We start from the raw sequence: 57,215 nt of genomic DNA on the forward strand, positions 1-57,215 counted from the left end.
CGCCCCGGCGGGGTCCGCCGGTGCGGCGTCGAGCCCGCCGGTGCCCGCGCGGCTCGCGGCGGCGGCGCCCGCGGCGGCGCAGGCGAAGGCGGACGAGCTGGGCCAGATCCCGGTGCTCATGTACCACCGGATCATGGTCAAGCCGCAGCAGTCGCTGGACCGCTCGACCAAGGAGCTGTACGACGAGCTGACGCGGCTCGCCAAGAGCGGGTACGTGCCGATCACCGCGGCGCAGTTCGTCAAGGGCTGGATCGACGTGCCGGCCGGGAAGCATCCGGTGGTGCTGACCTTCGACGACAGCACGCCGGGGCACTTCGGGCTGGACCCGCAGGGCAACCCGAAGCCCGACACCGCGGTGGGGATCATCGAGCGGGTCGCCCGGGAGAACCCGGGGTTCCGTCCGGTGGCGACGTTCTACCTGAACAAGGACCTGTTCGGGATGAGCGGCGTGCAGGCCGGGACGGGACTGAAGTGGCTCACCCAGCACGGGTACGAGATCGCCAACCACACCATGTCGCACCCCGACCTCTCGCACCTGTCCAAGGACGAGGTGTACAAGGAGATCGGCGGCATGGAGGACGAGATCGTCAAGGCGACCGGGACGCACACGACGACGTTCGCCTACCCGTTCGGGGTCGCCCCGCACAAGGCGGCGTGGGCGGAGAAGAAGGACGGCTCGTACGCCTTCCAGGGGATCTTCCTGGCCGGGTGGCGGCCGTCGATGTCGCCGTTCGACGCCAAGTTCGACCGGTGGGCGATCGACCGGGTGCGGTCCGAGGGCAAGATCAAAGAGGACGACTGCAAGCAGTACTGCTCGACGGCCTGGCTGGACTACCTGGACAAGCACCCCGATGAGCGGTACACATCTGACGGAGACCCGAACACGGTGACGTTTCCCAATATGCTCGAGGACCGGCTGGGCAAGCCGTACCGGGCCTGGGCGCGGGTCTACTGAGTGCGCTCCGGCCGCTGGCGCCCGCGCCGGATTGACCAGGCGCGCCGCGTCCCATATCCTGATCGCTGCGCTGTGGGCCTGCGCGCGCTTCGGACGGAGCAGGCTCGCGCTCGGTCAGGTCGGCGACATCGGTTCGGTTCACTGACGCGGTCAGCACCGCGTTCCTTCCGGTTCTCGGCAGGGCGGACGGCCCTCCGCGCACAACCCATACGACTTCCATGTCCGTACCGGAGCCAGCCGACACATGACGAGCAGCACCGAGGCCACCTCGACCACCCCGCAGGTAGCGGTCAACGACATCGGGTCCGAGGAAGCCTTCCTCGCAGCGATCGACGAGACCATCAAGTACTTCAACGACGGCGACATTGTCGAGGGCACTGTCGTCAAGGTCGATCGTGACGAGGTCCTCCTCGACATCGGCTACAAGACCGAGGGCGTCATCCCCTCGCGCGAGCTCTCCATCAAGCACGACGTCGACCCCAACGAGGTCGTCACCGTCGGAGACCACGTCGAGGCCCTCGTCCTCCAGAAGGAGGACAAGGAAGGCCGTCTGATCCTGTCCAAGAAGCGCGCCCAGTACGAGCGCGCCTGGGGCACGATCGAGAAGATCAAGGACGAGGACGGCATCGTCACCGGCACGGTCATCGAGGTCGTCAAGGGCGGCCTCATCCTCGACATCGGCCTGCGCGGCTTCCTGCCCGCCTCGCTGGTGGAGATGCGCCGCGTGCGCGACCTGCAGCCCTACGTCGGCCGCGAGCTCGAGGCCAAGATCATCGAGCTGGACAAGAACCGCAACAACGTGGTCCTGTCCCGCCGCGCCTGGCTGGAGCAGACGCAGAGCGAGGTCCGCCAGACCTTCCTCAACACCCTGCAGAAGGGCCAGGTCCGCAAGGGCGTCGTCTCCTCGATCGTCAACTTCGGCGCGTTCGTCGACCTCGGCGGCGTCGACGGCCTGGTGCACGTCTCCGAGCTGTCCTGGAAGCACATCGACCACCCCTCCGAGGTCGTCGAGGTGGGCCAGGAGGTCACGGTCGAGGTCCTGGACGTCGACATGGAGCGCGAGCGCGTCTCCCTGTCGCTCAAGGCGACCCAGGAAGACCCGTGGCAGCAGTTCGCCCGCACCCACCAGATCGGGCAGGTCGTGCCGGGCCGCGTCACCAAGCTGGTGCCGTTCGGCGCGTTCGTCCGCGTCGAGGAGGGCATCGAGGGCCTGGTGCACATCTCCGAGCTGGCCGAGCGCCACGTGGAGATCCCCGAGCAGGTCGTCCAGGTCGGCGACGAGATCTTCGTGAAGATCATCGACATCGACCTCGACCGGCGCCGGATCAGCCTGTCGCTCAAGCAGGCGAACGAGGGCGCCGCCAGCATGGAGGAAGAGGACTTCGACCCCACGCTGTACGGCATGCCGGCGGAGTACGACGAGCAGGGCAACTACAAGTACCCCGAGGGCTTCGACGCCGACACGGGCGAGTGGCTGCCGGGCTTCGACGAGCAGCGCGAGACCTGGGAGCGGCAGTACGCCGAGGCGCGCACCCGCTTCGACGCGCACCGCAAGCAGATCGAGGAGGCCCGCAAGGCCGAGGCGGAGGCGGAGACCGGCGGTCCCGCGGCCACCACCGCCACCGGCGGCGGCGGGGAGACCTCCTACTCCGGCGGCGGCGAGAGCGAGTCCGGCGGTGGCGCCCTGGCCACCGACGAGGCGCTCGCCGCGCTGCGGGAGAAGCTGTCCGGCGGTCAGTGACCCGTCACTGACCGGCGCGCACGCCCTGGCGTGAGCGCGGCGGCCGGCCGCTCGCCGACCACGCCCGTCCGGGCGGTGGCCGGGGGGTCCGGACCCGCCCTGAGAGGTTGTACTGGCCACGGCCGGAGCGCGATCTGCGGATCGCCTCCGGCCGTGACCGGTTTCACCCGCCGATGTGACCGGTTCCGCTCGTGTCCGGTTCCGCCCGCACGGCGCCCGCCGGGGCCGTAGAGTCCCCTGGGGCCCCAGAACCGGCCGCCGCACCCCCCGTAGGTCCGCTCGTCCCCCGGGAGCACTCGTTCAATTGGCCAGCACAGAGGTAGGCACCAAGACCGGCGGCCCGGCAGCGCCGGGACCGTCGATCGTCCCGCAGGGCCCGGCACGGCTGACGCTCATCGCCACCACCGTCGCGGTGCTGGCGCAGACCCTGCGCTTCTCGCTTCCCCAGATCGACCACTTCGCCGACGGGACGGGCACCGGCCTCGCCGCCGCCGTCGTGGCGGTGGTGTACCTCGCCGGGTTCGCCGCCCCGCTGATCCGGCGCGCCGCCGGCGCGCGGGGGCTGCTGCTCGCGGGGATCGGCGGGCTGTTCGCGGTCCGGCTGCTGGCGCAGGCCGTCGCGCCGCAGGCCTGGCTCGCGTTCGCCGCCACCGCCATCGGCATGATCGCGGTGGCGGCGCTGTACGAGGGCGCCCGCGGCCTGTCCGGCGTCGGGTTCGCCACCGCCACCGTCGCCGGGCTGGCCGCCGACGCGGCCGTGCGGATGTGCTTCGCCACCTGGGACCCGGTCTGGCGGGCCGGGGTCTGGCCGTGGCTGGTCTGCCTGGTGTTCGTCGGCCTCGGCGGTGCGGCGCTCTACCGCGAGCTCGCGTCCGGGGCCGTCGCCGCGCCGGGCATCACCTGGCGGGACGCCCTGGGCGCCGCGGCGTTCGGGCCGTTCCTGGCGCTGCAGGTGCTGGTGCTGTCCAGCCCCGCGTTCGTCGCGTCGTCCGGCTGGATGTCGCTGACCGCCGCGCACGCCACGATCGTCGTCGGGCAGGGCCTCGCGCTGGCGTTCCTGGCCTCCGGCCTCGCCGTGCGGGCGGTACCGGGCGGGGTGTGCGTGTTCGGCGGCACCCTCCTCGGGGTCGGCGCGGGCGCCGTCGCCGGCACCTACGCGGTCTCCGGCGTCGAGGTCGTGCCGATCGTGATCGCCGGGCAGGTGCTGGCGGCGTGGCTGCTGGCGGTGGCCTGCCGGGCGCCGCTGCGCCGCGCCGGGACCGGCGGCCCGGTCTGGCGGATCGACGCCGCCGCGGCCCTCGGCGGCCTGCTGGTCGCGGTGGTCCTCGTCCCGTACCAGGTCAGCGCGGTGACGCCGCTGCCGTTCCCGAACAACCTGCTGCCCGGTCTCGCCGGGATCCTGCTCGGCGCGCTCGCCGCGATCGCGGCGGCCCGGGGCGGGCCGCTGCCCGCGCGGGCCCCGCTGCGGGCCCTCATCGCCGGTGGCGCATCGCTGGTGCTGTTCGCCGGCACCCTGGTGTTCACCGTCGCCGCCCCCGACGGGACGGCGCGGGCGGGGACGCCCGGCCAGGTGCGGCTGCTCACCTACAACGTCCACGACGCCGTCGACCAGGACGGCCGGCTCGACCCCGAGGGGATCGCCCGGACGATCGAGGCGCAGCGCGCGCAGGTCGTCCTGCTGCAGGAGACCGGCCGCGGGTCGCTGCTGTCGGGCACCACCGACGTCGGCGTGTGGCTGTCGCGCCGCCTCGGCATGAAGCTGATCTGGGGCCCGGCCGCCGACGGCCAGTTCGGCAACGCGATCCTCACCTCGCTGCCGGTGAAGGGCTCCGGCACCGGCCGGATGGCGAAGGACGACTGGTCGCAGATCCGCGGCTACGTGTGGGCGCGGCTCGGCGTCGGCGGCACCACCATGGACGTGTGGTCGACGCACCTGGAGGTCGGCAAGGACAAGTCGGAGGAGCGCTCCCGGGAGGTCGCCGCGCTGCTGAGGGCGTGGGCCGGCGCGCCCCGCACCGTCATCGGCGGCGACTTCAACGCCGGGCCCGACAGCCCCGAACTGGCCGACATGAGCACCGGCACCGACCTGCGCAGCGCCGCCCTCGGCGGCGACGCCTCGCCCACCACCGCCGACGGCGAGCGGATCGACTGGATCTTCGGGTCCGACGGGGTCGTCTTCTCCGACCACGAGGTGGTGCGCTCGGACGCCTCCGACCACTATCCCGTCGCGGTCACCGTCCGGGTCGGGAAGTGACGGCGCCCGCGGGCGCCGGGCCCGCTAGGGTCGGGCGCATGAGCGAGCCGACGGTCACGGTCGAGCCGGCGGCCCCGGCCGACGCCGGAGAGGTACTGACGCTGCAGCGCGCCGCCTACGTCACCGAGGCGCAGCTGTACGGCGACCCGTTCATCCCGCCGCTGGTCGAGTCGCTCGAGCAGATGCGCAAGGTGCTGGAGGGGGACGCGGTGGTGCTGAAGGCGGTGCTGGACGGCCGGCTCGTCGGCGCCGTCCGCGCCCAGTTCAGCGACCACACCTGCCTGGTCGGGCGGCTCGTCGTCGCGCCCGACATGCAGGGCGGCGGCATCGGCGGACGGCTGATGCGGGCGCTGGAGGAGGCCGTCGCCGGCCGCGCCGACGCCTGCGTGCTGTTCACCGGGCACCTCAGCGAGGGCAACCTGCGCCTGTACCGGCGGCTCGGCTACGCCGAGACGCACCGCGAGCGGGTCGCCGCGCACCTGACGTTCGTGCACATGCGCAAGACCCTCGTTCCCGCCGAAACCCCCTGAAACCCGCGCCCGCTAGGGTGGGCGCGTGCTGAAAGTGGGACTCACCGGCGGAATCGGGTCGGGCAAGAGCGAGGTGTCCGCGCGGCTGGCCGAGCGCGGCGCGGTGGTCATCGACGCCGACAAGATCGCCCGCGAGGTGGTCGAGCCGGGCACCCCGGGCCTCGCCGCGGTCGTCGCCGAGTTCGGCGAGGACGTGCTGCTGCCGTCCGGCGCCCTCGACCGGGAGAAGGTCGGCAGGATCGTGTTCGCCGACGCTGGCCGGCTCGCCGCGCTGAACGCGATCGTGCACCCGCTGGTGGGGGAGCGGATGCAGGAGCTGATGGACGCCGCCCCCGCCGACGCGATCGTCGTCTACGACGTCCCGCTGCTGGCGGAGAACGGCCTGGCCGGCATGTACGACGCCGTCGTGGTCGTGGACGCGCCCGAGGAGACCCAGCTGGACCGGCTGACGTCCCGCCGCGGCATGACCGAGGAGGACGCCCGTGCCCGCATGGCGAACCAGGCCACCCGCGAGCAGCGCCGCGCCGTCGCCACCCACGTCCTCGACAACTCCGGCACCCTCGACGACCTGAAGTCCCAGATCGACACCCTCTGGCAAACCCTCACCCACCAGGCCACCACCCGCTGAGGGCCTCCACCGGGAGCCTGGACCGCTCGGGGAGGAGATGTGCTCCGCCGTCAGCCGGATCGTGGGTGAGATCCGCAAGATCACCGCTCGCTATGAGGAGATGACGGAGCAGTTGGCCCGCTTGGCGGCCGCGGCCGAAGAGGTAACGCAACAGCGCTCTGCTGCACGACCCTCCCCGAAACCTGAGCCGTCACGCGAGCGCGTTATCTGACCGGTGGGGGCGAAGCCGAAGGCGAGCCCCCACCGGGAAGCTCGCGAAGCGAGGTCGCGCTCGCACAAAGCACGGTCAGGGGCCGAGCCGCCAGGCGAGGCCCCTGGGCCGGGGTTGCTAGAACACAGCGTCCATGGGGAGTTGGCGGACTTCGCGGAGGTAGGTGTCGAGTTCGCCGGGTTCGAAGCGGCACATGCCGACGGCGTACCAGAACTCGGCGGTGGCGTTGCCCTCCCACTTGTAGCGGCCGTCGGGGGCGAGCGCGGCCCAGCCCTCGGCGAGGCCGAGGAGGGTCGCGCGGCGCGCGGGGGCGGACGGGTCGGTGACGTCCCACAGGATGATCGCGCCGTCGTCGCCCGCGGAGGCGAGCTGGGTGCCGTCCGGGCTGAACGCCACCGACCACACGCGGCGGGTGTGGCCGGTGAGGGTGTGCAGCAGGTTCCCCGTTGACGGGTCCCAGAGGCGGACGACGAGGTCGTCGCCGGCGCTGGCGAGCATGGTGCCGGACGGGTGGAACGCGGTGGTCCACAGGCGTCCGGCGTGGCCGCGCAGCTCGTGCAGGGCGTCGCCGGAGGCCGGGTCCCATAGCCGTACCGTGCCGTCGTTTCCCGCGCTGGCGAGGACCTCCCCGGACGGCGCGAACGCCACCTGGTAGACGCGGTCGGTGTGGCCGCGGAACGCCCGGACGAGCTCGCCGTCGCGGGGGTCCCACAGCCGGACGACGCCGTCGTCGCAGCCGGTCGCGACCACGTCGCCGGCGGGGTGGAAGGCGATCGAGCGGACCCGGCCGCGGTGGTCGGCGAGGTTGACGACCTCCCTGCCGCTCGTCCAGTACCAGAGCCGGACGCTGTCGTCGTCGTTGGCGGTGGCGAGGACGTCGCCGCCGGGCGCGAAGGCCTGCGCCCACACGTGGTCGGTCTCGACGTTCAGCTCGCGTTCGAAGGCGCCGGTGCCGGCCTGCCAGAGGTGGACGCCGCCGTCGTTGGTGGCGGTGGCGAGCTGGGAGTCGCGGTCGTTGAACGCGGCGGAGGTGAGGTTGTCGGCGACGCCGCGCAGCTCGCGGATCAGGCGGCCGGTGCGCGGGTCCCAGAGCCGGACGAGGCCGTCGTTGCCGCTGGAGGCCAGCAGCCCGCCGTCCGGGCTGAACGCGACGCCGGTGACGCGGCGGCCGTGGCCGCGCAGCACCACCCGGCACTGGCCGGTCTCGGCGTCCCACAGCCGCGCGGTGCCGTCGTTGCTGCTGGTGGCGAGCTGGTGGCCGTCCGGGCGGAAGGCGAACGGCCAGACGGCGCCGCGGTGCCCGGCGAGTTCGAGGCGCTGCCGGCCGGTCTCGGCGTCCCACAGCCGGACGGACCCGGCGCTGTCGGCGGTGGCGAGGCGGCCGCCGTCCGGGCTGAACGTCGCCTGGTAGATGCCGCCGGCGTGGCCGGAGAGGGTGGCGCGGTGCCGGCCGTCCTCCCACAGCCGGACCGACCCGTCGGTGTCGCCGGTGACCAGCAGGTCGCCGCCGGGGTGGAACGCGATGGCGTAGACGCGGCCGGTGTGGCCGAGCAGCTCCTGCCGGATCTCGCCGGTGCGGATGTCCCAGAGCCGGACGACGCCGGCCTCGTCGCCCGCCGCGAGCACCGAGCCGCCGGGGTGGAACACGGCGCGGAACACCGCGCCGCGGTGCCCGGTCAGCTCGCGCCGCAGCACGCCGGTGGCGAGGTCCCAGACCCGCAGCGTGCCGCCCGCGTCGCCGGTGACCATGAGGGATCCGGCGGGGTCGAACACGGCGGTGTAGACGGGCGCGGTGTGCCCGGCGAGGTCGAGCAGGTGCTCGCCGGTGTCGGCGTCCCACACCCGGATGGTCCCGTCGGCCGCGCCGGCGGCGACGAGGACGCCCCCGGCGGGCGCGCGGCCGCCGACGACGACCGGCCAGACCCCGTCGGGGTGGACGGTGAGGGTGTGCGCGCACCGCCCGGTCGCGAGGTCCCAGAGGCGGACGGTCCCGTCCGCGGACCCGCTGGCGAGGAGGTTCCCGGCGCGGTCGAACGCGACCGCGTAGGCGCGGTCGCGGTGGCCCTGCAGGGTGCGCAGCGGGGTGCCGGTGACGGCGTCGCAGACCAGCACGCCGCCGTCCTCGCTGCCGACGGCGAGGACGGACCCGCCGGGGCTGTAGGCGAGCGGCTGCGGCAGCCGGCTGGTCTGGAAGTGGAAGCCGTAGGGGACGCCGACGGCGGCGGGCGCGACCTGGATGTCGATGGGGCGGCCGGGGGCGATGGCGGCCTCCCGGAGTTCGGGGGCGGCGGCGAACCGGTCGCGCAGGTCGGCGTCGACGAGCGCGGCGCGCGTCCAGCGGCTGCCCTCGACGGCGGCGTCGCGCAGGTCGGCGCGGGCGAGCCGGGCCCGCGACAGGTCGGCGCCGCGCAGGTCCGCGCCGGTCAGCTTCGCCTCGTCCAGCCGCGCGCCGGCGAGCGTGGCGTCGCGCAGCACCGCGCGCGACAGGTTCGCGCCGACGAGCTGCGCGTCGGTGAGGTCGGCGCCGGTGAGGTCGACCTCCTGCAGGTCGCGGTAGGACAGGTCCTCGCCCTGCAGGCGGGCGCCGCGCAGGTCGGTGCTCGCCGGGGTGCGCAGCCGGGTGGTGACGCGGATGGCGTTGGCGCGGGCGATGTCGTCGGCGCCGGGGTCGGCGAGCACGCCCGCGGCCCAGTCCTGGCAGGCGCGGGTGTCGGCGAGGTCGCACAGGAAGTCGACGGTGAGCTGCGACAGCGCCCGCCGGCTCAGCGCCGCCGGGGCGGCGCCGCGCGCGAACTCGCCCGCGATGTGCCGGGCGACGAGCCACTCCATCACCGAGCCGTGGATGAACCCGAACAGGCCCTCGTCGGTGCGGACGAGGAGGCTGCCCGCGCCGACCGCGTGCGTCACCTGGTGCGGCGACAGCCGTCCCTCGGCGAGGCCGGTGAGGGTGTCGGCGACGTCGGCGAGCTCGGCCAGCCGCAGGAACTGCTCGTTGCCCTCCCACAGCCGCAGCGCCAGCGTCCCGACCGCCTCCCACATGTCGTCGGTGCCGAGCCCGGACGGCCCGCCGCCGCCGCGGACCCGCTCGGCCTCGTACGCCAGCCACGACGACAGGATCTCGTGGTAGAGGTCGGCGGGGCTGACCGTCGCGCGGGCCTGCGCGACGGCGCGCAGCCGGTCCTCGGGCAGGTCGGCGATGAAGCTCAGCATGCGCGGGTTGGACGTCAGCGCGAGCAGCTCCTCGATGCCCGACAGCAGGCCGAGGCGGTCCTCGGCGGCGTCCTCGTCGCCGTACCGGTTCACCAGGTAGGAGCGGACCTGCCGGGGCGTGAACTCCTCCAGCCCGAGCACCCGCCGGTGCGGCAGCACCCCGACCTTCTCGCCGAGCGCGGTCAGCACCTGCGCCTGCGACTTGAAGTGCTGCGTGCGGCTCGCCACCACGATCTTGGCCTTGTCCTGCGCGGCCTGCAGCAGCGTGTCGAGGTGGTCGGCGGCCTGGTCGTAGGTCACCCGCGTGACCAGCTCGTCGAACCCGTCGAACAGCAGCACGATGCGGCCCTGCCGCAGCATGTAGTGGAACGCCTTGAGGTCGATCAGCTCCTCACCGTGGTTGGCCAGGTGTGCGGCGACGAGGCCGTCCACCGAGTGCGCCTTGTCGAGCGCGCGCAGCTCGATGAGGATCGGGACGACGTGCGGCAGCTCCTCGGGGATGCGGCGGGCCAGTTCGCGCAGCGCGAACGTCTTGCCGCGGCCGAAGTCGCCCAGCAGCAGCAGGAACCGGCCGTGGTCGGCGGCCAGCAGCCGCAGCATCTCGCCGACGACGTCCTCCTCGACGCCGACCCCCTCCGCGGGCTCCTCGCTCGGCGGGGGCTCCGCCCGGAACCGGTCCAGCTCGCGGAAGCGCTGCGGGACGTACAGCGACGGCGGGTACAGCCCGCCCGCCGACAGCCGACCGGTCTGCGCCGACACGTACTCCGACAGGTCCAGCAGGCCCTGGAACTCGGTGAGGCTGCGGACGCGGATGCCGCGGCGCAGCGCGTCCGCGCGCAGCGAGCGCGGCGGCGCCGGCCCGAGGTACACCAGTTCGGAACCGTGGTCGGCGCCGTCGGCGTGCACGTGCCGCACGAACGCGTCCACGTCCGCCCCGGTCACCTGCCCGACGTGCGCGCCGATCCGGTACTGCCGGACGAACCCGTCCTCCATGTGGGTGAGCAGCAGGTGGGGCGGGTCGGCGCGGCCGTCCTCGCCGGCGTTTCCAGAGAGCCGCGGCGGGACGACGCGCCGGATCGTCGCGCGCTCGAACCGGGTCTCGCACGCCTCGGTGAGCCGGTCGAGCAGCCGGGCCGTCGGGTCGGGCGCGGGATCGGCAGGGCCGTCGGCGAGCCCGCCGCCGCCCAGTTCCGGTACGGGACCGGAGGGCCCGGGAGGCGTCGCCCGCGCGCGCGGCGGGAACGTTCCCTCGATCTGAGACCAGGGGATCTCCAGGCGCTCGGGGCCGCGCCGTGCGGCCTCCTCGGGGATCCACCGTTCGAGCCCGTCCGGCCGCAGGACGACGGTCTGGTGCCGCCCGGGGCCGAGCGCCGGAACCGAGGGGACGCCGGAGCCCAGCAGGGGCACGGCGCCGAAATCGGACTCGGTGCCCTGGAAGAACAGGTTGAGGTGGCCGCCCAGGAGCGTCTCCACCGTGTCGGGATCGCGCAGCGCCCCCGCCTCGCCGGCGATGGGCGTGTGCTCGACCGCCCCCAGGCGCAGCCAGCCCTCGCCCTCGAAATGGCGGAGCCGCTCGTTGAACCAGGCGGCCTGCGCCTGCCCGACCCGCCCGTACCGGTCCTCCTCGCGGTGCGACTGCGGCAGCGTCGAGTTGAGCCCGGCCACCACCACCTTCAGGTCGGGGACCGGGAACAGCGTCCACGGCTGCGCGCTGTCGAAGATCAGCGAGTCCAGGCCCTGGTAGAACTCCTTGAACAGGTTCGCGAAGTGCCGCCATTTCGGCCAGTACGGCGGCTGCGGCTCGATGTCGTCGGCCTCGCAGCTGGAGAAGTAGGCCTGGCAGGCCGCCTTCGTCACGTCGTGCGTGCCCGGGACCAGCACCACGCGCTGCGCCTCCAGGCCGAGCAGCGCGCGCAGGCTGGTCAGGAACGACAGCGCCTCGGCGAACTCCTTGCGGCTGCCGGAGTGGGTGAGGTTGCCGGTGACGACCAGCAGGTCGGGGCGCGGCACGTCCGCGTCGGCCAGCCGCGTCACATCGCTCCAGATGCGGTCCTGCAGCTCGGCCGCCGACGTCGGTTCGCCCGGCTCGGCGAGCGTCCGGCCGAACCGCGGGCCCGACACGTGCAGCACGCTCAGGTGCTCGCGGGGCTCGTGGCCGCCGCGCGCGGACGGGAACGCCGGCGCCGCCACGGGCGCGCGCCGCGCCGGCCGCTCGCCCGCCGGATCCGGCCCGCCCTGCGCCCCCTCGCCCGATCCGGCGTTCTCGACGCGGCCCACGATCGCCGTACGGCCGCCGCCGGCGCCCGGCCCGACCCCCGGGAAGCCCGGGCCGTCCGAAGGGCGCGCGTGGCCGACCAGCGCCTCCTGGATGCGCCGCATCAGCAGCCCCCGCGCCTCGTCCGGGTCCTCGACGCCGACGAGGTCCACGTACGTGATCGTCGACAGCAGCCCGTCGATCGGGCAGTCCTCGATCCGCACCGTGACGAGCTTGCGGGCCGGGTCGTCGGGATCGGCCCGCAGCGCCGCCATCCACTCCAGCCGCCCGTACCGCGAGCGCAGGTAGTTGCGCGACAGCACCGCCACCACGGCCTTGGCCTCCGACAGCCCCCGGTCCATGAAGTCGATGAAGTTCGTGCCGGGGACGAAGTCCCACGCCTGCATCATCGTCCGGTGCCCGGCCGCCTCCAGCTGCCAGGCGATCCAGGACGCCCACCGCTCGTCGGCGGGCGAGTAGCTGACGAAGAAGTCGGTGGGACGCTCCTGCCGTGGGGGGCCGCCGGGGGGAGTCATGCGCTCAGTATCCACCGCCGGGCGGCGATCGCCGGTGCGCCGGGCCGGTTATGGGATCATGGCGCGCGTGTCGCCCCCGATCGAGACCGCCGCCCGCGCGGCACGCTCGCTGGGCGTTCTCGACTGGATCCGCATCGGCGTGCTGGCGCTCGGCGTGCTGTTCGTCGCGACCGGCCTGCTGCCCGCCGACTCCGCCCGGTCCAGCCTCGGACGCATCGCCCCGCTGCTGCTGTTCCTGTTCGCCATCATCGTGCTCGCGGAGCTGACCAAGGAGGCCGGCGTCTTCGACGCGATCGCGCAGCGGATGGCGCGCGCGGGACGCGGCCGCTACGCCGCCCTGTTCCTGCTGTGCGTGGCGTTCGCGTCGGTCAACACCGTCTTCCTCAACCTCGACACGACGGCGGTACTGCTCACACCCGTCATGCTGGCGCTCGCGGCGCGCGCGCGGATAGCCGCCCTGCCGCTCGCCATGACGACGGTGTGGCTGGCCAACACCGCCAGCCTCCTGCTGCCGGTCTCCAACCTGACCAACCTGCTCGCCGCCGACCGGGTGGCGCTGGAGACCCCCGAGTTCGCGGCCCGCATGTGGCTGCCGCAGGCGGCGGTGCTGGCCGTCACCATGGCGCTGCTGTGGGTGTTCTACTGGCGGCGCCGCATGCGCGGCGCGGACACCTACGACCCGCCGGATCCCGTCCCCGTCCGGGACCGGGTGCTGTTCTCCGCGACCGGGCTGGCGTGCCTGCTGTTCATCGGGGCGATCCTCGCGGGCGTCCACACCGGCGTCCAGCTCGGCATCGCCACGACCGTGGCCGCCGCCGTGGCCGTCGCCGCGTTCGCCGTCCGGGACCGGTCGGCGCTGCGCCCCGCGCTCATCCCGTGGCAGCTGATGGTCTTCGTCACCGGGCTGTTCCTCGTCGTCCCCACCCTGGAGCGCTACGGGCTGGACGACGCAATGCGGGCGCTCGTCGGCGCCGACGACGGCGTCTCCGGCGCGCTGCGGGCCGGGTTCTCCGGCGCGGGCCTGTCGAACGTCCTGAACAACCTGCCCGCCTATGTCGCGGGGGAGTCCGCGGTACCGGCGGCCAACCAGGACCAGCTGCTCTCACTGCTCGTCGGGACGAACGTGGGGCCCGTCATCACCCCGTGGGGGTCGCTCGCCACCCTGCTGTGGTTCGAATGGTGCCGCCGGTGGGACGTGCGCGTCCCGCTGCGCAAGTTCGTCCTGACGGGAACGGTCCTGGCGGTGCTGGGATGCGCCGCCGCGGTCGGGACACTGCTGCTCACCCGCTGAACGCGTACGCGCGCAGGCCGTCGCGCGAGGCTCAAAGGGCGGTCGCGGTCGCGGCCGTGGTCTCCAGCAGGCGGTCGAGTAGCTCCGGACGCGCCGCCACGAAGCTCAGCTCCGACGGCGGGCGGTCGATGCCCAGCTCGTACGGCTCCCCGTCCAGGCGCCGCAGCTCCGCGCCCGCCTCCGCCGCCAGCAGCGCCCCCGCGGGAAGGTCCACGATCTCCGGCAGATACCCCACGAACCCGTCGATGTCGCCGCGCGCCAGCATCGCCCACCCCACCAGCGGCGCCCACAGCTGCAGCATCCGCGCGCACCGGGCCTCCACACCGGACCGCAGCCGGAACGCCGCGGCGTCGTCCGGCCGCACCTGATGCCCCTGCGTCCACGCCAGCACCGGGTTGTCCTCGCGCCCGGGCCTCGGCCGCTCCGGCAGTGTCAGCGGCGCCCCGTCCGGGCCCAGAGCGCCCTTGCCGTGCAGCGCCGACCAGGTGCGTCCCGTCACCGGGTCATGGACGACGCCGAGCACCGGCTCCGCGCGCGCACACAGCGCCAGGCCGACCGCGTACACCGGCATGCCGATGGCGACGTTGTTGGTGCCGTCCAGTGGATCGACCAGCCACACCATCTCCTCGCCCGGCGCGCCCTCCAGGATCCCGGACTCCTCCGCGATGATGCGGTGCCCCGGGTACGCGGCCCGCAGCCGCTCCAGGATCAGCGCCTCGGCGGCCGTGTCCAGCTCCGTCACCACGTCCCCGGCGGAGCCCTTCGGACGGGCGTCCACCGGCCCGTCCACCCGGGACCGCAGCAGCGTCCCCGCGGCCTCCGCCGCCTCGACCGCCACCCGCCGGGCCTCGGCGAGATCGACCGGGAGGGGCGGGGACGGGGCGCTGGTTCTCATCGGACCTCTCCAGTCGTGTCCATGCCCGCCTACCGGCGGGCCGAGCGGCACCGGCGCCCGTACGGGCCGGAGGGTTCCTCGGAAAGGGACGGTGGTTCGTGGGACAGGGACGGCGGTTCCTGGGACACGGACGCGGTGCGGGTGCTGGGCCCGGGATGCGCGGCGGCGACCCGGCGCGCCGACCGCAGCAGCGCCCGCACCGTGTCGTCCGGATCGCTGCGAGCACGGCGCACCTGGTGCGTCGGGACGTCCAGCGGCCCGAGCGAGAGGTCGCCGCCACCGGGCGTCTGCCGCCCGAGGGCCACCGTCGCCGCGTCCAGCCCGTCCTCGATGAGCGTGCTGTGGAACACCCCGGCGGGCAGCGTGTACGACTCACCGGTCCGGTGCGCCGCCGAGGGCCCGGGACGGTAGCGGACGGCCCGGCCCGTCGCCCTCAGCTCGTCCACCTCCCCCCGGCTCACGACCTCGAAGACCTGCCCCGCGCTGCCGGGCGCGGCCCCGCCCGCTTCGCCGGGCCCCTCCCGCACGTCCATCCGGACGTTGCGCACCGTCCCGTACAGCACGAAGCTGAGCAGGTCCCAGCTGTGGCAGTGCACCGGCGACGTCGTGGACGGGGCCGGCCGCACCTCCGGCGTCCAGATGTGCAGGCACACCCCCAGATCGCCGCTGCGCTCCACCGGGAGGCACAGGAAGCCCAGGGGATGGCGCACCGCCGGAACCGGCGAGCGGCCCGCCGCGACGTCCTCCAGGACCCGCACGGCCCACGCCGGCAGTGTCCGCGCGGCCCTGCCCGCGCGGATGTCCCCCTGGATCTCGTCGTACCTCATCTCCGCCCCGTCACGCCGTCCTCACTCGTAGGGGTCCTTCGCCCGCAGCGCCTTGCGGATGATCTCGATGACGTCCCGGTCGGTGTAGGAGGGCGCCAGCTCGATGCCGATCACCTCGAAGAGCTTGCGGACCTCCTCGACGGTCGGCTCGTCGTCCAGCGGCGCCAGCCTGGCCTGCTCGACCGGGACCCGGCGCGCCTGGTCCAGGCTCGTCTGCAGCTCCGCGCTCATCCAGCTGTAGTAGAACTTGTTGCTGTCGACCACCAGCGCCTCGCCGCGCGGGTCGTCGCGGGTCACCACCAGCCGCGAGGCCGCCAGGTCGTAGCGCAGCGTCGTCATCGTTCGCGCCAGGCCGATGTCGATGTCGAGCATCGCGAAGCGCTGCTTGTGCCAGCACGCCGCCAGCAGCGTCGCGTACGCCTCCTTGCGGGTGCGCTCCAGCGTCCACTTCTCGCCCGTCGCGTCCGGTGCGTCCGACACCGACCGGCGGTGACGGGCGTACGCCTCGCACACCTCCACGTCGGTCGGGTCCAGGATCTCCATCCGGAACAGCAGCGTGCGGCGCTCCCTGCGGGCGGCCGCCACGCACTCCGGGAGCGTCTTGGCGCGGATGTAGGTCCCGGTGCCGCCCTTGAAGAACCACCGGTCGGTGTCGCGCCGCGCCTCCTCCAGCACCTGCCCGACCTGCCCGCCGCTGATCACGCGGACGACCGCCGTCTCGTCCAGCGCCCGCTTGGTGCCCGCCAGCACGTCCTCGAACTGCTCGATGTGCGCCAGCTTGCCGCGCAGGTCGTCGAGCGTGGACGAGGACGCGCGCAGCGTGTCGCGCACCTCGGCCTCCACCGGGATCCGGCGGCCCCGGTCGCGCAGCACCGCCGTGGCCAGCAGCCCGACCACCGCGAGGATGGCGCTGTTGGTGATCTCGTTCTCGTCCGGCAGGTTCACCCCGAGGCCGAGCACCGCGACCGTGATCGCCAGCACCAGCGCGATGAAGGCGTCGGCGTTCTTCCCGAGCCAGTTGGCGAAGCGGATCATCGTCGGCGGCCACCCCGTCCTAGTCGGCGCCGTCATCGTAACCACAGCACCGGGACGGCGGGAAAGCCCCGCACGCAGGGGGCAGCGGGCGCCGGCGGGCCACACCGCCGTCACCTGCGCGAAGCCGGCCCGCGCCGGCCGTCCCCATCGCGGGAGGTTCCGGTCCTCTGGCCTGCCTATAGGCTCATCGCATGCACCTGCGGGGCTGGTGGTCGGCGGCGTGGCCGACGCGGCGTTCACGCGCGCTGGACGTCACCCTGGCCGTGTCCTTCGCCGTGCTGGACGGCCTCTTCCTGTGGTTCACCCCCCAGGACTTCTGGCTGCCGCACACCGTCACCTCGGCGTGCAGCGTCATCCTCGGCCTGAGCACCGTGGTGCGGCGTCGGCATCCCGTCGCGCTGGCGGTGTTCGCGACGGCGTTCAGCGCCGTCACCGGCGGCGGGGCGTTCGTCGTCCTGGTGATCCTTTACTCGCTGGCCGCCTACGCCACCTCCCGCCGCACCGTCCTGGGGATCGCGGCGCTGAGCTACGCCGCCGGGCTGGCCTTCCCGGGGCCGACGGCGAGCGACGACACGTTCCTCGTCCAGGCGATCTTCGGGACCACCTTCACCGCGGTGCCCGTCCTGCTCGGCCTCTACATGGGCGCGCGCAAGCAGCTCCTGGCCTCCCTCCAGGAACGCACCGCGCGCCTGGAACGCGAGCAGCACCTCCTGGCGGAGCGCGCGCGGGGCGAGGAGCGCACCCGCATCGCCCGTGAGATGCACGACGTGGTCGCCAACCGCATCAGCGTCATGGTCGTCCACGCCGGCGCGCTCAAGGCCGTCGCCGCCCGCGACCCCGGACGGGCCGCCGAGACCGCCGCCGTCATCGGCGACATGGGGCGGCAGGCCCTGGAGGAACTGCGGCACGTCATCGGCGTCCTGCGGCAGGGCGAGGAGGCCCTCCCGCAGGAGGCCGTCACCCTCGCGCACGTGCGCGAGCTGGTCGGCCAGTCCGGCGCGGCGGGGCTGCGCGTCGTCCTGTCCGTCCGCGGGGTGGAACGTCCCATGCCGTCCGCGGTGGGCCGGACGCTCTACCGGCTCGTCCAGGAGGCCCTGACCAACGTGCACAAGCACGCCGGCGCCGCCGACACCCGCGTCGATCTCGGGCTGCTGCCCGAGGCCATCGAGGTGGAGGTGGCCAACGAGCCGCCCACCGCGCCGCCCGCGCACGACCTGCCGAGCGGCGGGCACGGCCTGGTCGGGCTGCGCGAGCGGGTCACCGCCCTCGGCGGCAGCTTCGAGGCAGGCCCGCGCGGCGGCGGCTACGCCGTCCGCGCCCGGCTGCCGCTGCCCGCCTCATGATCCCCTGCCTGCCGGTCTGACCTGCGGAAATATCGGAGGGTCCGCGATTGTCGTACCTGCTGCATAGAGTGGGCGGCAAGTGAGGGAAGACCCAGGGGGAGAGGCGATCATGCGGCCGATCACGGACCTGCGGCGCCGCGTGGCGCCGTTCGAGGTCGTCACCGAGATGACGCCGTCGGGCGACCAGCCGCAGGCCATCGCCGAGCTGGCCGGGCGCGTCGAGCGCGGCGACGCCGACTCGGTGCTGCTGGGCGCCACCGGCACCGGCAAGACCGCCACCATCGCGTGGCTGGTCGAGAAGCTCCAGCGGCCCGTGCTGGTCATGCAGCCGAACAAGACGCTGGCCGCCCAGTTCGCCAACGAGCTGCGCGAGATGATGCCCGGCAACGCCGTCGAGTACTTCGTCTCCTACTACGACTACTACCAGCCCGAGGCGTACATCCCGCAGACCGACACCTACATCGAGAAGGACTCCTCGATCAACGACGAGGTCGACCGGCTGCGGCACTCGGCGACCAACTCGCTGCTCACCCGCCGCGACACCATCGTCGTCGCGTCGGTGTCGTGCATCTACGGCCTCGGCACCCCGCAGGAGTACGTCGACCGGATGGTCCGGCTGCGCGTCGGCCAGGAGATCGACCGCGACGACCTGCTCCGCCAGCTCGTCGGCATGCAGTACTCCCGCAACGACCTGGCGTTCACCCGCGGCACCTTCCGGGTCCGCGGCGACACCATCGAGATCATCCCGCAGTACGAGGAGCTCGCCGTCCGGATCGAGATGTTCGGCGACGAGATCGAGAAGCTCGCCACCCTGCACCCCCTCACCGGCGAGGTCATCACCGAGGACGAGGAGCTGTACGTCTTCCCCGCCTCCCACTACGTCGCCGGCCCCGAGCGGATGGAGCGCGCGATCCGCGACATCGAGGCCGAGCTGGAGGAGACCCTCGCCGCCATGGAGCGGCAGGGCAAGATGCTCGAGGCGCAGCGGCTGCGGATGCGCACCACCTACGACATTGAGATGATGCGCCAGGTCGGCACCTGCTCCGGCATCGAGAACTACTCCCGGCACATCGACGGCCGCGACGCCGGCACCGCGCCCAACACCCTCCTCGACTACTTCCCCGAGGACTTCCTCCTCGTCGTCGACGAGTCGCACCAGACCGTCCCGCAGATCGGCGCGATGTACGAGGGCGACGCGTCCCGCAAGCGGATGCTGGTCGAGCACGGCTTCCGGCTCCCGTCCGCGATGGACAACCGGCCGCTGAAGTGGGAGGAGTTCCTCGACCGCATCGGCCAGACCGTCTACCTGTCGGCGACGCCCGGCTCCTACGAGATGAACCGGGTCAAGGGCGACGTCGTCGAGCAGGTCATCCGCCCCACCGGCCTGATCGACCCGGAGATCGTCGTCAAGCCGACCAAGGGCCAGATCGACGACCTGATCCACGAGATCCGGCTGCGCACCGAGCGCGACGAGCGCGTCCTGGTCACCACCCTCACCAAGAAGATGTCCGAGGACCTCACCGACTACCTCCTCGAACTCGGCATCCAGGTCCGCTACCTGCACAGCGAGGTCGACACGCTGCGCCGCATCGAGCTGCTGCGCGAGCTGCGCGCCGGCGAGTTCGACGTGCTGGTCGGCATCAACCTGCTGCGCGAGGGCCTCGACCTGCCCGAGGTGTCGCTGGTGGCGATCCTGGACGCCGACAAGGAGGGCTTTCTGCGCTCGGAGACGTCCCTCATCCAGACGATCGGCCGCGCCGCCCGCAACGTCTCCGGTCAGGTGCACATGTACGCCGACACCGTCACCCCGTCGATGGAGCGCGCGATCGACGAGACGAACCGGCGCCGCGCCAAGCAGCAGGCCTACAACACCGAGCACGGCATCGAGCCGACGGCGCTGCGCAAGCGGATCGCCGACATCCTCGACTCCCTCGCCCGCGAGGACGCCGACACCGAGACCCTCATCGGCGGCGCCGGCCGCCAGCAGAGCCGCGGCAAGGCGCCCGTCCCCGGCCTCGCGTCCCGCACCAAGGAAGTCGGCCGGCATGCCGCCGACCTGGTCGGCGAGCGCCCCCGCGAGGAGCTGGAGGGCCTCATCGAGCAGATGACCGAGCAGATGCACCAGGCCGCCGCCGACCTGCAGTTCGAGCTCGCCGCCCGGCTCCGCGACGAGATCAAGGAGCTCAAGCGCGAACTCCGCGAGATGAAGGAGGCCGGCGTCAGGTAACCCCGCCCGCCGCCCGGAAATCCGGTACCCGTCGATCACGGTGCCCGGCAGAATCGGACAATGCGAACAGTTCGCCGCGACGGGTTCCGGATCGCGTACGAGGTCGTGGGGGACGGGCCGCCGCTCGTCCTGGTGCACGGGTTCTACGGCGACCGCACCACCTGGCGTTCCGGCGGCCACGTCGACGCCCTCGCGGGGAACCACCGGCTCGTCCTGATCGATGCGCTCGGCCATGGCGACAGCGACGCGCCCCATGACGCCGCCGCCTACCGCCTCGACCGGCAGGTGGAGGACGTCGTCGCCGTGCTGGACGCCGAAGGCGTGGAGAGGGCGGCCTACTGGGGCGCCTCGATGGGCGGTGTCATCGGGCTGCACCTGCTGGCCCGCCGTCCGGAGCGGATCACCTGCATGATCACCGGCGGTGCCCACGCCTGCGACGTCGACGTCGCCCCCGCCGAGGTCGAGGACGAGGCCGAGCTGTTCCGCAGCCGGGGCGTCGCGCCGTTCGTCGACTGGCTGGAGCCGAGGGGCGAGGTGCCCGGCTGGATGCGCGAGATGATGCTGGCGGCCGATCCGTGGGCCCTCGCCGCGCTGACCACCGCGATCTCCCGCCGCCGCGGCGTCATCGACACGCTGGCCGGGACGGACGTGCCGGTGCTGCTGATCACCGGCGACGGCGATGCGCGGCTCCCCGAGATCCGCCGCACCGCCGAGGCCGTGCCGAACGCCCGGCTGGTGGAGCTCCCCGGCTGCGGGCACTCCGACGCGTTCCTCCGGCTCGACCTCATCCTGCCGGAGGTCCTGTCGTTCCTGGAAAGGAACGCGGCCGGCTGACGGCGTACTACGGCCTGGTTCTACGGCCTGGGTTCTACGGCCCGGCCAGGACGTGCGCCATCTCGAACTGTTCCTCGCCGGGACGGTGGGGCTGCGTGTCGCCGGTCCGTGCGAAGCCGTGCCGGGAGTACAGGCGTTCCGCGCGGCGGTTGCCCTCGACGACCCACAACCGCAGCTCGGGGAGGCCGTGCTCGGCCGTCCAGTCCAGCGCGGCGCGCACCAGGAGATCGCCGACGCCCCGGCCGCGCGCGGCGGGCGCCACCCACATGCCGACGAGCTCGGCCGTCCCGTCCTCCTCGGGGACGACGGCGACCAGGCCGCCCGGGCCGTCGGCGGTCTCGGCGAGGTAGGTGTTGCGGGCGCTGAGCCGGTCCCGCCAGACGTCGGGCGTGAACGCCTCCTCGCGCGCGAGGGTGGAGCAGAAGGCCTCGGGCGCGTCGGCCAGGGACGTCAGGCGGACGGACCGGTACAAGGACCAGTCCTCGACCTCCAGCAGCCGTACCGTCGTCATGCCGGACACCGTCGCATCGGGCGCGGTGCGGCGGCAACCCGTTTTGCCTGGTCGTAAATGGGAGGCATGACTTTCGCCCGGCGTTCTACGCTCGCGCGATGGAGTACGACGTTCGCCTCGCGCGGCCCGACGATCTGGCCGGGCTGCCGCCCATCGAGAACTCGGGGGACCGGCTGTTCCAGCCGATCGGGATCGTGTTCCCGCCCGGCCCAACGATCGCCGAGCACATGATCGAGAAGGGCGCCGAGTTCCTGGTGGCCGGAGATCCGCCGGTCGGCTTCGCGGCCGTCGAGGAGGTGGACGGCGCGACCCACCTGGAGCAGATCTCCGTGCACGCCGACCTCGTGGGCCGGGGGATCGGCACGCGCCTGCTGCGGGCGGTGACGGAACGCGCGGCCGCGCACGGCTCCCCGGGAGTGAGCCTGCTGACGTTCCGCGACGTCGCGTGGAACGGCCCCTGGTACGCCCGCAACGGGTTCGCCGACCTGCCCGAAGAGCGCTGGGGGCCGGGCATCAGAGCCTACTGGGACGCGGAGATCGAGGCGGGCCTGCACGCGCTCGGGCCGCGCGCCGTCATGTGGCTTCCGCTGCCGCCGCCCGGCACCGGATGAGCGCGGCCGCACGTATGGTGGTTCTCCGGGAACGCGCGACGCCCCGCCCGCGTCCCATGAACGGATCTACATTGTAAAGGCGGACGCCGCGGCGTCCACGGTGCGCGAGGAGGACGATGACCCTCGGGTCCTGGCCGCGTCGGCTGCGGGAGCGTCTCGGCGAGCGGGGACTCGCCGTCCTCGTCCTGGTAGGGCTGCTGGCCCTCGCGGTGGTTCCGCTGGTGGCGATGCCGGCCGCGCGGTGCAAGGCGTTCGGCGGCGGCTGCCCCCGGCCGAAGCCGCCGGTGCGCGCCGACCCCGTCGTGGCGAAGGAGAAGCAGGTCGTGCCGGCCGAGGCGGCCGCACGCGGCGCGTACGTCGCGCTCGGCGACTCCTACTCGGCGGGCGTCGGCGCCGAGGCGACGGTCGCCGACCGCAACCCCCTGGAGCGCTGCCACCGGACGTCCAAGGCGTACTACTACGAGGTGGCGCGGACGTTCCACTTCGCCAAGGGCTCCGCGTTCTGGGCGTGCTCGGGCGCCAAGACGGCCGACGTGCTGAAGGGGCGGTACGGCGAGCCCCCGCAGATCGACCGCCTCAACGCCGGAACCAGCCTGGTGACGCTCAGCATCGGCGGCAACGACGTCGGCTTCTCCAAGGTGCTCGGCGGCTGCGTGGTGCATCTGCCGTGGAGCCACAGCTGCACCGAGCAGGGCAAGGACATCGCGGGCCGGATGGCGAAGCTGCGCCAGGACCTGCCCGCCCTGCTGGCGAAGATCACCGCGAAGGCGCCGGACGCGCGGGTGATCGTGATGGGGTACCCGAAGGCGTTCTCCGAGGTCCAAGGGGTCGGCGGGGACAACATCACGGTCTCGGACCAGCAGTGGCTGAACGCCCGCGCCTACGAGCTCGGGCAGCTCGTCCGGCAGTCGGCGGCCGAGGAGGACCGGCGGATCGCGGCCCGGCACGGCCGGGGCAGCGTCGAGTTCGTCGACGCCTACAGCGCGTTCGCCGGCCACGAGGCGGGCAGCCCCGACCCGTACATGAACGGGCTGGCGCTGAACCTGTCGGCGCTGGAGGCCGAGCCGCGCAGCTTCCACCCGACGGCCGCCGGCCAGCACGCGCTCGCGCAGCTGTTCATCGCGCAGATCAACAAGGGCCCGGGCCGCCCCCTGTCCTGACGGCGATCTGGACCGGGGCGGGCGACTCCGGTTCCCCGGTCGTCAACGGGACGACCCTGGTCGGCTCGGCCTGGGGCGTCCAGCACTTCACGCCCATCACCGGCATCCTCGCCGACATGAACGCCCGCGGCGGCGTCGGCTTCCACGTCGGCTGACCGGCCGCCCGTCCCCCCGCGGGGAGGTATGGCGCGCACCGGGTAAGACCGGCAGTAGGGGAGGAGGAACCGATGACGATCACGGTGGCGCTCGCGGGCGACACGATGCTCGGGCGCGGTGTGGCCGACGGGATCGGCGCGGCCGGCCCGCACGGCCTGTTCTCCCGAGGCGTGCGGGACGTCTTCCACGAAGCCGACCTCGCCCTGCTGAACCTCGAATGCTGCGTGTCCGGCCGCGGACGACCGTGGGACGCGCCCGGCAAGCCGTTCCACTTCCGCGCGCCTCCCGAAGCCGTCGAGGCGCTCGCCGACCTCGGCGTCGACTGCGTGACGCTCGCCAACAACCACGCGCTCGACTTCGGCGAGGACGCCCTGGCGGACACGCTCGCGCACCTCGGCGCGGCGGGCGTCCGGACGGTCGGCGCGGGCCCCGGCGTCCGCGAGGCCCGGACGCCGGTGATCCTGGAGGCCGGCGGCCTACGCGTCGCGGTCGTCGGAGTCACCGACCACCCGCCGGACTTCGCCGCCGGGCCGGACCGTCCGGGCGTCGCGTTCGCCGACCTCCGGCACGGGACCGACGCCTGGCTGCGGGACGAGATCCGCGCCCTCGCCCGGTCGAACGATCTCGTCCTGGCCCTGCCGCACTGGGGCCCGAACATGACCGAGGAGCCCCTCCGCCACGTCCGCCGCGCGGCCGGGGACCTGGTGGACGCGGGCGCGTCCCTGGTCGCGGGGAGTTCGGCGCACGTCTTCCACGGCGTCGCCCCGCCGGTCCTGTTCGACATGGGCGACTTCATCGACGACTACGCGGTGTCCGAGTTCCTCCGCAACGACCTCGGCCTGCTGTTCCTGGCCCGGCTCGGCGGCGACGGCCTCTCCCGCGTCGAGGCCGTCCCGCTCCGCCTGGACTTCGCCCGCACCCGCCTCGCCGCCGGCGCCGACCGCGACTGGATCACCGGCCGCTTCACCGCCGCGTGCGCCGAGTTCGGCACCGCCGTCGCCGTCGAGGACGACCGGCTCGTCATCGACGTATCGCGCTAGAGCGGATCGCCGAGCGGCCCGTACTCGTCCACGAGCGCGTCCGCCCAGTGCGCGGCGAAGTCCGGCTGCGTCCCGTCGACGTCGGTGAACCCGTACTCCCCGTACAGGCCCCAGGTGGCCAGCGCCCGCCCGGACTTGGCCATGACGTCCGGGTCCGCGGCCAGGGCCGCGACCGCCCGTCCCAGGTAGGCCGGGCTTTCGGAGTAGGCGAAGTGCGGGTCCTTCACCGCGCCGTCCCGCCAGTTCTCCTCGGTCACGCCGAGATGGTCGAGGACGGCCTCCGACCGCAGGAACCCCGGCGTGATCGCCAGCGCGGCGACCCCGTGCGGCCTCAGCTCGGCGGCCTGCGCGAACGCCAGCCGGATCACCGCGGACTTCGCCAGGTCGTAGAAGAACGAGCCCCGGTACCGTGCGGTGTTCCCGTCGGTCACCTCCACCACCAGCCCGCTCTCGCGCGCGACCATCAGCGGCAGGGCGAACCGGCTGGTGATCACATGGGTCTCCACGGCGCGCCGCAGCAGCCGCAGGCCCCGGTCGAGGTCCTGCTCCCACAGCGGATGCTCCCAGTCGGTCAGCGGATCGCCGCCCCACACCGAGTCGACCAGGACGTCGAGCCGCCCGTCCCGGTCCGCCGCGATCCGGTCGACGAGCGCGCGGACCTGATCCGGATCGCCGTGGTCGGCGCGGACGGCGATGCCCGTCCCGCCGGCGGCGTCGACCAGCGCGGCGGTCTCCTCGATGGTCTCCGCGCGCCCGAGGTCGGAGCCCGCCGACCCGCTGCTGCGCCCGGAGACGTAGACGGTCGCGCCCGCGACCCCGAGCTGGACGGCGATGCCCCGCCCTCCGCCCCGCGTTCCCCCGGCGACCAGCGCGACCTTGCCGGCGAGCGGACGCTTCTCCATGATCCCTCCTCAGCGGAGATACGGTGCCAGGGCGTTGTCCAGTTCCCGTCCGAGCCGCTCGGGCAGCGTCCCCCGCCGATCGAGGGCCCACGTGAGCCCGGCCCCCGCGACGACGGCCTGAATCGTCCCGGCCAGCACCCCGGTGTCCGTCCCCGCCCGGAGCCCGCCGTCGGACACCGCCTCGTCGAGCAGCATCTCGATCACCCGCCCGTTCGCCTCGTGCACGGCGAGCGCATGCTCGTGGAACTCCGGATCGGTGAGATCCAGGCACAGGAACGCCAGATGATTGGCGTACCGCTCAGGCGTGGACATCGCCGACCACGACCGCGTCACGAACGCCCGCAGCGCCGCCAGCGCGGACCGCTGCCCCTCGCGCGCCTGCCCGTGCAGCGTCTCCGCGTCCTGCACCGACCGCGCAGCCAGTGCCAGCAGCAGTCCGCGCTTGGACCCGAACCGCTGGACGAGCGTCCCCGGCACCAGCCCGACCTCATCGGCGACCGCCGCGAGCGTGAGCTTCGCCGGCCCCACCCGCCCGATCACCTCGACCGCCGCCCGCAGGATCACCGCGTCGTCCACACCCCGCGGCCGCCCCGCCATCGCACCTCCATTAATAAATGACTGTACATTTATTAAACCACGGAAGCTGGGCGGCCGGCAGGCTTCCTGCTGTTCGGGGGCGGCTGGGGGCCTAGCCGGGGGAGGGAGAGTGTCGTAGGGCGGAGCGTCCTTGGTGGGTTGGCGGGCTGGATTGGTGGTTGGCGAGGCTGCGGGTTGGTCCGGTGGGGTGGCGGAGTTCACGAGTGGGCGGTGGCGAAGTGGTGGACGGGCGTGTGAGCAGGCATGCGCGCGGGTGGACGTGCGGGTGGACGTGCGCAGAGAGCATCTGAGATGGGATGGGCACCCAGGTGTGATGGTGTGTTCGGCGCGGGGCCTATTCGGGGATTTGGGGATGGCGGGGAGGGTGTTCGCGGAAAGGTAGGAGGGGTGTTCGTGCGGTGGGGTGGCGCTGGCGTACGGGGCCGCCCCTCCAAAGTCAAGGGCGCCTTCGGCGTCGCTTCGCGATGGACTTCGTCCACCCTTGACTTTGGAGCCTCTGCGGCCCCTGAGGCAGCGCTTAGAGGCAGGCTCCGCCTGCCCCGCCCCGGTCGCGCCACCCCACCGCCGTCTTCCGTATGGGAGGCCGAACAACTCGGGGCGGAGGAGTTCGGCGCTAACTCCCCACCGCTGACGACCGGGCGCCACCACGGATACTTGGCCGGGAAAAGCTCGGCAGACAGTGCCATCAAGTCAGACGCCCAGCACGGGCACTACATGCGGCCGTCCGCCCTGCCCCGATGTGGCGAGAAGATGCGTCTCCTGGGCGGCCACACGACCCCGCACGTCCGCCCAGGTGAGCGCAGTCAGTGGCACGCCGCTGGGGCTGGACAGCGGCTCGGCGATCGGATCCCGCGCTGCCATGGCCGTTTCTCCGATCCCGTCGGCAACGTCCCTCGGCAGGCCCAGTGTTGCAACCATCGGAACCCGAGCATCAGGCCCGCAACCAAGCCGATCACCTCCCGCCAAGCAGCGGTGTGGGGGGTGAGGTCGGGCCGAGTGTTGTGTGTCGTGACCACGGAGTCTTGGTCAGTGGGCATGCCGGTTCGCCCGAGATCCGGGGTGGATTCGGGCGAACCGGTGGTGTGGAGGGCGGGGTGGGTTATGCGGCCCAGTTGATGGTGGTGTCGGGTGGGCCGAACGGCCCCGGTGGTCCGCTGCCACTCCGGGTTCTTGATCGGGCGCCCGGTGGTGGTAGCAACCGGTAGACGTATCGCCCGTCGGGATCTTTGCTGATGGCGATCTGGTGGGGGCTGGTGTGTTTGAAGCGGTTGTGCCATCCGCAGGTGAGTGCGAGTTGGTCGATGTCGGTGGGTGAGTGGCCGAGTGCCCAGCCGTTGACGTGGTCGACTTCGCACAGCGTCCCGGGGATCTCGCATTCCCGTACCGCGCAGGTCGGGTACAGGGTCTCCAGTACTTGCCGTTGGGCGGTGCTGGCGAACCGTTCCCGGTACCCGAGGTACAGGGGCGTGTGGCCGCGTCCGAGCAGGAGGGGTGAGACTCCGGCCGCTAGGGCGATGCGGCGGGCTTGGGCGGCGGGGATGGGTGTGCCGTCGGTGAGGCGGGCGGGGGTGTTGCCGCCGGTGAGGGTGTCCAGGTCGCAGATGACGGTGACCTTGGTGGCTTTGTGTCCGCCGGACAGGACGCTGGACAGCGCGGCGGCGGTGCGTTCGCCGATGTCGCGGTGGTCGTCGGGCCCGGCCGGCTTGGCCAGCGGAGCGAGAGTGCCGTCCCAGATGGCGGCGTCTTCGGCGTTCAGCCAGCCCTTGATGTAGCGGCCGCCGTCCAGGGACCCGGTGCTGGTGATCCAGGATTTGGCGTAGCCGCGCTGGCGTCCTGGCCGGGGGCGGTTTCGGTGCCGTCGCGTTCGGCGATCACGTCACAGATGCGGCGGCCGAACACCCCCACCTTCGCCGCCGAGAACCCTTGGTCAACGAAGCTCAGCAGGGTGGTCTCGGCCTGAGCGCAGTCGGTGTCCTCCAGCCGCGCCACACTCTGCGCGACCGTCGCCGCGTACCCATACGACAGTTCCCCGGCGGCGAGGCGTTCGGCGACCTGGGGGAGGCGGTGCCGCTGGCGGGCGAGGATGAGGCGTTCGGTGGTGCGGTTCTCCCGCATCCCCAACCGCGACCGCAGCCACGCCCGCGTGGAGGGGAACCCCCACCGCTTCTGCTCCCCAGTGGCATCGACGCGGCGGATGAAACCGGCCAGGGCGCTTTCCTGCATATCGGCCGCAGCCGCGAGAGTCTCGGTGAGTTCCAGGCACGCGGCCGCCGATTCCGGGGCTTCTCGCTGGGCGAGTTCAGCGGCGATCGCCGAGACCGCGTCCACCAATTGCGCGGTGGACGCAGCCTCAAGGTCGACCGTCACTGATTGCATAGGTAAAGCATACCCTACGTGGCCGACAAATGTCGGCTCAGCGGCCCTTTATTTCGGTGCTCTGAAGAAAGGTGTCGATTGTCGTTTTGTGGGGGTTTGCGAACACGCGTACGTGGGTGGGTGGTGGGGTGGCGCGACCGGGGCGGGGCAGGCGGAGCCTGCCCCTTAAGCGCTGCCTCAGGGGCCGCAGAGGCTCCAAAGTCAAGGGTGGACGAAGTCCATCGCGAAGCGACGCCGTAGGCGCCCTTGACTTTGGAGGGGCGGCCCCGTACGCCAGCGCCACCCCACCACACGAACGCCCCTGTGACCAATGCGCCGGTCGATGTCTCCAAGACGCTGCCCGATACGGCGTCTCTTCTCGCCCCGGCGTCTCTACCCGTCCCGCCAGCCGATGTTTCCGTTCGCCATGCCGCACAACCGCTTCGCCAAAGCGCGACGCGACGAAAGTGAACTGCCCCTCGCTTCAGGAACGCACTTACCCGCAACCATAGAAAGGAGATGACATAACCTGCGCAACCCAATGGCTCCAATAAACGGCGCGCCTCCGGCCCCCCGTCGCACCATCCCGTCCAGGACCGAGGTCAGTTGTGGCAGGCGTGTAGGCCGGGTGCTTTCTTGGCGCCGTTCAGGCGTCCGCAGTAGGGCGCCGCCTCCGGCTTCCCGCCGGCTCCGGCGACGACCCTGATCATGGTCAGGCCGCGGTTGTCCGTGGCGTTCTGCCGGTGGTTGTCACCGTGGAAGTCGATGTCGCCTGTGGCGGCGTACTGCTCCTGGACGCGCCGCAGCTCGGGGAGGACGGCGCCGGTGGTGACGGTGGCGCTGCCCGCGACGGGGCGCGCGCCGTCCTTGTCGACGCCGAGGTCGTGGTAGGCGTACTGGGCGGCGTCGGACAGGGCGAGGCCGGCGTCGTAGGCGAGGGCCATCTGGCCGTCCACGAGCAGCGGGTCGCGCTCCGGGTGCGCGCCGCCGATGCCGAGCGCCGACTGGGCGAGGCGGAAGAAGCCGCTGTCCTCCTCGGCGTTCTCGGCGACCAGGTTGGGCATGTGCACGAACGTCGGGTAGTAGAGGACGACGTTCGGCGGCACCTGGGCCTCCGGGGAGCCCATGGCGACCTGCGACTTCGAGACGTCGTCGCCGGCGAACAGCAGCAGGCGGTGCCCGGCGCACCCGCCCTCCCTGAGGCCGAACAGCAGCCGGGGGAGGTCCTCCGCGCGGCCGGCGAAGTACACCAGCGAGTACGGGGTGCTCTCGCATTTCTGCCGGACCTCGGCGCCGATCTCGTTCTGCCCGTAGTCGAGGGTGTCGATGGGGTGGCCGGCCATCGTGCTGCGGATGTCGCCGGCGATCTCGCTGCTGTAGGCGTCGGACGTGCTGGAGTCGCGCTGGACGAGGAGCATGCGCTCGGACGGGCGGCCGCGCAGTTCCCGGTCGATGACGTACCGGGTGGCGAGGGCCTCGTCGTGGTCGGTGGCGGCGAGGCCGTAGTAGCGGGGGAGGGTGGGCAGGGCGTCGGAGGAGTTGACGGTGTCCAGGACGGGCAGCCCGGCGGCGTCGAGCCGCCGGATGGCCTCGGCGGACTTGGCGGTGTTGCGGCCGAGGCCGACGACGCCGACGATCGTCGGGTCCTTCCGGGCGAGGTCCAGGATGCGGTCGGCGGTCTCGGGGGCGAACGCCATGTCCTGCCCGGTGTTGGCGGGCAGCAGCCGGATCTTCAGCGGGTTGTCGACGGAGCCGCCGCCGTTCTCGTTGTTGTGGAGCTGCGCGAGGTGCGCGCCGGCCAGTTCGTGGATGCTGCTGACGGTCAGCTGCGCCTGGTCGGGGCCGGGCGCGGTGGTGAAGACGCCCGCGTAGACGATCGTCACGTAGGGTTCGCGGCCGGTCTCGACCTTGTGGTTCTCGTCGTCGATGCGCCGCTGGAGGTCGGCGATGGTGAGCCGGGCGCCGGTGTGGCGGGGGTCGGGGGCGAGGGGCGCGCCGGTCATGCTGATGCTCGCGGCGCGCCGTTCGAAGCGGACGCCGTGGGTGGAGACGCCGACGCATTCCTGGTGGTGGCCGTCGGTGCCGGTCTTCGCCCGGGTGTCGCTGTTCCAGCCGATCGGCCAGCCCACCTGGCAGTAGGTGCGCTGCTTCACCTCGTGCAGGCCGATGAGGGACGCGGCGCAGATGAAGACGGTGGCGGCGAGCGCGGCCCATGACCACACCCACGTCCAAGGGGGGCGGTGCCGGGCGGTGAAGGCGGGGGCGCCCTCGCCGGTGCGTTCGGCGGCGGGGTCGCCGGTGACGGGGATCCGCAGCAGCCAGGGCAGCCGGACGGACTCGCTGGGCCCCTGGTCGGTGCCGAGGGACGAGCGCCAGCGTTCGTAGCGCTCCCTGGGGGTGCCGCCGGACGGCGCGGGCCCGAGCTCGTCGCGGGTGGCGGCGTCGACGGACGCGACGACCAGCAGCGGCTGGAACTCGCTGCGCCGGGCGCGGATGTCGCTCATCGCCGACAGGAGGGCGAGGCCGCCGTTGCGGCGGCCGGCGTCGCGCAGGAACACCACGGGCGGGCTGGTGCGCTTGAAGCCGCGCAGGCTGGGGGTGGCCTTGCGGTGCTGGTCGCGGATGTCTTCCAGTAGCGCGAACGTCTTGATCTGGAGCAGGAAGCGGGCGGCGTCGGGTTTGCTGAGCCGTTCGAAGACGCGGTGCAGCCTGCCTTCGAGGCCGCTGTCGTCGCCGCCGTCGTCACCGTCGCCGAGGACGGCGAAGAACGAGGTGTGGGTGAACCAGTGGTACCGGCTGCCGAATCCGAACCGGCACATGACGGGCAGCCAGAACCGGTAGATCACCAGGACCAGCAGGGCGAGCGCGCCGACGCCCTCGAAGGCGTTGACCAGCACGCCGGGCCGGGTCTGCTGGAAGAGGCCGCCGAGCAGGGTGAGGGTGAGTGCGCCGAGCACGGTCCACCACAGCGGTGTCTGCACGGGGCCGCCGCGCCAGCCGAAGGGCAGCGCGGCCTGCTTCCAGCGGCCCACGGCGATGGCGGGACGGCAGTCGTACGGCGGGCCGCCGGGGGACCCGTCCTCGGTGGCGGCGGCCTGGATCGACTGGACGAGGTCGGAGCGGGGGAAGCGGCGGCGGCCGGACTGGGAGTGGGTCTGGGTCCAGGTCAGCGGTTCGGAGACGGTGTCGACGAGCGCGATGGCGGCCAGGTCGCCGGCGGTGCCGGGGTCGGCGCCGGGTGCGTCGGGCGGCGGGTCCGGCAGCGGCGGCGCGATCGCCGGGAGCGTCATCTGCACGGCGGCGCGCCTCAACTCGTCGAGGTGCGCGCCGGGGTCGGCCGCGCCGTCTCCGGGTTCGAGGACGAGCAGCGGGAAGGGCCGCGCGTCCAGCCGGCGGGGGAGGGGGCCGGTCATCCAGTCGAAGAGCGCGAACAGGCCGCGTCCGGATTCGGGGGCGGGTCGGGGGTTGCCCACGGCTTGCCTTCCCTGGCGGCGGGGAGCGGATCTGGTTGCCTGCTGGGAAGCGTAGGGCGATCACGCACCGCCGTCACGCGACGGCGGAGGGGTGCTCCGCCGCCGCGGTGTCCGGATCAGGCCGCCGTCCAGCCGAGCCGCCGCGGAGAGCGGGGGCGGTCAGTCGGCGGAGGTGAGGGTGTTGAGGCGGTCGACGGCGCCCGCGAACTCCTCGACCATGTCGTAGACGACCTGGCGGGCGGGCTTGACGGTGTTCATCAGGCCGACGCACTGGCCGACGAAGTAGTTGGCGAGCGCGCGGGCGCCGGGGTTGCCGGATTCGGCCACCTTCGTGATCTGCCGCATGGCGCCCTCGGCGACGATCATCTGCAGCGGCATGCCGAGCGGGCCGGGGCTGCCCGGGCCCTCCCACTCCTCGGTCCACGCGGACCTGAGCTGGCGGGCGGGCTTGCCGGTGCGCGACCGCGACCGGATGGTGTCGCGGGAGGTGGCGGCGAGCATCTTCTCCTTGACCGCGGGGGCCGTCTCGGCCTCCTCGGTGGTGAGCCACACCGAGCCGCACCAGACGCCGGACGCGCCGAGGGCGAGCGCAGCGGCCATCTGCCGTCCGGTGGCGATCCCGCCGGCGGCGAGGACGGGTACCGGCGCGACGGTGTCGACGACCTCCGGGACCAGCACCATCGTGGAGATCTCGCCGGTGTGCCCGCCGGCCTCGCCGCCCTGCGCGATGACGAGGTCGACGCCGGCGGCGACCTGGCGGCGGGCGTGCTCGGCGGTGCCGACGAGCGCGGCGACGGGGATCCCGGCGGCCTTGGCCTTCTCCACCATGATCGGCGGCGGGGTGCCGAGGGCGCTGGCGATGAGCCGGATCGGGTGGGCGAGGGACACGTCGATCAGCTCGGTCGCGCCCTCCTTGGTGACCGAGGTGCCGCCGCGGGAGTTGGACTTCTTGGCCTTCTCGAAGTCGGGCAGCGGGACGTCGTACTTGGCGAACAGGCCGATGAGGAAGTCCCAGTGCTCCTGCGGGACCGCGGCGAGCATGGTGTCGAGGCCGCCCTCGCCGCGTCCGGCGCGCTCGGCGGACTCGTCGATCTTGCCGGGGACGAGGACGTCGACGCCGTAGGGGCGGGCGCCGACGTGGTCGTCGATCCAGCGCAGCTCCTCCTCCAGCCGGTCGGGGGTGTAGGCGACGGCGCCGAGGACGCCGAAGCCGCCGGCGTTGGTGACGGCGGCGACGACGTCGCGGCAGTGGCTGAAGGCGAACAGCGGGAACTCGATCCCGAACGTGGCGCAGACCTCGGTGTTCATGCCCTCGACGCTAATGGGCCGAACGCCATTCGGTCCAGGCCCTCGTCGATCAGCCGGCGGGGCGGAACAGCACGTACGACTCGCCCTCGTCCGGGTGCTCGAACGAGGCCCGCAGCGGCAGCCCTTCTCGCAGGTCGCCGCCACCGGAGACGCCGTCCAGCCGCGCGTACATCCACGGCCCCTCGGCCAGCTCGACCAGCGCCAGGTAGGCGGGCGGCGGGACGGTGCCGTCCTCGGCGGGCCGGCCGTGGGTGACCGTCCAGGTCACCAGGGTCGCCTCGCCGCTCGCGTCCGCCCAGGCCAGGTCCTCTTCGCCGCACTCGGGGCAGCCGGACGCGTCCGGCGCGTACCAGCGGTCGCACGCCTCGCAGCGCTTGATCACCAGCCGCCCGTCGGCGGTGCCGTCGAAGAACGGGTCGGTGCGCCCGTCGCGCCGCAGAACGCCGATGTCCATGGCCTCAGGCTCCCTTCGGGTGCGGGCTGACGATCAGGGTCGAGTGGTGGTCGAGGATGCCGCCGTTCCCGCTGACGAGCACGACGTCGTTGGACGGCGCCTGCCGCTCCCCGCCGTCCCCGCGCGCCTGGATGACGGCCTCCGACAGCGGCGTGAACCCCCACATGTAGTACGCCGACAGCTGCCCGCCGCCGGTGTTGGTGGGCAGCGCCCCGCCGGGCCCGAGCGCGCCGGACGCGGCGAACGCGCCGCCCTCGCCCTTGGCGCAGAACCCGTAGTCCTCCAGCGACACCAGGACGGTGTAGGTGTAGCAGTCGTACAGCTCGCACACGTCCACGTCGGACGGGGTGATCCCGGCCATCTTCATCGCCGTCGCGCCGGAGGTGACGGCACCTGTCGTCAGGCCGAAGTCGCTGCCGCGCTCCTTGCGGTGCCCGGGGTGGCCCTGGCCCCATCCCCACAGGTGGACGGGCGGCCGGGCGAGGTCGCGGGCGCGGTCGGCGCTCGTCACGATCACCGCGATGGCGCCGTTGGAGACCAGGCAGCAGTCCAGCAGGTGCAGGGGCTCCGACACCCACCGCGACGCCTGGTGGTCGGCGAGCGTGATCGGCTCGCGCATCTGCGCGAGCGGGTTGCGCGCCGCCCACTCCCGCGTCGACACCGCGATCGCGCCGAGCTGCTCGCTGGTCGTCCCGTACCGGGACATGTGCCGCTGCGCCGCCAGCGCGTAGAACGAGTTGACGCTGCGCAGCCCGAGCGCCGCCGTCATGCCGCCGTAGCCGTACCATTCGCGGGCGCTGCGGTTGTAGGCCGAGCCCGCCGACTGCTTCGGCTTCAGTGGCGCGTCGGCGAACACGCAGGCGACCGTGGTCGCGGCGCCGCCCAGCACCGACATCGCGGCGTGCGCCACCATCGCCCCGGCGGTCGCGCCGAAGGCGTTCATCTGGGTCAGCAGCCGCAGGTCGCGCAGGCCGAGCGTGTCGGCCAGCTCGATCCCGGGCGAGCCGCCCATGCCGTGGCTGACCAGCAGCCCGTCCAGGTCGTCCAGGCCGAGGCCGGCGTCGGCGGCGGCGAGCCGCACCGCGTCGGCCGCCAGCCGCCGCGGGCTGCGCCCGTACACCCGGCCGAGCTCCGTCATCCCGAGCCCGGCGATCGCAGCGGTCATTCGTCGCATCCCTCCCCGCATCGTCACCGCCACGGTACCGAACAGCATTCGGTACACCGGGGACCGGGGCGGACGATCAGCCCCCGGCGGACCGCGCCCGGAACGCGCCCCGGTAGGCCAGCGGCGACGCGCCGACCCGGCGGGCGAAGTGCGCGCGCAGCGTCACCGGCGACCCGAACCCCGCCTCGGCGGCCACCCGCTCGACCGGCAGGTCGGTGTCCTCCAGCAGCTGCTGGGCGCGGCGCACCCGCGCGTGCGAGAGCCACAGCTGCGGGGTCGTCCCGGCCTGCTCCCGGAACCGCCGGGTCAGCGTCCGGACGCTGCACGACGCCTGCCGCGCGATGTCGTCCAGCGCCAGCGGACGGTGCAGGTTCGCCTCCAGCCAGGCCAGCGTCGGCTGCAGCGCCGCCCCGCCGTCCGGCGGCTCGTCGTGCCGGATGAACTGCGCCTGCCCGCCGTCGCGCTGCGGCGGCATGACGATCCGCCGCGCGGTCCGCGCCGCCGTCGCCGCGCCGTGGTCGCGGCGGACGATGTGCAGGCACAGATCCACGCCAGCCGCGACACCCGCCGACGTGAGCACCTGCCCGTTGTCGACGTACAGGACGGACGGATCCACATCCACCTGCGGATAACGCCGCGCCAGAGCGCGCGCGTAATGCCAGTGCGTCGTCGCGCGGTGCCCGTCCAGCAGGCCCGCCGCCGCGAGGACGAACGCGCCGACGCAGATGGACGCGATCCGGACGCCCCGCGCCGCCGCGGACCGCAGCGCGTCCAGGACCTCGCCGGGCGGATCGTCCGCGACGCCCTCGTGGCCGGGGACGACGATCGTGTCCGCCGTCGCCGTCGCGTCCAGGCCGTACGGGGCGTCCACCCGCATCCGGCCGAGCGCGGCGGAGGTGCGCGCGCCGCCGGGCGGCGTGCAGACCCGGATGTCGTAGAGCGGGACGCCGTCCGCCGTGGTGGTCGTCCCGAACACCTGGCCGGGTGTCGCCAGGTCGAACGGCACGACCCCGTCCAGCGCGAGCACCGCGACGACGTGAGGTTCGGGCATGGCCAGAACGTAGCGCACATCGGCAGTCGGGACACTGGCCGGGGCACCGCCCGGCGTCGGACGATCGGTGGCGTTCCCGAGCACCACGTCCAAGGAGCCTTCGTGTCCGACCGTTTCGCCGAGTTCGCGCTGCCCGACACCGACCTGACCCGCAAGGCGTACGACCTGGTGTTCGCCACCGGGACGGCGGCGCTCGCCCACCACAGCGTCCGCACCTACCTGTTCGGCCGCGCCATCGGAGAGGCGAAGGGCCTGCGTCCCGGCGCCGACTACGACGACGAGGCGCTGTTCCTGGCGAGCGTCCTGCACGACCTCGGGCTGACCGAGCGGGGCAACGGCGGCCAGCGCTTCGAGGTGGACGGCGCCGACGTCGCCGCCGACTTCCTCACCGGGAACGGGCTCGACGCCGGCCGGGTCCGCGTCGTCTGGGAGGCCATCGCCCTGCACAGCAGCCGGGGCATCGCCCACCGCATGCGCCCGGAGATCGCCCTCACCCACGCCGGGACCAGCGCCGACATCGCCGGCCTGGGCACGGCGCGGCTCCCCGGCGGCGTCGCCGAGCGCGCGCACGCCGCGTTCCCCCGGCTCGAACCGGGCTGCGGCCTCGCCGAGATCATCGTCGGCCAGATCGCCGCGAATCCCGCCAAGGCCCCGCTGGGCTCGCTCCCGTACGAACTGGCCCGCCAGTCCGGCACCGCCATCCCCGAACCCCGCTGGACGGACCTCACAGAAGCAGCCTGGCCCGGCATCGCCTGAAGCCCGCAAGACCGAGCGCCCGGGCCCGGATCACCCGGAGACGACGCGGCTACGCTGGCGGCGATGGCCGCCGTTCCTCCCGAGAACATGCTCGCCCGCGTCCTCGCGCACGACCATGACGCGGACGCCACCAGCGCGCGCATCCTGGACGCCGCGCTGGCGCAGTTCGCCGAGTTCGGGTTGCGCCGCACCTCCATGGAGGACGTCGCGCGCCGCGCCGGCGTCGCGCGCATCACCGTCTACCGCCACTTCGCCGCCAAGAACGCGCTGGTCGAGGCGGTGCTGCTGCGGGAGGTGCGGCGCTTCCTGGAGGTGTTCACCGCCGCCGTGGACGGCCTGCCGGACGTCGCCGACCGGGTCGCGGAGGGGTTCGTGGTGACGCTGCGGCACGCCCGGGGGCACGGGCTGTTCCAGCGGCTGATGGCGACCGAGCCGGACGCGCTGCTGCCGTTCCTGACCGTCGACAGCGGCCCGTTCCTGGCGGCGGCGCGGACGTTCCTGGCCGGGGTGCTGCGCGGCGCGGACGGCGTCGCCCCGGACGTCGCCGAGGACGCCGACGTCACCGCCGAGACGCTGATCCGCATCGTGCTGTCGTTCGTGCTCGCGCCGGACGGCCGCGTCCCGCTGGACGACGACGAGCGCGCCCGGAGCTACGCCCGCCGCCACCTCGCCCCGATGATCACGAGGCGGCCGCCCGCGGGGCCCTGACGCGGATCGCCCGCGTCCCCGGGGCGACGGGGACGCGGGCGATGTCGGACGGGACGCGACCTAGGCCGAGCGGGCCGGCCTCACGAGGCCAGCACCGCCTGCAGGAAGTCCCGGGTGCGCTGCTCGGACGGCTCGCCGAAGATCTGCTCCGGCGGGCCCTCCTCGACGATCTGGCCCTGGTCGAACATCAGCACCCGGTTGGAGATGTCCTTGGCGAAGCCCATCTCGTGCGTGACGCACAGCATCGTCAGATCGCTCTCGCGGGCGATGTCGCGCAGCAGGTCCTGCACGCCGACGACCAGCTCGGGGTCGAGCGCGGAGGTCACCTCGTCCAGCAGCAGCACCTTCGGCTGCATGGCGAGGGCCCGCGCGATCGCGACCCGCTGCTGCTGCCCGCCGGACAGCTGCGAGGGGTGCGCGTTCTCCTTGTCGGAGAGCCCGACCAGGTCCAGCAGGCCGCGGGCGCGCTCGACCGCCTCGTCCTTGGACGCCCCCAGCACGCGCACCGGCCCCTCGGTGAGGTTGCGCAGCACGTTCATGTTGGGGAACAGGTTGAACTGCTGGAACACCATGCCGACCTGCTTGCGCATCTCGTGCAGGTGCTTCTGGTTCGCCGGGACGCGGCGGCCGCCCTTGTCCATGTGCCAGAGCGTGTCGTCGCCGATCCAGATCAGCCCGTCGTCGAGCTTCTCCAGCGTCATCAGCAGCCGCAGGATCGTGGTCTTGCCCGACCCGCTCGGCCCGATCAGCGTCACCCGCTCACCGGGCTCCACGGCGAAGTCCAGCTCGCGCAGCACGACGTTGGAGCCGAACCGCTTGACGACCTTCTCGAAGCGGATGCCGGGCGCGTCGCCGTGCGGCAGCGCGGCCGCCGCGCCGTCGCCGTCCTTCTTCCGGGCCCCCTCCTTCTCGGTGGAAACGCCTTTGGACTCCTCGGGCGTCGGGGCTTCCGGTGCGGTGTCAGTTGGTGGCATAACGCCTCTCCAGGCGGCGGACGAGAATCGAGGATATGACGCTGACGATGATGAACAGCAGACCCACCAGCGTGATCGGCTCCAGGAACCGCAGGCTCCGCGAGCCCACCTGGTACGCCGACAGCAGCAGCTCGGTCACGTTGATCGCCAGCAGCAGCGGCGAGTCCTTGAACATCGCGATCAGGTAGTTGCCCAGCGTCGGGATCACCCGGCGGATCGCCTGCGGGAGGATCACGTCCAGCCACACCCGCGAGCGCGGCAGGTTCAGCGCGGTGCACGCCTCCCACTGCCCGCGCGGGATGTCGGAGATCCCCGCCCGGTACACCTCGGCGGTGTAGGTCGAGTAGTGCAGCCCGAGGGTGATGATCCCCGCGGTGAGCGACCCGATGGTCAAGCCCCACGACGGCAGCACGTAGTAGACGAAGTACAGCTGCGGGATCAGCGGCGTCGAGCGGATGAACTCGGTGACCCACCGCACCGTCTGGCTGATGACGACGTTCGGGGTGCGGCGCAGCATCGCCCACACCAGGCCGAGGACCACCGCGATCACATAGCCGGCCAGCGTCGCGGTGACGGTGTAGCGCAGCCCGTCCAGCAGGTCGGGGATGATGTCGCCGGTGTAGTTCCAGTCCCAGTCCATCAGCCGGCCACCCCCGCCCCGGGGGCGCCCGCCGCGACCGTCCCGAGCTTGGGCTCACGGGAGGGACGGCGCCCGAGCATCCGGTCCACCCGCCGTTCGGCGTAGCGGACGAACAGCTGCAGGACCTGCGCGATCACGAAGTACAGCACCAGCGCGACCGTGAAGGACCAGATGGTCTGCCCGGTGCTGCCCTGCACGTTCTTGGACACGTGCGTGATGTCGACGAGGCCGACGAGCGAGACGATGGCGGTGCCCTTCATCAGCTCGATGAGCAGGTTGCCGAACGGCGGCAGCATCAGCGCGAACGCCTGCGGCAGCAGGACCCGCCGCATCCGCTGGAACGGAGTGAAGTTCAGCGCGACCGTCGCCTCGAACTGCGCCTTCGGCACGGCGTTGACCGAGCCGCGCACCACCTCGGCGCCGTACGCGCCGACGTTCATGCCGAGCGCGAGCACGGCCGCGAACAGCGTGGTGAAGCGGAGGCCGACGAGCGGCAGCGCGTAGAAGAACCAGTAGAGCAGGACCAGCGTGGCGGTGCCGCGGAAGAACTCCACGTACACCCGGTTCAGCACGCGCACCCAGGGGCTGCGCGCGGTGCCCGCCAGGCCGAAGACGAGGGCGAGCACCAGCGCGACCGCGCCGCCGAAGACGGTGAGCCGGAAGGTCAGCCACGCGCCCTCCAGCCACTGGTGATAGCTGTCGAGGACCTGTGACACCGATCAGCCCTGGCAGAACTTGGCGGCGGTGTCGGCCGGGGTCGGCATCTCCGCCTGGGTGAACCCGAACGGCTGCAGGATCGGCAGCAGCTGGTTGCCCTTCTCCAGAGCGGCGAGCTGGGTGTTCCAGCCGTTCAGCAGGTCCGTGTCGGCCTTGCGGAACACGAACGCGCCGGCGCCGAGCTGCTCCTTGCCGCCGATGACGGGCGTGAACGCGTCCGTCACCTCGTACTTGCCGTCCTGGTGCTTGGACAGCAGGTCGGCCAGCGAGATGCGGGTCAGCCAGATGCAGTCGATGCGCCCGGACTTCAGGCCCTCGTAGGCGCTCGCCTGGTCGGCGAACGTCTTGATCTTGCCCTTGCCGACGCCGCTCTTCTCGGCGTAGCCCTGCTCGACGGCGCCGGTCAGCACGCCGACCGTCACGCCCGCCTTGGCCGGGTCGTTCTGGTTCTTCAGGTTCTTCGGGTTGCCCTTCGGCACCATGAACGCGCTCTTGGCGACGTACTCGGGGTTGGCGAACGCCGCGGACGCGCACCGCTCGGGGGTGATGAACATGCCGGCGGCGATCGCGTCGAACCGCTTGGCGTTGAGCCCGCCGATCAGGCCGCCGAAGTCGACCTGGACGCCCTCGACCTTGTCGATGCCGAGCTTCTTGAAGATGGCGCGGGCCAGCTCCGGCGCCTCACCGGTGAGCTTGCCGTCCTTGTCGGTGTAGCCGTAGGGGGCCTCGTTCGCGAACCCGACGGTGATCTTGCCGGCCTTCTTGGCCTTGTCGAGGGTGCCGCCGCCGGAGGCCTCCTTGTCCGGATCCGTCGTGGAGCAGCCCGCCGCGGCCAGCGGGACCGCGGCGGACAGCAGAACGGCGGTGCGGAGGAAGTCTCGTCTCGAGGAAGTCATCGTTGAACTCCTGCAGGATGGGGGTGGCCCGCGCCCGCGGGGGGCCGTGGAGCCCCCCGCGGGCGCGGGACCTGTCGTTGGGGATATCCAGTTGGGAGCGGGAAATGTGACGCGCGGTCAGTCGCGGATGGGGGTGAAGTCGCGCGCCCCGATGAACGGCGGGCGCGGGGCCGGAGCCGAGAACGGCTCGACGCAGGTGTTCTCCACGCTGTTGAACACGATGAACACGTTGGAGCGGGGGAACGGGGTGATGTTCCCGTTCGAGCCGTGCATGCAGTTGCAGTCGAACATGGTGGCCGAGCCCGCGGGCCCGGTGAACAGCTCGATCCCGTGCTTGTCGGCCAGGATGGACAGGCTGTTCGGGTCGGGGGTGCCGACCTCCTGCCCGCGCAGCGACTCCTTGTAGTGGTCGGCCGGGGTCTCCCCGACACAGGCCACGAACGTCTTGTGCGAGCCAGGCATGATCATTAGCCCGCCATTGTGCACGAAATTCTCCGTCAGCGCGATGGAAATGCTCACCGCGCGCATCCTCGGCATGCCGTCCTCGGCGTGCCAGGTCTCGAAGTCGGAGTGCCAGTAGAAGTCCTTGCCGGTGAAGCCCGGCTTGTAGTTGACCCGGCTCTGGTGCACGTACACGTCGGAGCCGAGCAGCTGCCGGGCCCGGCCGACCACCCGCGGGTCGCGGACGAGCTGCCCGAACACCTCGCTGATCCTGTGCACCTCGAAGATGGACCGGACCTCGTCCGAGCCGCGCTCGGTGACCGTGCGCTCGTCGGCCAGGATCTGCGGGTCGGAGGCCATCCGGCGCAGCTCGGCACGGTAGTCCTCGACCTCCTCCGGCGCGAGCAGCTGCTCGACGGACAGGAAGCCGTCGCGGTCGAAGGAGTCGAGGGTGGCGGCGTCGACGGGTCCGTCGCCGGGGCCGCCGTACACGACCGGGTCCTGCCGGTACAGCAGTGCCGCCTCGGCGGACTTGCGGGTGGGGTAGGCGTCGTCGATCGACGGATGGGACTCGATGATGCTCATGCGTCCTCCTCGGTGAGCAGCGGATAGACCCCGTTCTCGTCATGGACCTCCCGGCCGGTGCACGGCGGGTTGAAAACGCACACGGTCTTCACGTCCGTGTGGGCGCGCAGGGTGTGGTGCTCGTGGCCGTTGAGCAGGTACATCACGCCGGGCTTGATCTCGTGCTTCTCGCCCGTCTCCTCGTTGGTGAGCTCGCCCTCGCCCTCGATGCAGTAGACGGCCTCGATGTGGTGGGCGTACCACATCCTGGTCTCGGTCCCCGCGTACAGGATCGTCTCGTGAAGCGAGAACCCCACGCCCTCCTTGGCCAGCACGAAACGGCGGCTGCACCAGGTCGGCGCCTGCACGTCGCGATCGGTGCCGATGATCTCGTCAAGGGAGCGAACGATCATGAATTCCTCTTTTCCGGTGTGTTACTGGGCGGCGGTGCGCCCGGCCGCGGCCGGGGTCAGACCGACACCGCCGTGCGGACGGCCTCGAGGGAGTCCGCGATGATCTCCAGGCCGCGGGCCAGCTCGGCCTCGGTGGTGGTGAGCGGCGGCAGCAGCTTCACCACCTCGCCCTCGGGCCCGGAGGTCTCCATCAGCAGCCCGCGCGCGAACGCCTCGGCGCACACCTTCGGCGCGGCCTCCGCGTCCTTCATCACCAGGCCCCACGCCAGGCCGCGGCCGCGGACGGAGTCGACCGCGCCGGCGTGCGCGAGCGCGATCTCCTCCAGCGCCGTCTGGACCTGCTGGCCCTTCTTCAGGGTCTGCTTCTCCATGCCCTCGCCGGTCCAGTAGTCCTCCAGCGCGGCGACGGCGGTGACGAACGCGGGGTTGAACCCGCGGAAGGTGCCGTTGTGCTCGCCCGGCTCCCACACGTCCAGCTCGCGCTTCATCAGCGTGACCGCGAACGGCAGCCCGTAGCCGCTGAGGGACTTGGACAGGCAGACGATGTCGGGGGTGATCCCGGCTTCCTCGAAGCTGAAGAACGGGCCGGTGCGGCCGCAGCCCATCTGCACGTCGTCGACGATGAGCAGGATGTCGTGCCGGTGGCACAGCTCCTGCAGGCCGCGCAGCCACTCGGCGGTGGCGACGTTGATGCCGCCCTCGCCCTGCACCGTCTCCACGATCACGGCGGCGGGCTTGTCCAGGCCGCTGCCGCTGTCGTCCAGCATCGTGTCGAACAGCAGGAAGTCGGGGGTGCGGCCGTCGAGGTAGTTGTCGTAGGGCATCGCGACGCCGTGCCCGAGCGGCACGCCGGCGCCGGTGCGCTTCATCGAGTTGCCGGTGACCGCGAGCGCGCCCAGCGTCATTCCGTGGAAGGCGTTGGTGAAGCTGACGACGGTCTCCCGGCCGGTGTACTTGCGCGCCAGTTTCAGCGCCGCCTCGACGGAGTTGTTGCCCGCCGGCCCGGGGAACTGGACCTTGTAGTCGAGCCCGCGCGGCTCCAGCACGTACTCGTTGAATCGTTCCAGGAAGTCCCGCTTGGCCGTGGTGTACATGTCGAGGCTGTGCACAATGGCGTCGCCGGCGAGGTAGTCCATCAGCCGGCGTTTCAGCTGCGGGTTGTTGTGCCCGTAGTTGAGGGTTCCCGCGCCGGCGAAGAAATCGAGGTAGGTGCGGCCGTCCTCATCGGTGATGTGGGCGCCCTGGGCGGTGGTGAACACCGCGGGCCAGCTCCGGCAGTAGCCGCGGACTTCCGATTCCATGCGGGCGAAAACGTCCATGATCTGCCTCCGGCAGGTTGGGGGTGGGAGCGGTTCGGGGCGGTGTCAGAGATCGTGATGCGGTGTCAGAGATGTCGCGGAGAGCCGGTGTCGCGGTTCGGAGCCGGCCGGGGTACGGCCGGCGCCGCCGGACGCGTGCGGTTCGGGGGCGGTCTCGGGGACGGCCGGCGGCGGCTCCGCCGGCCACCGGGTCAGATCTCGCCGCCGAACGGTCCGATCCGGAACAGCACCTCGGGCTCGTGCTCGCCGCCCGGGAAGTGCTCGGCTTCGAACAGCGGCTCGCGGGTCAGTTCGCAGCCGCGGGCCCGGGCGAACGAGGCGAACATCGCCGCCGAGGCGGTGTTGTCCGGGGTCACGGTCGCCTCCAGGTAGCGGTGGCCGCGGGCCGCCAGCCGGTCGCCGAGGCGGTCCAGCATCCGGCGGGCCAGGCCCCGGCCGCGGTGCGCGTCGTCGACGGCCACCTGCCACACGAAGAACGTGTCGGGGCGGGACGGGCGGACGTAGCCGGTGACGAAGCCGCAGGCGCGGCCGGCGTCGCGGGCCACGACGGAGGTGTCGGCGAAGTCGCGGCACCAGAGCGCGTAGCTGTACGGGGAATTGACGTCCAGGACCTTGGAGTCGCGGGCGATCCGCCACAGTTCGGGGCCGTCGGTGAGGCTCGGCTCCTGGAGTTGCACGTCCTCGGTCGTCTCGTCCGGATCGGGGCGTCGGGTCGGTGTTTCCAGGGGTTGCGCTGCCATGTCCAGGCAACTTAGCGAATCTCGCCGGGTGATCGTTCCGTAATGTTATCGTCGGGATGTTTAGCCCGGCGAGCATCGGGTATGGCAATACGCTTGCCAAAACCGGGGGGTTTTCGGTCGGCCGTTCCGCGGGCCGAGGTACGCCATTCCTCGCGATACGCAGGAGGTACTGGCGACTGCGCGGGCGGCGGCGCCGCGCGCCTTCCTGAACGCCACCTTAATGATCCGCGCCCGCGTGCAGAGAGTTTTTGTGTATCGGTTGTGTGAGGTAAGTCACTCGGATTCGGTGACAACGGGAGGGCTGCGGTCGGCGTCACCCCGCATCGCGGGAGGTCGAGCCTTCGCGCGCCGCCGTGGGGCGGATGGGGGCCAAGGCGCGGGCACGGGCCCCTGAGAGCCCCCGGTTCCTCACCATCAAGGGGGCTCTACCCTTGCCGCCCGGTAAGACAGGGTTAGCGGTCAGGTAAGGATTGGGGCGGTTCGGTGTTCACTTTCCGGCGGGCCGGGCCCCGCGCGGACGCGGAATCCCGACCCCCTTTACGGACAGGCGGCGGACGAGATGAGGCGCGTCCGTAATCCTGCTCAGCCGGACTGGGCGAAGTGGTCGGTCGCCTCGATGAGCCGGTGCAGGATCCCCGGCTCGGTGTAGGCGTGGCCCGCGTCGTCCACGATGTGGAACTCCGCCTCCGGCCACGCGCGGTGCAGGTCCCACGCCGTCGCGGCGGGCGTGCACACGTCGTAGCGGCCCTGCACGATCACGGCGGGGATGTGGCGGATCTTGTCCACGTCACCGATCAGCTGCTCGTCCTCGAAGAACCCCTCGTTCATGAAGTAGTGGTTCTCGATGCGGGCGAACGCGACCGCGTAGTCGGGGTCGCCGAACCCCGCCGCCAGCTCCGGGTCCGGCCGCAGCGTCAGCGTCGAGCCCTCCCAGGTCGCCCACGCCTTCGCCGCCGCGACCCGCACGTCCCGGTCGGGGGAGTTGAGGCGCTCGTGGAAGGCGGAGATGAGGTCCTCGCGCTCGTCCTCGGGGATCGGCTCGACGTACCTCTCCCACAGATCGGGGAACAGCAGCGACGCGCCCTCCTGGTAGAACCAGTACAGCTCGAACGGCCGCAGCGTGAAGATGCCGCGCAGCACGAGCCCGGTCACCCGCTCGGGATGCTTCTGCGCGTACGCCAGCGACAGCGCGCTGCCCCAGCTGCCGCCGAACACCAGCCACCGCTCGATGCCGAGATGCTCGCGCAGCCGCTCCATGTCGGCCACCAGATGCCACGTGGTGTTCGCCTCCAGCGACACCTCCGGGTCCTTGGCGTGCGGCAGGCTCCGGCCGCAGTTGCGCTGGTCGAACAGCACGATGCGGTACCGCTGCGGGTCGAACTGCCGGCGGTGCGCCGGGCTGCACCCGCCGCCCGGCCCGCCGTGCAGCATCACCGCCGGCCTGCCGTCGGGGTTCCCGCAGACCTCCCAGTGGATCCGGTTGCCGTCGCCGACGTCGAGCAGCCCGGAGTCGTAGGGCTCGATCGGCGGATACAGGGTGCGAAGCTCCATGGTGCGGAATCATCCCACCGGGCGACCGGCTCCGCGCTTTGCCGCGCGGCGCGGTGTGACCCGTGGCACCGTGGTGGGGGCGGCAGAGGCCCCGCACCGGCCGTGACCAGGCCCGCGGCCCCTGCCGGCACCGCGAAGGGAGCACGAAACTAAACCCCAAACTGGGCAAACGCTCCGCTGGTCGGCACTAGAGTGCCTTCAGTGAGCGGAGCGACGAGCCCTCGGGCGAGGAGTGACGCGAGCGCCATGTCCATGACAGCCCCCGCGGACACGGCCCCCGAGACGGGGCCGTCGGCGAGGAGACGTGTGAGCGAAGTGACGAGCCGTCAGGTGAGGAACGCAGCGAGCCGAGCGGGCGTCCCGGCGCCCCCGGCTGTCTCCGCGCCACGAGGCGAGGAGACCAGTGAGTGAGCTGAACGGATCGGGTGGTTCGCGCGGAGTCCCGGACGCGGGTTCTCCTTGGCCCGCGATGGGACGTGACCCGGGCCGCGGGTCCGACGTCCCCGTGCCTGCCGCCCAGCAGCCGATCCAGATGTCCAAGCCCGAGCAGGCCGGCCACGGCGCGGACGCCGGCCGTCCCGAGGTCGAGCAGCCCGAGGCCCAGCCCTGGGACATCGTCGAGCGGCTGCGCCAGATGGCCGACCTCATCGGCGACGCGCTCGCCGCCGGCGAGCGCAAGGTCACCGAGGCGCAGACCGAGACCGCCTCCCAGGTGGCGGCCATCCAGGCGGAGAAGGAGTCGGCGCAGCGCGACGCCGCGGCCGCATGGGGCGAGGTGCAGCGCGCCCGCGGGCAGGCCGAGCAGGCCGACCGCCGCGCGGTCGACGCCGAGCGCCGCGTCACCGAGGCCCAGAACGAGACCGCCTCCCAGGTGGCGGCCATCCAGGCGGAGAAGGAGTCGGCGCAGCGCGACGCCGCGGCCGCATGGGGCGAGGTGCAGCGCGCCCGCGGCCAGGCCGAGCAGGCCGACCGCCGCGCCGTGGACGCCGAGCGCAAGGCGGCCGAGGCCGAGCGGCGCGCCGGCGAGGTGCAGAACGAGGCCGTCACCCAGATCGCCGCCCTGCAGAACGAGAAGGAGGCCGCGCAGCGCGACGCCGCGGCCGCCTGGAACCAGGCGCAGCAGGGCCGCGCCCAGGCCGACCAGGCGCGCGGGCAGGCCGAGCAGGCCCGCGTGCAGGCCGACCAGGCGCGGGCGCAGGCCGAGCAGGCCCGCGCCCAGATGGAGCAGGCGCAGGCCCAGGCCGAGCAGGCCGAGCGCCGCGTCGCCGAGGCCGAGGCGACCGTCCGGCAGGCCATCCAGCAGCGCGACGCGATGAGCGAGGCCCGCGACGACGCGCTGCGCGCCGTCGAGGACGCCGTCGGCGGCCGCCGCTCCGCCGAGGCCGAGCGCGACCGGGTGTCCGAGCAGGCCGGCGAGCTGTCGCGGGCGCTGGAGGCCGCGCACAGCGAGCTGTCGGCGGTGCGCGCCAAGCTCACCGACGCCGAGATGACCGCGCAGAACCTGCAGCACGCCGTCGTCGCCGCCGGCAAGGAGGCCGACGAGACCCGCCGCCGCGCCCAGGAGTCCGAGCGCCGCGCGCAGGAGAACGAGCGCCGCGCCCAGGACTCGGAGCGCCGCGCGCAGGACGCCGAGCGCCGCGCCCAGGAGGCCCTCGGCCGCGCCGAGGGCGCCGAGGCCGAGCGCCAGCAGGCCCTCGACACCGCCGCGCAGTCGCTGGAGGCCGCCAAGAAGGCCGAACGCGAACGCGACGCCAGCTCCAAGGCGCGCGAGGCCGCCGACCGCACCCGGGAGGCCGCGGTGCAGTCGCAGGCCCGCGCCGAGTCGGAGCTGACGCTGGCCCGGGGCCGCGCCGACCAGGCCGGCCGGGAACGCGACAAGGCGGTCGCCGGGATGCGGCAGATGGCCGCCGAGCGCGACGCGGTCGCCGAGAAGCTCGCCGAGCGCGACCAGTGGGTCGACCAGCTCGCCCAGGCGGTCACCGAGCAGCGCGCGCAGATCGCCGAGCTGTCCCAGGAGCGCGACGCCGCCCGGCAGGCCGCCGACCAGGCCCGATCCCTGATCGACGAGCTGACCCGCCAGCTGCGCACCATCATGCCCACGGCGGCGACGCCGCGGATCTGACCCGTCCCCCGGCCCGCGGGCCGGGGGACGCCGGCCGCCCTCCCCACACCCTCTGACCAGCGGGGGCGGGGCACGGGGCTGGACGGTGTACCCGGACGCGCCTGTTATCCTGGTGGCCCGTGGACAGTGCGGTACCGAGCCCTTCGGTGAACGCCGCCTCGCAACGACCACGGGAGCGCCTTCTTGCCTTCGGCAGCCACTGGTAGATCACGTCCTACCAAGCACCTCTTCGTCACCGGCGGTGTCGCCTCCAGCCTCGGCAAGGGACTGACGGCGTCCAGCCTGGGCCGGCTTCTCACCCTCCGCGGGCTGCGGGTCACCATGCAGAAGCTCGACCCCTACCTCAACGTCGACCCCGGCACCATGAACCCGTTCCAGCACGGTGAGGTGTTCGTCACCGACGACGGCGCCGAGACCGACCTGGACATCGGCCACTACGAGCGGTTCCTGGACACCGAGCTGCACGGGTCCGCGAACGTCACCACCGGCCAGGTGTACTCCAACGTGATCGCCAAGGAGCGGCGCGGGGAGTACCTCGGCGACACCGTGCAGGTGATCCCGCACATCACCAACGAGATCAAGGACCGCATCCGCGGGATGGCGGACGACACCGACGTCGACATCGTCATCACCGAGGTCGGCGGGACCGTCGGCGACATCGAGTCGCTGCCGTTCCTGGAGTCGGTGCGGCAGATCCGGCACGAGATCGGCCGCGACAACTGCTTCTTCCTGCACGTGTCGCTGCTGCCCTACATCGGCCCGTCCGGGGAGCTGAAGACCAAGCCGACGCAGCACTCGGTCGCCGCGCTGCGCTCCATCGGCATCCAGCCCGACGCGATCGTGTGCCGCTCGGACCGGCCGATCACCGACGGCCTCAAGCACAAGATCAGCCTGATGTGCGACGTGGACCGCGAGGCCGTGGTGTCCGCGGTGGACGCCGCGTCCATCTACGACATCCCGAAGGTGCTGCACGCCGAGGGCCTGGACGCCTACGTGGTGCGCCGGCTCGGGCTGCCGTTCCGGGACGTGGACTGGGGCGCCTGGGACCGGCTGCTGCGCCGCGTCCACCGGCCCGCCCGCGAGGTCACGATCGCGCTGGTCGGCAAGTACATCGACCTGCCGGACGCCTACCTGTCGGTCACCGAGGCGCTGCGGCACGGCGGGTTCGGCAACGACGCCAAGGTGCACATCCGCTGGGTGAAGAGCGACGACTGCGAGACCCCGGAGGGCGCCCGGCGGGAGCTGGACGGCGTGGACGGCGTGCTGATCCCCGGCGGGTTCGGCGTCCGCGGCATCGAGGGCAAGCTCGGCGCGGTCCGGCACGCGCGGGAGAACCGCGTCCCGCTGCTGGGCATCTGCCTCGGCCTGCAGTGCATGGTGATCGAGGCGGCGCGGACGCTCGGCGGGCTCGCCGGCGCCGGCAGCGCCGAGTTCGACGCCACCACCGCCCACCCGGTGGTCGCCACCATGGCCGACCAGCTCGACGTCGTCGCCGGCGAGCGCGACATGGGCGGCACGATGCGGCTCGGCCTCTACCCCGCGGACCTCGCCGAGGGGTCGGTGGTCAGGGAGCTGTACGGGGAGGCGAAGGTCGCCGAGCGGCACCGGCACCGCTACGAGGTCAACAACGCCTACCGCGGCCGGCTGGAGGATGCGGGGCTGCGGTTCTCCGGGCTGTCGCCGGACGGCCGTCTCGTCGAGTACGTCGAGCTGCCCCGCGAGAACCACCCGTTCTTCGTCGGCACGCAGGCGCACCCGGAGTTCCGGTCCCGGCCGACCCGGCCGCACCCGCTGTTCACCGGCCTGGTCGCCGCGGCGATCGACTACGCCGGCACCCGCGCGGCGGACGCGGCGGACGCCTCGTGAGCGCCGGCCCGCAGTCCGGCTCGGAGCTCGATCCGGGCCGGCCCGGTCCCGAGCTAGGCCCGGACGACGTCCGCGACCGGCCGGAGCGCTGGAACGTCGTCGAGGAGTCGACCGCGTTCGAGGGGCACGTCTTCAACGTCCGCCGCGACCGGGTGGAGATGCCGAGCGGGCCCGGCGGCGGCACCGAGGTCGTCGGCCGCGACGTCATCGAGCACCTCGGCTCGGTCGGCGTCCTCGCCCTCGACGACCGCGACCGCGTGCTGCTGCTGCGCCAGTACCGGCACCCCGTCGAGCGGCTGCTGTGGGAGACGCCCGCCGGGCTGCGCGACGTCGAGGGCGAGCCGCTGCACGAGCTCGCCGCGCGGGAGCTGCTGGAGGAGGCCGGGTACCGCGCCGCGCGCTGGGACACCCTCGCCGACGTGTTCCCCTCGTCCGGGATGTCGAACGAGCGCAGCCGGATCTTCCTCGCCCGCGACCTGACGCGGGTGCCCGCCGAGGAGATCGACTTCGAGCGGGTGCACGAGGAGGCCGACATGCCGGTCGTCTGGGTGCCGCTGGACGAGGCCGTCCGCAAGGTCCTCGCCGGCGACGTGCACAACATGATCGCCTGCGTGGGGATCCTCGCGGTGCACGCGGCGCGCGCCGGCGGCTACCGCGACCTGCGTCCCGTGGACGCCCCCGAGGGCTGACGCCGCGACCGCCGCGCCCGGACACGGGAACGCCCCGCCGCCCGGTACTCCGGGACGGCGGGGCGTTCCCGTGTCCGGGCCGGGGTGGGCCCGTGCCGCGTGCCGGGCCCGCCGGGACGGTGCCGGCGCGACATGCGACACGGCCGCGCCGATGACGCCTGCGCGGCGCGGCGGGAGGGGGCATGATGGGCACGTCTCGTCCCGCCTCGAGCCCGCCCCGACCGAGCCGACCAAGCCCGCAGAGACCGTCTGAAGAGGTGCCGCAACTGTCCCCGAGCACGACCCGCCGGCCCGCCGCGCGGCCCCCCGCCCCGGACGCCGCCGCTCAGGACGCCGCCACCCAGGACCCGGGCCAGGATGCAACCTTCGACCCGGGCGCCGGCTCCGCGCTCGGGGCGGCGGTGAGCACCTACCTGGGCCACCTGGCCGTCGAACGCGGACTGGCCGCCAACACCCTGTCGTCCTACCGCCGCGACCTGCGCCGCTACGTCCGGGTCCAGGACGGACGGGGCCGCACCTCCATCGCCGACATCACCGAGGACGACGTCCGCGCGTACCTGATGGGGCTGCGCGAGGGCGACGAGGAGCACCCGCCGCTGTCGGCGGGATCGGCCGCGCGCGCCCTCGTCGCCGTCCGCGGCCTGCACCGGTTCGCGCTGCGCGAGGGCCTGGCGTCCGGCGACCCCGCGCACGACGTCAAGCCGCCGACCCCGCCGCGCCGGCTGCCCAAGGCCATCACGCTGGAGGAGGTGGAGCGGCTGCTCGCGGCCGCCGCCGGACCGTCCGGCGACGACGCCGGCACCGCCCGCGGGCTGCGCGACCGCGCGCTGCTGGAGCTGCTGTACGGGTCGGGCGCGCGGATCTCCGAGGCCGTCGGCCTGGACGTCGACGACCTCGACCTCGCCGAGGGGTTCGCGCGCGTCGCCGGCAAGGGGGGCAAGGCCCGGGTCGTCCCGATCGGCGACTACGCGGCGCGGGCCGTCGACGCCTACCTCGTCCGGGCCCGCCCCGAGCTCGCCGGCGCCGGACGCGGCGGCCCGGCGCTGTTCCTGAACGCCCGCGGCGGGCGGCTGTCGCGCCAGGGCGCCTGGATGGTGCTGCGCGCCGCCGCCGACCGGGCCCGGCTGACGAAGGTGTCGCCGCACACGCTGCGGCACTCGTTCGCCACCCACCTGCTGGACGGCGGCGCCGACGTCCGCGTCGTCCAGGAATTGCTCGGACACGCCTCCGTGACGACCACGCAGGTCTACACTCTGGTGACGGTCCAGCTGCTGCGCGAGGTCTACGCCACCTCGCACCCGCGCGCCCGGAGCTGAGCGTCCGCGCCCGTCCCGCGCACACGGGGACGCAGGGCCGCGGCGCGGCGACAAATCCCGACACTCGGCGCGCGTCGGCTTGAGACGTGGGGGACGGGGGCCTAGAGTCCCCGTTCTGGACGGCATTTCCCGGCCGCCGGGGAGGGATCTGGTGACTAGCAGGAACGGCGGGCATGGAGTTCTCTCCTCCGCCACCATAGAGACCGATCCGAGGCGGGCCCTCGGCCCGACTCAGCGACCCGTGCCCGTCTTTCCGGAGCCGGAACCGCTGGCCGAACACGGGCCGGCCCGCATCGTCGCCGTCTGCAACCAGAAGGGCGGCGTCGGCAAGACCACCACGACGATCAACCTGGGCGCCGCGCTCGCCGAGTACGGCCGCCGGGTGCTGCTCGTCGACTTCGACCCGCAGGGCGCCCTGTCGGTCGGCCTCGGCAAGGGCGACCCGCGCCAGCTCGACATGACGATCCACAACCTGCTGCTCGAACGCGACACCGAGTGGGAGGACATCGTCCTGGAGACCGGCGTCGACGGCATGGACCTGCTGCCGAGCAACATCGACCTGTCCGGCGCCGAGGTCCAGCTCGTCCACGAGGTCGGCCGCGAGTACATCCTGCAGGGCGCGCTGAAGTCGGCCGTCCCGCACTACGACTACATCCTGATCGACTGCCAGCCGTCGCTCGGCCTGCTCACCGTGAACGCGCTGGCCGCCAGCGAGGGCGTGCTGATCCCGCTGGAGTGCGAGTACTTCGCGATGCGCGGCGTCGCGCTGCTGATGGAGACCATCGAGAAGGTGCAGGGCCGGATCAACCCGGGCCTCGCCATCGACGGCGTGCTCGGCACCATGTACGACTCGCGGACCCTGCACACCCGCGAGGTCCTCGGCCGGATCGTCGAGGCCTTCGGCGACAAGGTGTTCCACACGGTCATCAACCGCACGGTACGGTTTCCTGACGCGACCGTCGCCGGGGAGCCGATCACGTACTTCGACCCGAACTCGATGGGCGCCAACGCATACCGGGGTCTGGCGCGGGAGGTGCTCGGAAGGTGGGCTCACGTCGGGTAAGGCTGCCCGGTGTCGATGAGATCTTCCGGCCCACCGCGCCGCCGCCCGGCCCCGCCCCGTCCGGGAGCACTCCCGGGCCGGGCCGCGCCCTGCCGGAACACGCACGGTCGGAACATGCTCGGCCGGACCACGCCGTGGCCGAGCGCGGCGTCCCGCAGCACGCCGTCGCGGAGCGCGCCGGGGCCGAACGCGCGGTGCCGGGCAGCGGCCCGTCGCGGGCGGCCGCGCAGGGCGGGACGGGCCGCCCCACCGGTCGGCAGCGCCACGACTCCAAGATCACCGTGTACATCTCCTCCGACGAGCTGCTCGCGCTGGAGCAGCTGCGGCTGCGGCTGCGCGCCGACCACGCGCTGCCCGTCGACCGGGGCCGGCTCGTCCGCGAGGCCGTCGCGGCGATGATCGGCGACTTCGACGCGCTCGGCGAGCACAGCACCCTCGTCCGCCGCCTGCGCGACACCTCCTGACCCGCACCCCCTGACGCCTGACCCCCTGACCCCCGCAGCGAGGGATTCGCATGGGCCAGCCCCCCGACGACCCGTCCGAGCCGCCGAAGCCGCCCGAGCCGTTCCGGCCGCCGCCGCCCATCTACGCGCCCCCGCCCTCCGACGGCCCGCCTCCTCCTCCGTTCGCGCCCCCGCCCGGCTATGGGCCCGCGCCGGGTGCTCCGCCGGCGGCCTATCCGCTGCTAGGGAGCGGCGGGCAGGCGCCGCCCGAAACGCGGTCCCGCCGCGCGCCGCTCCTGCTTCTCGCCGGCGGCGCGGCCCTCGTCGCCGTCCTCCTGATCGCCGGTGCCGTGACCTACCTCGCGACGCGCGGCGACGACGGTGGCGACGGGGACGACGGCGGGCCGGCCGCGCTGCGACAGCCCATGGTCCTCCAGCAGGTCGCCGAGGTCTCCCAGGCGCCGTGCGCGGCCGGGACGCTGCCCGAGGCGTCCGGGACGTCCTGCTACCGGCTCGCCGGGGGCGGCATGACCGTCCGCCTCGTCCGGCACATGAAGGCCGTGCCGCCGGCCGGCGGAACCACGTCGTGGGCGATCCAGATGGAACTGACCGAGGCGGACGCTCGCGCGTTCGCGGACCTGTCCGGGCAGGCGGCGCGGCAGGCGCCCGGGTCGCCGGCGAACCGGATCGCGATGGTCGTCGGCGGGCGGGTGCTGTCCGCGCCGGCGGTCACCGGCGGTCCCATCACCGGCGGCTCGGTGCAGATCTCCGGCCGCTTCACCCGCTCCGGGGCCGAGGATCTGATCGCCCGGATCACCGGGCGCCGCCCGTCCTGACGGCCGCGCGCCCCGCCGCCCGCCGGCCGCGCCGCCCGGGCGCCCGCACCCCGCCGGGCATGGGACGATGGGGCCGGTGAGCATGTGGCCGGGGAGCACCGGGCGGGCGGCGTCCTCCGCTACCGTGAGCGACGTGGACGAGACGGAGCCGGAGGGCGGCGAGGGGCAGGGCTTCCGCGTCCACCTCGACAACTTCGACGGCCCCTTCGACCTGCTGCTCGGGCTGATCTCCAAGCACAAGCTGGACATCACCGAGGTGTCCCTGCACAAGGTCACCGACGACTTCATCGCCCACATCCGCTCCCACGGCAAGGAGTGGCCCCTCGACCAGGCCAGCCACTTCCTGCTGGTCGCCGCGACCCTGCTGGACCTGAAGGCGGCGCGGCTGCTGCCGTCCGGCGAGGTCGACGACGAGGAGGACCTGGCCCTGCTGGAGGCCCGCGACCTGCTGTTCGCCCGGCTGCTGCAGTACCGGGCCTACAAGGAGGTCGCGCAGGTGCTCGCCGGACGGATGGCCGAGGCGGGCCGGCGGTTCCCGCGCCTGGTGCCGATGGAGCCGAAGTTCGCCGGCCTGTTGCCGGAGGTGCTGCTCGGCCTCGGCCCGGAGGAGTTCGCCCGGCTCGCGGCCAAGGCGCTCGCCCCGAAGGCGCCGCCCTCGGTGTCGGTCGAGCACATGTACCAGCCGAAGGCGAGCGTCAAGGAGCAGGCGGAGATCGTCGTCGAGAAGCTGCGGCGGCTCCGCAAGACCACCTTCCGGGTCCTGGCGTCCGACGCCGCCGGCACCTACGAGGTCGTCGCGCGGTTCCTGGCGCTGCTGGAGCTGTACCGGGACCGGTCCGTCACGTTCGAGCAGCTGGAGCCGCTCGGTGAGCTGCACGTCACCTGGACCGGCAGCGACGAGGGCGACGTGGCGGTCGGCGACGACTACGAGGGCTCCCGCGAGCAGGCCGCCGCCGACGCCGCCGCCGCCGACATGGACGCCGCCGACATGGACGCCGCCGACATGGACGCCGTCGACACGGACGCCGCCGACAAGGACGGGAAGGACGAGGCAGACGATGACTGACGGACCGGGCCCGGGCACGCCGGAGCACCGTCCCGCGGACGAGGAGGCGCCCGAGGCCGGGCACGCGGCCCGCCCCGAAGACGCGCCCGAAGACGCGCCCGAAGACGCGCCCGTAGACGTGTCCGAGGGCCTGCCGGGGCTGCGCGCCTCGATCGAGGCGCTCCTGCTGGTGGTCGACGAGCCGGTCGCGGAGATCACCCTGGCGCAGCTGCTGGAGCGGCCGCGCGGCGAGATCGCCGCGACCCTCCGGGAGCTGGCCGCGGAATACACCGAGCAGGGCCGGGGGTTCGACCTCAGGGAGGTCGCCGGCGGCTGGCGGTTCTACACCCGGGACGTGTGCGCCCCGGTGGTGGAGCGGTTCGTCACCGACGGCCAGCAGGCGCGGCTGACGCAGGCCGCGCTGGAGACCCTCGCCGTCGTCGCCTACCGGCAGCCGGTGAGCCGGGCGCGGGTGTCGGCGATCCGCGGCGTCAACAGCGACGGCGTGATCCGGACGCTGACCCTGCGCGGCCTGATCGAGAACGCCGGCCAGGAACCGGAGACCGGCGCGCACCTGTACCGCACCACCGGGTACTTCCTGGAGCGGCTGGGGCTGCGCGACCTCGGCGAGCTGCCGGAGCTGGCCCCCTACCTCCCCGACGACCTGCCAGAAGACATAGTTGAGGAAACGTGACAGAGACTGAGGGCGTGCGGCTGCAGAAGGTGCTGGCCGAGGCCGGGATCGGCAGCCGCCGCCACTGCGAGGAGCTGATCGGCGAGGGCCGCGTCACCGTCGACGGCAAGCGGGTGTTCCGGTTCGGCGAGCGGGTCGATCCGGAGCGCGCGGTCATCCATGTGGACGGCAAGCGCGTCGAGACCCGCGCCGAGATGCGGTACTACATGGTCAACAAGCCGCGCGGCGTGGTCAGCACGATGTCGGACGAGCGGGGCCGCAAGTCCCTGGAGGACTACGTCGAGGTGCCGGAGCGGCTGTTCCACGTCGGCCGGCTCGACACCGACACCGAGGGCCTGATCCTGCTCACCAACGACGGGGAGCTCGCCCACCGCCTCACCCACCCGAGCTACGGGGTGTTCAAGACCTACCTCGCCGAGATCCACGGGCCGATCCCGCGCGACCTCGGCAAGCGGCTGCGCGCCGGGGTGACCCTGGAGGACGGCCCCGCCAAGGCCGACAAGTTCCGGGTGTTCGACCAGGTCGGCAGGCGGGTGCTGGTGGAGATCACCCTGCACGAGGGGCGCAAGCACATCGTGCGGCGGCTGCTGAAGGAGGTCGGCTTCCCGGTGCAGCAGCTGGCCCGCATAGAGTTCGGGCCGATCAAGCTCGGCCAGCTGAAGCCGGGCGGGATGCGGGCGCTGACCGTGCCGGAGATCGGCGAGCTGTACAAGGCGGTCGGGCTGTAGCCCGGGCCGGCGATTCGGACGACACGGAGAGGGTGCGAGGTGGCGGTACGCGCGGTCCGCGGGGCGACGCAGGTGGACGCCGACGACCGGGAGGAGATCCTGGCGGCGACGGCCGAGCTGGTGAGCGAGGTCATGAGCCGCAACGGGCTGACGACCGACGATGTGATCAGCGTCCTGTTCACGGCGACGCCGGACCTGACCGCGGAGTTCCCCGCGCTGGCCGCGCGCAAGCTCGGCTTCCAGGAGGTGCCGCTGATGTGCGCCGCCGAGATCGCGGTGCCGCACGCGCTGCCGCGGGTGATCCGGCTGATGGCGCACATCGCGACGGACCGTCCGCGCTCGGAGGTCCAGCACGTCTACCTGCGCGGCGCGAAGGCGCTCAGGCTGGACATCGCGCAGTGAGCCCGGACATCGCCCGGTAAGTGGGGGCGGACGGGGCGCAGTAGGGTGACGGGCGTGAACGAGGACGTGGTGGGCCGCATCGTCGTGGTCGGGACGGGCCTGATCGGCACGTCGATCGCGCTGGCGATGCGCGAGCGGGGCGCCGAGGTGCTGCTGACGGACCGGGACGCGGCCGCCCTGGAGCTGGCCGTCGAGCTGGGCGCGGGCCGGGCGCTGCCGGACGGCGCGTCGGCGGAGCCCGCTGACCTGGCGGTGCTGGCGGTGCCGCCCGCCGCCGTCGCGGTGACGCTGCTGGACGCGCAGAAGCGTGGCCTGGCCAGGGCGTACACCGACGTGGCGAGCGTGAAGGCGCTGCCGCTGGCGCAGGCGGCGGAGCTGGGCTGCGACCTGTCGGCGTTCGTGGCGGGGCATCCCCTCGCCGGCAGCGAGCGGTCCGGGCCGGGCGCGGCGCGTCCCGACCTGTTCCTCGGCCGCCCGTGGGCGCTGTGCGCGACCCCGGAGGCGGTGCCGGAGGCGGTGGCGGCGGTGACCGCGCTGGCGAAGGCGTGCGGCGCGATGCCGGTGCAGGTCGACGCCGCCGAGCACGACCGGGCGGTGGCGCTGGTGTCGCACGGCCCGCACGTGGTGTCGGCGGCGGGCGGGGCGCCGCTGACCGGCGCCGACGACGTGGCGCTGGGCCTCGCTGGGCAGGGCGTCCGGGACGTCACCCGGATCGCGGCCAGCGACCCGCGGCTGTGG

Annotated in this window: 49 protein-coding genes (1 of these 49 running past the window's edge); 26 read left to right on the top strand and 23 right to left on the bottom strand. The window is 73.0% G+C overall.

Annotated elements, in window-relative coordinates:
• The 5 genes from ABD296_RS22425 to coaE all read left to right on the top strand — a co-directional run.
• A partial coding sequence (locus ABD296_RS22425; RefSeq protein ID WP_344270252.1) for a polysaccharide deacetylase family protein occupies window positions 1-955 on the top strand: 955 nt, incomplete at its 5' end.
• Window positions 956-1,199: 244 nt separating this feature from the next.
• A complete protein-coding gene (gene rpsA, locus ABD296_RS22430) occupies window positions 1,200-2,696 on the top strand; it encodes a 30S ribosomal protein S1 (protein ID WP_344270255.1) in 1,497 nt (498 codons plus the stop codon).
• A 304-nt stretch (window positions 2,697-3,000) separates the two neighbouring features.
• The gene (locus ABD296_RS22435) at window positions 3,001-4,950 is read left to right on the top strand and encodes an endonuclease/exonuclease/phosphatase family protein (RefSeq protein WP_344270258.1); all 1,950 of its coding nucleotides are present in this window, start codon (window positions 3,001-3,003) and stop codon (window positions 4,948-4,950) included.
• A 38-nt stretch (window positions 4,951-4,988) separates the two neighbouring features.
• The gene (locus tag ABD296_RS22440; protein ID WP_344270261.1) at window positions 4,989-5,480 is read left to right on the top strand and encodes a GNAT family N-acetyltransferase; all 492 of its coding nucleotides are present in this window, start codon (window positions 4,989-4,991) and stop codon (window positions 5,478-5,480) included.
• Between the two features lie 25 nt (window positions 5,481-5,505).
• Window positions 5,506-6,108: a dephospho-CoA kinase gene (gene coaE, locus ABD296_RS22445; protein WP_344270264.1), complete on the top strand. Its 603-nt coding sequence runs from the start codon at window positions 5,506-5,508 to the stop codon at window positions 6,106-6,108.
• A gap of 328 nt (window positions 6,109-6,436) precedes the next feature.
• Here coaE and ABD296_RS22450 read toward each other — a convergent pair whose 3' ends face one another.
• Window positions 6,437-12,319, bottom strand: a complete 5,883-nt coding sequence (locus tag ABD296_RS22450; protein ID WP_344270267.1) for a WD40 domain-containing protein — start codon at window positions 12,317-12,319, stop codon at window positions 6,437-6,439.
• 67 nt (window positions 12,320-12,386) lie between these two features.
• Between ABD296_RS22450 and ABD296_RS22455 the strand changes: the two genes are divergently transcribed.
• Entirely contained in the window at window positions 12,387-13,610 is a 1,224-nt protein-coding gene (locus ABD296_RS22455) for an ArsB/NhaD family transporter (protein WP_344270268.1), read from the top strand.
• A gap of 31 nt (window positions 13,611-13,641) precedes the next feature.
• Here the strand turns inward: ABD296_RS22455 and ABD296_RS22460 are convergent, their stop codons facing one another.
• Genes ABD296_RS22460 through ABD296_RS22470 form a run of 3 tightly spaced genes read right to left on the bottom strand, consistent with a single transcriptional unit; the run spans window position 13,642 to window position 16,403 of the window.
• The gene (locus ABD296_RS22460) at window positions 13,642-14,505 is read right to left on the bottom strand and encodes an inositol monophosphatase family protein (RefSeq protein WP_344270271.1); all 864 of its coding nucleotides are present in this window, start codon (window positions 14,503-14,505) and stop codon (window positions 13,642-13,644) included.
• A gap of 29 nt (window positions 14,506-14,534) precedes the next feature.
• Window positions 14,535-15,332 carry a hypothetical protein gene (locus ABD296_RS22465; RefSeq protein ID WP_344270273.1) on the bottom strand — a complete coding sequence of 266 codons (798 nt, stop codon included), beginning with the start codon at window positions 15,330-15,332 and terminating at the stop codon, window positions 14,535-14,537.
• A 21-nt stretch (window positions 15,333-15,353) separates the two neighbouring features.
• The gene (locus tag ABD296_RS22470; protein ID WP_344270275.1) at window positions 15,354-16,403 is read right to left on the bottom strand and encodes a hypothetical protein; all 1,050 of its coding nucleotides are present in this window, start codon (window positions 16,401-16,403) and stop codon (window positions 15,354-15,356) included.
• Window positions 16,404-16,558: 155 nt separating this feature from the next.
• Here ABD296_RS22470 and ABD296_RS22475 point away from each other — a divergent pair, with 155 nt between their 5' ends.
• The 3 genes from ABD296_RS22475 (at window position 16,559) to ABD296_RS22485 (ending at window position 20,771) form a co-directional block, all read left to right on the top strand.
• The gene (locus tag ABD296_RS22475) at window positions 16,559-17,710 is read left to right on the top strand and encodes a sensor histidine kinase (protein ID WP_344270277.1); all 1,152 of its coding nucleotides are present in this window, start codon (window positions 16,559-16,561) and stop codon (window positions 17,708-17,710) included.
• A 109-nt stretch (window positions 17,711-17,819) separates the two neighbouring features.
• Window positions 17,820-19,937 carry an excinuclease ABC subunit UvrB gene (gene uvrB / locus ABD296_RS22480; RefSeq protein WP_344270278.1) on the top strand — a complete coding sequence of 706 codons (2,118 nt, stop codon included), beginning with the start codon at window positions 17,820-17,822 and terminating at the stop codon, window positions 19,935-19,937.
• Window positions 19,938-19,997: 60 nt separating this feature from the next.
• Window positions 19,998-20,771, top strand: a complete 774-nt coding sequence (locus ABD296_RS22485; RefSeq protein ID WP_344270281.1) for an alpha/beta fold hydrolase — start codon at window positions 19,998-20,000, stop codon at window positions 20,769-20,771.
• A 34-nt stretch (window positions 20,772-20,805) separates the two neighbouring features.
• Here ABD296_RS22485 and ABD296_RS22490 read toward each other — a convergent pair whose 3' ends face one another.
• Window positions 20,806-21,282 (bottom strand): GNAT family N-acetyltransferase, encoded by a 477-nt coding sequence (locus ABD296_RS22490; protein ID WP_344270284.1) that lies wholly within the window; start codon window positions 21,280-21,282, stop codon window positions 20,806-20,808.
• 98 nt (window positions 21,283-21,380) lie between these two features.
• On the opposite strand from ABD296_RS22490, the gene ABD296_RS22495 reads away from it, so the two are divergent.
• The 3 genes from ABD296_RS22495 to ABD296_RS22505 all read left to right on the top strand — a co-directional run bounded on the left by ABD296_RS22495 (window position 21,381) and on the right by ABD296_RS22505 (window position 24,249).
• Window positions 21,381-21,893 carry a GNAT family N-acetyltransferase gene (locus ABD296_RS22495; protein ID WP_344270287.1) on the top strand — a complete coding sequence of 171 codons (513 nt, stop codon included), beginning with the start codon at window positions 21,381-21,383 and terminating at the stop codon, window positions 21,891-21,893.
• Between the two features lie 116 nt (window positions 21,894-22,009).
• Window positions 22,010-23,053, top strand: a complete 1,044-nt coding sequence (locus ABD296_RS22500) for an SGNH/GDSL hydrolase family protein (protein ID WP_344270290.1) — start codon at window positions 22,010-22,012, stop codon at window positions 23,051-23,053.
• A gap of 227 nt (window positions 23,054-23,280) precedes the next feature.
• Complete coding sequence (locus tag ABD296_RS22505) at window positions 23,281-24,249, top strand: CapA family protein (RefSeq protein WP_344270293.1); 969 nt, start codon at window positions 23,281-23,283, stop codon at window positions 24,247-24,249.
• On the opposite strand, the gene ABD296_RS22510 is transcribed toward ABD296_RS22505, so the two are convergent.
• The 9 genes from ABD296_RS22510 to ABD296_RS22545 all read right to left on the bottom strand — a co-directional run bounded on the left by ABD296_RS22510 (window position 24,246) and on the right by ABD296_RS22545 (window position 35,554).
• Entirely contained in the window at window positions 24,246-25,151 is a 906-nt protein-coding gene (locus tag ABD296_RS22510; protein WP_344270296.1) for an SDR family oxidoreductase, read from the bottom strand. The genes ABD296_RS22505 and ABD296_RS22510 overlap by 4 nt on opposite strands.
• A 9-nt stretch (window positions 25,152-25,160) precedes the next feature.
• Window positions 25,161-25,748 (bottom strand): TetR/AcrR family transcriptional regulator, encoded by a 588-nt coding sequence (locus ABD296_RS22515; protein WP_344270298.1) that lies wholly within the window; start codon window positions 25,746-25,748, stop codon window positions 25,161-25,163.
• Between the two features lie 1,099 nt (window positions 25,749-26,847).
• Window positions 26,848-27,552 (bottom strand): HNH endonuclease signature motif containing protein, encoded by a 705-nt coding sequence (locus ABD296_RS50640; RefSeq protein WP_407061499.1) that lies wholly within the window; start codon window positions 27,550-27,552, stop codon window positions 26,848-26,850.
• Window positions 27,501-28,124 (bottom strand): DUF222 domain-containing protein, encoded by a 624-nt coding sequence (locus ABD296_RS22520; protein ID WP_344270300.1) that lies wholly within the window; start codon window positions 28,122-28,124, stop codon window positions 27,501-27,503. Before ABD296_RS22520 ends, ABD296_RS50640 begins: the two co-directional genes overlap by 52 nt.
• Window positions 28,125-28,705: 581 nt before the next feature.
• Entirely contained in the window at window positions 28,706-31,576 is a 2,871-nt protein-coding gene (locus ABD296_RS22525; RefSeq protein WP_344270302.1) for a hypothetical protein, read from the bottom strand.
• A 159-nt stretch (window positions 31,577-31,735) separates the two neighbouring features.
• Entirely contained in the window at window positions 31,736-32,884 is a 1,149-nt protein-coding gene (locus ABD296_RS22530; RefSeq protein WP_344270306.1) for an NAD(P)H-dependent flavin oxidoreductase, read from the bottom strand.
• A gap of 49 nt (window positions 32,885-32,933) precedes the next feature.
• Window positions 32,934-33,338 (bottom strand): Zn-ribbon domain-containing OB-fold protein, encoded by a 405-nt coding sequence (locus ABD296_RS22535; RefSeq protein WP_344270309.1) that lies wholly within the window; start codon window positions 33,336-33,338, stop codon window positions 32,934-32,936.
• 4 nt (window positions 33,339-33,342) lie between these two features.
• Entirely contained in the window at window positions 33,343-34,503 is a 1,161-nt protein-coding gene (locus ABD296_RS22540) for a thiolase family protein (RefSeq protein WP_344270312.1), read from the bottom strand.
• Window positions 34,504-34,579: 76 nt separating this feature from the next.
• Window positions 34,580-35,554, bottom strand: a complete 975-nt coding sequence (locus ABD296_RS22545; RefSeq protein ID WP_344270315.1) for a GlxA family transcriptional regulator — start codon at window positions 35,552-35,554, stop codon at window positions 34,580-34,582.
• Between the two features lie 102 nt (window positions 35,555-35,656).
• Here ABD296_RS22545 and ABD296_RS22550 point away from each other — a divergent pair, with 102 nt between their 5' ends.
• On the top strand, window positions 35,657-36,310 hold the full coding sequence (locus tag ABD296_RS22550) for an HD domain-containing protein (RefSeq protein ID WP_344270318.1): 654 nt from the start codon (window positions 35,657-35,659) through the stop codon (window positions 36,308-36,310).
• A 63-nt stretch (window positions 36,311-36,373) separates the two neighbouring features.
• The gene (locus tag ABD296_RS22555; RefSeq protein ID WP_344270321.1) at window positions 36,374-37,018 is read left to right on the top strand and encodes a TetR/AcrR family transcriptional regulator; all 645 of its coding nucleotides are present in this window, start codon (window positions 36,374-36,376) and stop codon (window positions 37,016-37,018) included.
• 80 nt (window positions 37,019-37,098) lie between these two features.
• On the opposite strand, the gene ehuA is transcribed toward ABD296_RS22555, so the two are convergent.
• From ehuA to pip, 9 genes are all read right to left on the bottom strand, one after another.
• The gene (gene ehuA, locus ABD296_RS22560) at window positions 37,099-37,992 is read right to left on the bottom strand and encodes an ectoine/hydroxyectoine ABC transporter ATP-binding protein EhuA (RefSeq protein WP_344270324.1); all 894 of its coding nucleotides are present in this window, start codon (window positions 37,990-37,992) and stop codon (window positions 37,099-37,101) included.
• Window positions 37,979-38,632, bottom strand: coding sequence for an ectoine/hydroxyectoine ABC transporter permease subunit EhuD (gene ehuD / locus ABD296_RS22565; protein WP_344270327.1), 654 nt, complete (start codon window positions 38,630-38,632; stop codon window positions 37,979-37,981). The genes ehuA and ehuD overlap by 14 nt, the downstream gene beginning before the upstream one ends.
• Entirely contained in the window at window positions 38,632-39,348 is a 717-nt protein-coding gene (gene ehuC / locus ABD296_RS22570; RefSeq protein ID WP_344270330.1) for an ectoine/hydroxyectoine ABC transporter permease subunit EhuC, read from the bottom strand. The genes ehuD and ehuC overlap by 1 nt, the downstream gene beginning before the upstream one ends.
• 3 nt (window positions 39,349-39,351) lie before the next feature.
• Window positions 39,352-40,245 (bottom strand): ectoine/hydroxyectoine ABC transporter substrate-binding protein EhuB, encoded by an 894-nt coding sequence (ehuB, locus tag ABD296_RS22575; protein WP_344270333.1) that lies wholly within the window; start codon window positions 40,243-40,245, stop codon window positions 39,352-39,354.
• 117 nt (window positions 40,246-40,362) lie between these two features.
• Window positions 40,363-41,271 carry an ectoine hydroxylase gene (gene thpD / locus ABD296_RS22580; protein ID WP_344270336.1) on the bottom strand — a complete coding sequence of 303 codons (909 nt, stop codon included), beginning with the start codon at window positions 41,269-41,271 and terminating at the stop codon, window positions 40,363-40,365.
• Window positions 41,268-41,663 carry an ectoine synthase gene (locus ABD296_RS22585; RefSeq protein ID WP_344270339.1) on the bottom strand — a complete coding sequence of 132 codons (396 nt, stop codon included), beginning with the start codon at window positions 41,661-41,663 and terminating at the stop codon, window positions 41,268-41,270. The genes thpD and ABD296_RS22585 overlap by 4 nt, the downstream gene beginning before the upstream one ends.
• 56 nt (window positions 41,664-41,719) lie before the next feature.
• Complete coding sequence (gene ectB / locus ABD296_RS22590) at window positions 41,720-42,982, bottom strand: diaminobutyrate--2-oxoglutarate transaminase (protein ID WP_344270341.1); 1,263 nt, start codon at window positions 42,980-42,982, stop codon at window positions 41,720-41,722.
• A 191-nt stretch (window positions 42,983-43,173) separates the two neighbouring features.
• The gene (ectA, locus tag ABD296_RS22595; RefSeq protein WP_344270344.1) at window positions 43,174-43,722 is read right to left on the bottom strand and encodes a diaminobutyrate acetyltransferase; all 549 of its coding nucleotides are present in this window, start codon (window positions 43,720-43,722) and stop codon (window positions 43,174-43,176) included.
• 582 nt (window positions 43,723-44,304) lie between these two features.
• Entirely contained in the window at window positions 44,305-45,273 is a 969-nt protein-coding gene (gene pip / locus ABD296_RS22600) for a prolyl aminopeptidase (protein WP_344270347.1), read from the bottom strand.
• 505 nt (window positions 45,274-45,778) lie between these two features.
• Here pip and ABD296_RS22605 point away from each other — a divergent pair.
• The 12 genes from ABD296_RS22605 to ABD296_RS22660 form a co-directional block, all read left to right on the top strand.
• Window positions 45,779-47,395 (top strand): hypothetical protein, encoded by a 1,617-nt coding sequence (locus ABD296_RS22605; protein WP_344270350.1) that lies wholly within the window; start codon window positions 45,779-45,781, stop codon window positions 47,393-47,395.
• 183 nt (window positions 47,396-47,578) lie between these two features.
• On the top strand, window positions 47,579-49,261 hold the full coding sequence (locus tag ABD296_RS22610) for a CTP synthase (RefSeq protein WP_344270352.1): 1,683 nt from the start codon (window positions 47,579-47,581) through the stop codon (window positions 49,259-49,261).
• Window positions 49,258-49,950: an NUDIX hydrolase gene (locus ABD296_RS22615; protein ID WP_344270355.1), complete on the top strand. Its 693-nt coding sequence runs from the start codon at window positions 49,258-49,260 to the stop codon at window positions 49,948-49,950. The genes ABD296_RS22610 and ABD296_RS22615 overlap by 4 nt, the downstream gene beginning before the upstream one ends.
• Before the next feature lie 401 nt (window positions 49,951-50,351).
• A complete protein-coding gene (gene xerD, locus ABD296_RS22620; RefSeq protein WP_344270424.1) occupies window positions 50,352-51,266 on the top strand; it encodes a site-specific tyrosine recombinase XerD in 915 nt (304 codons plus the stop codon).
• Between the two features lie 196 nt (window positions 51,267-51,462).
• Window positions 51,463-52,329, top strand: coding sequence for a ParA family protein (locus ABD296_RS22625; RefSeq protein ID WP_344270427.1), 867 nt, complete (start codon window positions 51,463-51,465; stop codon window positions 52,327-52,329).
• Window positions 52,330-52,463: 134 nt separating this feature from the next.
• On the top strand, window positions 52,464-52,793 hold the full coding sequence (locus ABD296_RS22630; RefSeq protein ID WP_407061497.1) for a hypothetical protein: 330 nt from the start codon (window positions 52,464-52,466) through the stop codon (window positions 52,791-52,793).
• Between the two features lie 50 nt (window positions 52,794-52,843).
• A complete protein-coding gene (locus ABD296_RS22635) occupies window positions 52,844-53,608 on the top strand; it encodes a SecDF P1 head subdomain-containing protein (RefSeq protein ID WP_344270360.1) in 765 nt (254 codons plus the stop codon).
• An 82-nt stretch (window positions 53,609-53,690) separates the two neighbouring features.
• Complete coding sequence (locus tag ABD296_RS22640) at window positions 53,691-54,674, top strand: segregation and condensation protein A (RefSeq protein ID WP_407061500.1); 984 nt, start codon at window positions 53,691-53,693, stop codon at window positions 54,672-54,674.
• Window positions 54,667-55,347, top strand: coding sequence for an SMC-Scp complex subunit ScpB (gene scpB, locus ABD296_RS22645; RefSeq protein ID WP_344270364.1), 681 nt, complete (start codon window positions 54,667-54,669; stop codon window positions 55,345-55,347). Before ABD296_RS22640 ends, scpB begins: the two co-directional genes overlap by 8 nt.
• Entirely contained in the window at window positions 55,344-56,075 is a 732-nt protein-coding gene (locus ABD296_RS22650; protein ID WP_344270367.1) for a pseudouridine synthase, read from the top strand. The genes scpB and ABD296_RS22650 overlap by 4 nt, the downstream gene beginning before the upstream one ends.
• A gap of 39 nt (window positions 56,076-56,114) precedes the next feature.
• Window positions 56,115-56,477, top strand: coding sequence for a chorismate mutase (gene aroH / locus ABD296_RS22655; protein ID WP_344270370.1), 363 nt, complete (start codon window positions 56,115-56,117; stop codon window positions 56,475-56,477).
• Between the two features lie 45 nt (window positions 56,478-56,522).
• Window positions 56,523-57,215 carry the 5' portion of a prephenate dehydrogenase gene (locus ABD296_RS22660; RefSeq protein ID WP_407061498.1) on the top strand. Its footprint extends 408 nt past the window's final position, so 693 of the gene's 1,101 nt are visible here — the first part of the coding sequence; the start codon lies at window positions 56,523-56,525; its stop codon lies beyond the right edge, outside the window.

Origin of the sequence: Actinomadura napierensis (assembly GCF_039529375.1) — a bacterium.
Lineage (GTDB): Bacteria > Actinomycetota > Actinomycetes > Streptosporangiales > Streptosporangiaceae > Spirillospora > Spirillospora napierensis.

Excerpts from the sequence above, each read along its gene's own strand:
- rpsA (WP_344270255.1), top strand. The coding sequence starts at position 1,200 with ATGACGAGCAGCACCGAGGCCACCTCGACCACCCCGCAGGTAGCGGTC.
- ABD296_RS22440 (WP_344270261.1), top strand. The coding sequence starts at position 4,989 with ATGAGCGAGCCGACGGTCACGGTCGAGCCGGCGGCCCCGGCCGACGCC.
- ABD296_RS22450 (WP_344270267.1), bottom strand. The coding sequence starts at position 12,319 with ATGACTCCCCCCGGCGGCCCCCCACGGCAGGAGCGTCCCACCGACTTC.
- ABD296_RS22460 (WP_344270271.1), bottom strand. The coding sequence starts at position 14,505 with ATGAGAACCAGCGCCCCGTCCCCGCCCCTCCCGGTCGATCTCGCCGAG.
- ABD296_RS22465 (WP_344270273.1), bottom strand. The coding sequence starts at position 15,332 with ATGAGGTACGACGAGATCCAGGGGGACATCCGCGCGGGCAGGGCCGCG.
- ABD296_RS22470 (WP_344270275.1), bottom strand. The coding sequence starts at position 16,403 with ATGACGGCGCCGACTAGGACGGGGTGGCCGCCGACGATGATCCGCTTC.
- ABD296_RS22475 (WP_344270277.1), top strand. The coding sequence starts at position 16,559 with ATGCACCTGCGGGGCTGGTGGTCGGCGGCGTGGCCGACGCGGCGTTCA.
- uvrB (WP_344270278.1), top strand. The coding sequence starts at position 17,820 with ATGCGGCCGATCACGGACCTGCGGCGCCGCGTGGCGCCGTTCGAGGTC.
- ABD296_RS22485 (WP_344270281.1), top strand. The coding sequence starts at position 19,998 with ATGCGAACAGTTCGCCGCGACGGGTTCCGGATCGCGTACGAGGTCGTG.
- ABD296_RS22490 (WP_344270284.1), bottom strand. The coding sequence starts at position 21,282 with ATGACGACGGTACGGCTGCTGGAGGTCGAGGACTGGTCCTTGTACCGG.
- ABD296_RS22495 (WP_344270287.1), top strand. The coding sequence starts at position 21,381 with ATGGAGTACGACGTTCGCCTCGCGCGGCCCGACGATCTGGCCGGGCTG.
- ABD296_RS22500 (WP_344270290.1), top strand. The coding sequence starts at position 22,010 with ATGACCCTCGGGTCCTGGCCGCGTCGGCTGCGGGAGCGTCTCGGCGAG.
- ABD296_RS22505 (WP_344270293.1), top strand. The coding sequence starts at position 23,281 with ATGACGATCACGGTGGCGCTCGCGGGCGACACGATGCTCGGGCGCGGT.
- ABD296_RS22510 (WP_344270296.1), bottom strand. The coding sequence starts at position 25,151 with ATGGAGAAGCGTCCGCTCGCCGGCAAGGTCGCGCTGGTCGCCGGGGGA.
- ABD296_RS22515 (WP_344270298.1), bottom strand. The coding sequence starts at position 25,748 with ATGGCGGGGCGGCCGCGGGGTGTGGACGACGCGGTGATCCTGCGGGCG.
- ABD296_RS22520 (WP_344270300.1), bottom strand. The coding sequence starts at position 28,124 with ATGCAATCAGTGACGGTCGACCTTGAGGCTGCGTCCACCGCGCAATTG.
- ABD296_RS22530 (WP_344270306.1), bottom strand. The coding sequence starts at position 32,884 with ATGAACACCGAGGTCTGCGCCACGTTCGGGATCGAGTTCCCGCTGTTC.
- ABD296_RS22535 (WP_344270309.1), bottom strand. The coding sequence starts at position 33,338 with ATGGACATCGGCGTTCTGCGGCGCGACGGGCGCACCGACCCGTTCTTC.
- ABD296_RS22540 (WP_344270312.1), bottom strand. The coding sequence starts at position 34,503 with ATGACCGCTGCGATCGCCGGGCTCGGGATGACGGAGCTCGGCCGGGTG.
- ABD296_RS22545 (WP_344270315.1), bottom strand. The coding sequence starts at position 35,554 with ATGCCCGAACCTCACGTCGTCGCGGTGCTCGCGCTGGACGGGGTCGTG.
- ABD296_RS22555 (WP_344270321.1), top strand. The coding sequence starts at position 36,374 with ATGGCCGCCGTTCCTCCCGAGAACATGCTCGCCCGCGTCCTCGCGCAC.
- ehuA (WP_344270324.1), bottom strand. The coding sequence starts at position 37,992 with ATGCCACCAACTGACACCGCACCGGAAGCCCCGACGCCCGAGGAGTCC.
- ehuD (WP_344270327.1), bottom strand. The coding sequence starts at position 38,632 with ATGGACTGGGACTGGAACTACACCGGCGACATCATCCCCGACCTGCTG.
- ehuB (WP_344270333.1), bottom strand. The coding sequence starts at position 40,245 with ATGACTTCCTCGAGACGAGACTTCCTCCGCACCGCCGTTCTGCTGTCC.
- thpD (WP_344270336.1), bottom strand. The coding sequence starts at position 41,271 with ATGAGCATCATCGAGTCCCATCCGTCGATCGACGACGCCTACCCCACC.
- ABD296_RS22585 (WP_344270339.1), bottom strand. The coding sequence starts at position 41,663 with ATGATCGTTCGCTCCCTTGACGAGATCATCGGCACCGATCGCGACGTG.
- ectB (WP_344270341.1), bottom strand. The coding sequence starts at position 42,982 with ATGGACGTTTTCGCCCGCATGGAATCGGAAGTCCGCGGCTACTGCCGG.
- ectA (WP_344270344.1), bottom strand. The coding sequence starts at position 43,722 with ATGGCAGCGCAACCCCTGGAAACACCGACCCGACGCCCCGATCCGGAC.
- pip (WP_344270347.1), bottom strand. The coding sequence starts at position 45,273 with ATGGAGCTTCGCACCCTGTATCCGCCGATCGAGCCCTACGACTCCGGG.
- ABD296_RS22635 (WP_344270360.1), top strand. The coding sequence starts at position 52,844 with ATGGGCCAGCCCCCCGACGACCCGTCCGAGCCGCCGAAGCCGCCCGAG.
- ABD296_RS22640 (WP_407061500.1), top strand. The coding sequence starts at position 53,691 with ATGTGGCCGGGGAGCACCGGGCGGGCGGCGTCCTCCGCTACCGTGAGC.
- scpB (WP_344270364.1), top strand. The coding sequence starts at position 54,667 with ATGACTGACGGACCGGGCCCGGGCACGCCGGAGCACCGTCCCGCGGAC.